Raw genomic sequence first — 55,571 nt, 5'->3', positions numbered from 1 at the left:
GAGCGGTCGCCGGAGGAGATGACCAAGGCGGAGTTCGACCGGCTGCAATCCAGCCTGCACGAATAACGTTCGACGCCTGAACGATTCCGGCGGTGCATCCTTCACCGGAAGGAGCACCGCCGGAAATCGTTATGCCAGAGGAAAATCTACCGGTTGACCGGTTCCCGGTCGCGGTTCTTCGCGAACATCGCGATCACCGCGGTGAGTACCGCGCCGACCACGCCGCCGCCCGCCACCTGACCGATGACCTGCCCGAGATCGAGGCCGGAGCCGGTCGCCGCCTGGATGATCGCGCCGGTGACGCCGCCGCCGACCGCGCCCGCGGCGCTATTTCCGACCAGGCCGAAGCCCTTGCCCGCACCGGCGATGTTCCCGCCGACCAGTCCACCTAGTACGCCCAATAGCCATTCCATTGTCGTTCCTTTCGAGTGGTCGTCCGTTGTCTAGCCGCGAGTGCGCGGTGCGTCGCGGTGCATCTCGTGTGCGCCCGCGACGGTCGCGGAACCACGCTGTGCCGCGGCCGAGGCGGCGGTGGCGTCACCACGCGGCGCCGTGCGGGTGGCCGGCGTGACCGGGCCCCGGGCCGAGTGGGCCGGATCCGACCGGCGACGGCCGATCATGGCGAGCAGCCCGCCGACGACGGCCGTGATGGCCAAGCCGATCGGAATGCCCCACCACCGGTTGATCCCGGAGCCGCTGGAGTCGTCGGTGGCCTCGGTGCCGGGGTTCGGCACCGGGTTCGGCACCGCGACGTCGGGCGCGTTCGCCCGGAATCCCGGTAGGGTCGCGGCTAGTTCCGGCGGCATGGTCGCCAGTCCCTCGCGCTCGGACCACTTGATCTCGGTGCCCGCCGGTCCCTCGAAGTTCGCGGTCGCGACGCCGTTGTCGACGGTCATGTCCGAGCGCGGGTAGCCGAACGGGCCGGTGATGCCGCCGCTTTCACGCCATGCGTCGAGCACCTTGCCCTTGATCGCCCAGGCGCCCAGCTCCGGCTTCCAGTAGATCGCGGCGCCGCCGGACTCGGCGAAGTCGTTGAAGCGGCCGACGCCGTCGCCCGCGGCAGTCTCGTCGTTGGTGGGGAAGCGCAGCGGTCCGCTCGGCCCGCCGAGGGACTTGTACTTCACCAGGATCTCGCCGTACACCGCCTTCGCCCCGGTATCCGGGGAGAAGTAGATGACGCCGCCCTGGTAGGCGCGTTCGGCGCCGCCGGCCACCTCGGTGGCGGGGCCGAGCGGGGCGCCGAGGAACGATCCGGCCCCGCCGAACTCGTTGTAGTGCGCGTCGATCGCGTTGGTGGCCTCCGCGGACGGGTCCGCCACCGCCGCCGGTGCCGTGGCCAGCAGGCCGGACGCGAGCAGGGCCACCGCGTTGACCGCGAGGGTGGTGCGGCGCCGGGTCTTTCCTCGATGGATATCCAACAGTTCAGGCATGATCTCCTCGATTCGTCAGGCGATGCGCGAGCCGCACAGGTGAGGGTCGCGCTCGATACAGGCGCGGTCGATCAGCTACAGGCGGGCAATTCCCCGGTTTCCGCGAGATCAAACACTGATTCTGCTGGAAATACCTGGTCGGCGGGCGTGGCGGCGGGAGATCCGCGAGGCGGGTGCCGGTAGATCAGCTATTCGTGCGCCGAGGCGGGCTCTGTCGGACGTTCGGGGGATACCCCGCCTGCTCGGCGGGGGTCAGCATTGCAGGATGACAGGGATGCGGACGAAATGTTCCCCTTATCCGGCGGCCGGAATTCAACTCGCGGAAATCTCGAATCCCGCACGGGGAGTGTGACTTCAGATGGATATCGTGGTCGTGATGGTCACGCTGGCGGTCGGCGCGATCGTGGTCTGGGGCGCGATCAATGTCTGGACCGAGGACACCTACAAGCGGAACAATTCGGACACCACGCCGTGCGGACTTCGCGGTGACGACGACGAGAGCGGCCGATAACGCGCGCTGAGTGGGTCGCCTCGAGGAATGCGGCCGGCCGCGACTAAAGGTCTGCTAAATTGGCGTTACCGGCGGTACCGGGTTAATTGAACCTCGAACGGCCGGGCGGTACCAAACATCGTCGTTGGGAGTTGCCGTGACCGGAGCGGGCACCGTCGCCGCGTTCGACCGCACGACCCGCCGGGTCAGCACCATCGAGCGCCTGCTCGCGGATGCGATCGCGTTGGTCGGCGGCTTCTCCACCCAATCACCGGTCTATGCCGTGCTGCCGAGTTCGCTGGTCGATGCGGACTTCGTGCCTGCGGCCGAGCTGAACGTGCGGCTGTTCTTCCGGTTCTGGCTCGACGGCAACCAGCCGACCGAGGAAGACACCCGGCCGCTGGTCGATCGCGCCGTGTCGCTGCTGCACGACGGGATGCCGCTGGAGGAGGTGCTGGGCAACTATCGGGCAGGCGTCGATTTCCTCTGGTCCCAGCTGCCGAAGACGGCGTCCCCGGCCGGTCGGGCGGCGCTCGCGGAGATCGGCAGGCCGCTGTCGGAGTACCTCTCGCTGATGACCGCCCGTATCGCGGTGGCCTGTGTCGAAGACGCCCGGCGCCGCCCGTCCGACGAGCTCGAACGCCGGCGCGGGATCGTCGACGCCCTGCTGGCCGGGCGCGATCCGGGCGACTGGCTCGATGATCCGGCGGTGCCGGTCGCGGACGCGTTCGTGGTCGCGGTGATCCGTCCCGGCGACCCGGGGCCCGGCACGCTGACCGATCTGCGGCACCGGATCCACGACCTTCCCGGCGCCTTCCTGCGCCGCGATATCCGCGGCTGGACGGCCCTGATTCCGATCGATTCGCGGGACGACAGCGCGGCGGTCATCGAGAACCTGTCGGCCCGCCTGGCGCCCGGAATCGGCACGGGCGCATCGCCTTTGCTGTGGATCGGGGTATCGCCCGCGGCGACCCGCGCGGCCATCCCGGAGTCCTTCGCGGAGGCCCGGGTCGTCGCCGAGCTCGGACGCTGTCTGTCCCGCAGCGAGATGATCTGCCGCAGACAGGACCTGCGGCTGGAGTACGCGGTGGCGGTCGACGGATCGGTGCGCAAGGAACTGGCCTCGGTGCTGGAGCCGCTCGCGGATCAGCCGGTCCTGGCGGAGACGCTCGGTGTGTTCTTCACGCACGAGTGCAACCAGAATGCCGCGGCCCGGCTGCTGTTCGTGCATCGCAACACCATCACCTATCGACTGGCGCGGATCGCCGAACTCACCGGATACGACCCGCAGCGCCCCACCGAAGCGATGACCCTGTCGGCCGCGCGGACCGCGCAACTACTGGAGGCGAAGGCGTTTTCGGCCTGATTCGCGCTCGCGGGGCCGAATTCTATGGATGTGCACAACTGTCCGGGACGGGAGTCTGTCTGTTTGCCGATAGCGGGGGTCTCGCGCGCCGGGTGTACTGACACGAGTTCGGTCGTCGCATGGCGCCGATCACAGTTGACGAGATGAGGGTGCATGTTCGGGGAGAGATTCACCTGGGCGGCGGTGCCATTGACGGCACTCTGCCTGGCCGTGTCCAGCGCCGGTATCGCGGCGGGCGATCCGTATCCGACGTTCCCTCCGGATCAGAATCAATTGCCGCAGCTGCCTGCCGAGCCGCAGATCTACGACATGTTGCCGATTCCGGTGCCCGCGGAGGATCCGTGGTACGCCGATCCGGACGATCTGGCGTCCTACGCGCCGGGGCAGATCATTCGATCGCGCACCGTGCAGACCCGGATACTCGGCATCCCGTTCCCGGTGGACACCAAGCAACTGTTGTTCCGCAGCAACGACATTCACGACAACCCGATCGCCACCGCGACCTCGGTGATCACCCCGGGCATTCCGTGGGCCGGCGGGCCGCGGCCGGTGGTCTCCTTCCAGGAGGCGATCGACTCGACCAACTCGGCGTGCAACCCGTCCTACACATTGCAGGTCGGCACCATGAAGGAAGCCGCGCTGGCGGTGGGGTGGCTGGCGCAGGGCTTCGCGATCAACGTGCCCGACTTCGACGGTAAGTTCAATACCTTCAACACCTTCGACGAGGGCAAGATGGTGCTTGACAGCCTGCGCGCCATGAAAAACGATGCGTCGCTGGGGCTTACGGATTCCGGGATCGCCATGTACGGCTACTCGGGCGGTGGTTCGGGGTCGATCCGCGCCGCGGAAATGCGCGAAAGTTACGCTCCCGACGTCAGATTGCTCGGTACGGCGATCGGTGGGACGCCCGGCGACCTGCGTTTGCAGGCGGAGTACGCGACCAAGCAGCAGCCGGGGCTCACCGGGATCAGCAACTTCACCATGTGGCTCGGTTTCGCCGGGTTGTCGCGGGAGTTCCCCGAGCAGTTCGATGCGGCGAAGCTGCTGAACAAGGAGGGACAGGCGATTCTGGCGGACATGCAGAGTCGCTGCGTCTACACCGTGGCGCTGTCCGGTATGTACCGGCCGATCAGCGACTATTTCAATCCCGGCATGACGTTGGAGAACGCGCCGGGCGTCATGCAGGTGCTGCGGGAACAGAGCCTGGGACAGCACATTCCGGACAGTCCGATCTTCTGGTTCCACGGGATCTGGGACGAGCTGATTCCCGCCTCGGTGGTCCTGCCCGCCGTGAACGACTACTGGAACCGCGGTGCGGACCTGCGGTTCTACACCATGCCCCTGCCCGAACACATCGTCAACGCGGGAGCAGGCTGGCCGCCCGCGGTCGCCTGGATCAGCGCGGTACTGCGTGGTCTCCCGCCGGGGCCGCGATTCAAGGCCGACTTCCAACTGCCCGGCTAGGTTCTGGCCAGACTTTCGGGGGCTCGTGGCCGATTCGTCGACCACTTAGCATCACCTTGTCGATCCGCCGTGATAACGGCACAAACTTGGTGAGGATTACCCGTGGTTTCGCTGCAACGCACTATCCGATTGGGCGCGACGGCCGGCGTCATGATGGCGCTGGCCGTCGCGGCCGGGTGCTCCGCCGAGCCCGCCTCGGTCGCGGTGCCGCCGACCGCCGCGGCCGGTACGGCCGCCATGCGGCTGGTCGCGGAGCAGAACGCGATTCTGGGCCCGGTCGGCTACGACGGGATCGACCTCGGGATGACCGTGGCGCAGGCCAGGAACAGCGGCAAGATCGCCGAGATCGAAGGCGCCGACGACGTTCTGGGCTGCCGCTCGTTCACCACACGCGCCGGGTGGGGCGGCTACATCAACGAGGGCAAAGTCGTTTCGATCATTCCGCAGACCGTCCCGCGCACTCCGGAGGGGATCACCGAGGGTTCGACGGCCGCCGACGTGCGCGCGACCTACCCGGACCTCCGACTCGGGGTGAACTGGAGTTCGGCGCCGGTGCCGGGCTATCCGGCGAATCGCTACGGATTCATGGGAATTCGCCAGAGCGACTCTGCGGCACCGCAGGTGGTCACGGCACTGTTGCTGTTCGCCGCCGACACGAATGTCTGCCACAACTAGGGGCGCTGATCCGCGCTTATCTTTGTGCCGACCCGACGCCGGTTCCGCAGGGAACCGGCGTCTTGTGCTCTGGGTCTAAAGCGTTGAGCACCAATTGGATTGCGATCGGGTCGGAGGTGATTGCCATGTGTTCGGAGAAGTCCCCGGAGCAGATGTCCTGCAAGGTGATGTTGTCGACGTCTGGGCCGGTGAGGAAACCGGTGGTGTACGGCGTCGCGAATTCGTCGTACTTGGAGGCGATCACGGTGTAGCTGATGCCGGGCTGGGTCTCGCCGCCGCTGTTGAGTTGCGTGATGAACTCCGACGTCGGCAGCTGTTCGGTGCACGACGGGCACACGAGGTCGGTCGCCGGTGGGGCGAGGGTGATCGGTAGACCGAGCAAACCCCAAGTGGTGCCGTGATTGTCGGGCGCCAGGCCGATCAGGGCGTGCACCTTCGAGGCGCCGCCGAGGTTCTTCAGGTAGTACCGCGGCAGCATGCCGCCCTGGGAATGGCCGACGATATCGACCTGCCGCGCACCGGTTGCCGCGAGCACGCGGTCGACGAAGTCCGAGATCTCTTGCGCGGAGGCGCGCATGGGGCCGACGCCGGATACCGCGCCACCCAGGCCGCGGCCGAAGTCGAGCGCGTAGACGCAGTAACCGGCCGCGACGAGCCGCGGTGCCATGGCGAACCAGTTGTCCAGGCGATTCTCGAAGGTGCCGTGGGCCAGGACAATTGGCCGTGGGTGCGCGGCATTCGGTTGGCAGGACCAGTTGTTCGCGCCGGGCGGGGAGGGGATGACGTCCACGTCGGACGAGCCCTGGATCGGTGCGCCGGCGGTGGCGGTCGTGGTCGACAGCAAGGTGAGCGCTAACACGCTCAGTCCGGCCGCGTAAAGTTTTAAACCGCGCACAAAAAGCTCCTCATATCCGGTTCGCCGCGGGCCGAGTCGGTTTCTTGCTGGTAGCGCGGAGCCGAGCCTAGCTCGAGCCGCGTTGACCAGCATCTTGTGCGCGGGGAGCTGCGTCACACCGCGCTGTGGATTGGCCTGGGGCACAAGTTTGCGGGGATGAGCTGGGCATCCGCACATCGTCCGAGGTCGGCGGTGGCAAGCATTCCGCGAATTACTGGCAGCCGTCGAAATGGCAATCGGGGGGGAATTCCGGACACTTTCTTCCGCTTTCCCCAGTTGAAATTCATGGCTTTCCTCGCGTCGTCCGATGTAGGATGCCGGATTTGCTCGAACTTTCCTTGTCGACCGTTCGCGATACCGGCCAGTCGGAATTGATTTACACACCAGAAATAACGTCGCGACACGCATTCGATCGATCGCTAGCATCGTGATTCGTTAGGTCCAGTCACGGCGAATCGACTGTGCTGTCGCCGTGCGGTAGTTCAACGGGGGTGTACACGGCAATGCCACAAAAGGACCGGGTTCAACAGCGGTGCCGAGCTTCGCGGCCGCCGGTCGGCGGTTTCAAACGGGAGCTCTCGCCGGAGGTCAAGGAAGCCGTCAAGGATATTCACAACAGCAGGGACAACTGGCATGGGCCGCTCGATCTGCTCGTCGACTGGCTGGTCGTCGCCGGGGTGGCATTTGCCGTCGTGAGCTGCGACTATCAACCGGTCGCGTATGTGCTCGGCGTGCTCGTCATCGGGGGTAGGCAGCGCGCGCTGCGCAGTCTTATGCACGAGGCAAGCCATCTGAAACTCACTCGGCATGGACCGCTGAACAAGTGGCTCGGCCGGGTCTTCATCGCGTGGCCGATTTTCTCCGGCCTGTCGTCATACACGTGCGCGCATTGCGAGCACCATCGCCACCTGTGGGACGACCGCCGTGACCCGAAATTGCTCGGCTATATGCGCCTCGGATTGGTGAATCCGCGGGACATGAAGCAATTCGTTCGCCGGCACCTGGTGAAGCCGCTACTGCTGGCGCACTTGCCATTTCAGGTAACCGCGGATCTCATCGGCCGGGACGAGGACCGCAGGGAGACGCGTCTTAGAATCCTCTTCCTGCTGGTGGTGTCGGCGGGATTCGTGCTGACCGGTTTCGGCCTCGACTTCCTGCTCCTCTGGGTGGTGCCGTACGCCACCTTCTACCAGGTTTTGCGGTACTGGAGCGATATCGCCGATCACGCCGGTCTGCGCTCGGATAATCCATGGCAGGCGACACGCAGCTGGGACGCGTCCTGGTTGGTTCGGCAATTCCTCGCACCGCACAATTCCAACTGGCACCTGGCCCATCACCTGTACCCGGCGGTGCCGCACTACCGAATCCACCGCCTGCACACAACATTGCAGGCGGCACCGTCCTACCAGCAGGCGCACCACTGTGACGGCTTCCTGTTCACCCGGGGGCAATGTCGTCCCTCGGTGGTGCAGGACGTGCTGCGGCCGGAGCGCTTGGCGCAGATCCGGTCCCGGCACCCCGACGCCTGCGAACACCGTGGCACGGTGATGTCCGACTGTGCCCAGAGCTGCCCGGTGACCTCGCTGCGCCCGGTCGACGCGAGCGAAATCGAATGAGCCTGAGTGTCATCCGGGGCATCGAGCGGCGATCGGGAGTCTGGTCCGGCGGCCTGCTCGCGCTGGGCTCCAGCGTCGCGGTCGGCTCAGCGATCGCCGCGACGACCGCGCTGACCACCTTTCCCATCATGACCGGGCAAGCGGTCAGATACGCCATCGCCGCCGCGCTCATGTTCCTCTGCTTCCGGCGGCAACTCCCTCGGGTCGCCAGGCCGCAGCTCGTCCGCATCGGCGTCCTGGGCGCGACCGGCCTGGCCGGCTTCAACATCTGCCTGGTGCTGGCCCTGCAACGGGTCGACGCCGGGGTGGTCGGCGCGGTCGTCGGCGCGGTGCCCGTGGTGCTGGCACTGTTCGGTCCGGTCATCGCCCGGCGCTCGCCGTCGGCGCGGGCGGTGGTCGCGGCCGCGATCGTCACCACGGGTGCGGTCGTCGTGCAGTGGTCGGGCGCCGCGGACGACCCGGTCGGACTGCTGCTCGCCGCGGGCGCACTCGCGGGTGAATGCGCGTTCTCCCTCGTCGCCATCCCGCTGGTGCGTGAGATCGGCGCGAAGGCCACCGCCACCTACGCCGCGACCGCGGGCGCGGTCCTCTGCGGAATCGTCGCGCTGATCGTCGACCTGCCGACCTTGCGCCTGCCCACGCTGCCGGAATCCGCAGCAATCGCTTACCTGGCCGTGGTCGCCTCCGCCGGAGCATTCCTCCTCTGGTACGCGGCCTTGGACCGCATCCCCGTCGAAACGGCCGGTGCGTTCGCCGGTGTCGTACCCGTCTGCGCGTTGATCACCGGAATGCTGCTCGGCGTCTCCCAAGGTTCCCTCGTCCGTTTCGCAGGCGCCGCAATCGTCGGCGCCGGAGTGGTACTCGCCGCCCGCGGCCCCCGGCAGGCCAAGCCGGTCTCGAACACGGTCACTCCGGCGACGTGATCCCACCGCAGCGCCGGTAGACGTCCGCCACTACACGGACACCTTCCACCTGATCGGCGAAACCGCTGGAATGCGTGGGAGGGGTTGGACAGTGGAGCGGTGCGGCTAGGGTCTCGGCTCGCGCCGACCTGCGGTCATCCGCCGTTCAGCCAGCGTTGCTTCAGCGCGAGGTGGTTGTCCCACCAGGCGCGGACGACTGCGGGGTCGGATCCGGCGGGTGGTGGTGGGGGCTCGCCGGGAAACAACCAGTCCGCGTTCGGGGCGCCGACGGTGGTGGAGGCCGGTGGGACGGGAGGTTCGGGGAAGGTCGAGGAGCTGCTCGGTGGCGGCGGCTCGACTCGATCGGTGGTGCGGGCGGGCGGCACGACGGCGGGTGGCATCCACGTGGGCTCGGCCGGTTCAGTGGCGCTCGGTAGTGGGTCGGGTGGGGGTGTGTCTGAGGTAATCGGTTCTGGGGGAGTCGGTTTCGCCGAGGCGTCGAGAACGTGGACAGCCGGTGTGCGCTCGGTGTGCAGTGCGGCGACGGTGAACGCCGATCCGCCGAGCAAGGCGATGAGTGCGGCGGCGGACAGCATCACTCGGTGCGATCGGTGGTGCTCGGGCGGGATGGGAACCGGCAGGTTTCGGATCTGTTCGGCGGCGACCAGCGCGGCGCCCCGGGCCGGGGCATTGACGAAGTCCGGTAGTCGGCGAACCTGGACGCCGAACGCGTTGTGCAGGACGGTGGAGATCTCGGGTTCGCCCGCTGCCGCGCCGCAGAGCACGACCGCATCGGGGCGCACCCCGAGCGTGTCCAGCATCGGCCACATCCGGCTGACCGCCCGGCCCGCCGATTCGGCGTCGTGCAGGCCGGCCGGCCAGGACTCCGAGGCGAGGATTCGCGCACGATCCGGCCCGACCACCGCGCAACACGTGTGGTCGCCGAGGGTCTCGATGACCAGCACGGTGCCGAACTCCGCGAGCCCCGGTGCGTCCTGAACCACCGCGAGCAGCGCGGAGCGGATCGACACCAGCGAGGCCGACTGCCAGGTGCGCGACGCAAGGAACGTGACCAGCGCCCGTCGCTCATCCGCCGTGCGGTACAGCACCGCGACATCATCGATGGGCAGCTCGGCGTCGCCGGTCAGGCGGTCGAGAACCGTTGCGACCGCCGCGGTCCCGGAGCCGTCGGCTACCTCCTCGGTGACCGCGCGCAGCAGGTGCGGCCGCGCGTCGGCGACGAATTCGCCGATGAGCAGCACACCCCGCACAACCGTCCGCTCAGCGGATATCCCGACCGTCGCCATAACCATCACACCTCGAACTCGACAGACATCTCGGCAGGAGTTCGTCTCGGGCGGGCCTGGCGATTGGTCGGGTCGGTGATCAATCCGGAGAATCCGGAATAAACCTTAGCGCTCAGCTACTTAACGTTGATGTTCTTAGTGAGGAGAGATTGACATGGTGACTGTTTCCGAACCCTCGGACGTCGAATCCAACCCCGAGAAGGTGCCGCTACGAAGGTGGTTCGCGGTCGCCGCGGTGGCCTTGGGCACCTTCGCGGTGGTGACCTCCGAGCAACTGCCCGTCGGGCTGCTCACCTCGGTCAGCGGCGCGCTCGGCGTCTCGCCGGGGACGGCGGGCTTGATGGTGACCGTGCCGGGCCTGGTCGCGTCGGCGACGGCGCCGATTCTGCCGGTGGCCATCGGGCGGCTGGATCGCCGCCTCGTGCTGCTGGGCCTGATCTCGCTGATGGTGGCGGCGAATGTGCTGGCCGCGTTCGCGCCGAACTTCGGCCTGCTGCTGGCCGCGCGGTTCCTGGTCGGCATCGCGATCGGCGGGTTCTGGGCGCTGGCCGCCGGGATCGCGGTGCGCATGGTGCCCGCGCGGTACGTGCCGCAGGCCACGGCGATCGCGTTCGGCGGCGCCACCGCGGCCAACGTGCTCGGCATTCCGGCAGGCACGCTGATCGGCGAATTGACCGACTGGCGCATCGCTTTCGGTCTGCTCGGTGGGCTGGGCCTGCTGGTGGTCGTCGCGCTGCTGTGGCTGTTGCCCGCGCTGCCCGCGACCGAGCCGGTGCGGCTGCGCACGCTGGGCGAACAGTTCCGTAACCCGGTGGTGCGGGCCGGAGTTCTGGTCACATTCCTGCTGGTGAGCGGTCACTTCGCCGCGTTCACCTTCGTCAGCCCGATCCTGCAGGACTTTTCGGGCCTCGACAAGGCGATGGTCGGTCCGGCCCTGCTGGCCTTCGGTGTCGCGGGCATCATCGGCAACTTCCTCACCGGGGCGGCGGCGGGCCGCAATATCCGGGTGACGCTCATCGTCATCAGCACGCTGCTGGCCGCGGTGCTGGCGCTCGTCGCGCTCGTCGGCGGCACGCCGGTCACCGGTGTGATCCTGCTGGTCGTGTGGGGGCTGGCGTTCGGTGGCATCCCGGTGGGCGTGCAGACCTGGATCCTGCAGGCCGCGCCCGGCTCCACCGAGGCGGCCACCGCGTTGAACACCGCGATGTTCAACCTGGCGATCGCGCTGGGCGCGCTGTTCGGCGGCATCATCGCCGACAACGTGGTGCTCTCGGCGGTGCTCTGGTTCGGTGCGGGGCTGAGTGTCCTTGCGTCCCTGGTGGTGTCGGCCACCCGCACCACACGCTGAGCGGCCGCGGTGCCCTGCCTGTCCGAGGGGTCAGGCGGGGCACTGTCACGTGGTCCGAACCGGTTGCCCGGCAGGGGTGTTCACGACATCGCCGTCGAGATGTGCGAGCACCGACCAGTCTCCGGCGTAGAGGGCACCGCGCGCGGTGACCGGCACCGGCAAGCGGTTGCTCAGGGCCTGCTGGGCCGCCGCCAGGTCGCCGGGATGGTGACCGAGGACGGTCGCGCCGACGACTCGCCCGTGCGACAGGATCAGGCGTCGATAGGACTCGCAGCGGTCGAGCACGATCACCTCGTCGCCGAATTCCGGTTCCACCTTGCCGGTCGAGAACAGTTCCAGACCAACGCCTTTCAGTATCATCGCGGGCGCGGCGCCGGTCCGGACCCGGTCGCCGCCGAGCGCGTTCACCGCGGCCACCTGCGCCTGCTCGGCCGCGATCGGCCACAGGCCGAACACCTGTCCGTCCAGTTCGGCGACGTCGCCGGCGGCATAGACGTCCGGGATCCGGGTGCGCATCCGATCATCGACCAGCACACCACGTGCCACGGGCACGCCCGCGCTGCGCGCCAGGTCGATGTTCGGCCGGATGCCGGTGGCGGTCAGGAAGAGGTCGCACTCGATCTCGCGCCCGTCGCGGAGCACCACCCGCCGAACCGCCGGATCGCCGGTGACGCTGATCGTTTCGGCATGACTCAGCACCTGGATGCCGGTCCTGGTGAAGTGGTCGAGCACCAACTGCGAGCAGCGCGCGTCGATCTGTTTGGCCAGCAGCCGATCACCGCGGTCGAGCACGGTCACGTGCAGGCCCAGCAGGTGTAACGCGTACGCGGCCTCCAGTCCGAGCAGTCCGCCGCCCGCGACCACCGCACTGGCGCAACGGAATTGCTGCGCGTACGAGCGGATCCAGAGCGCGTCAGCGGCCTCGCGAAGCACGAAACAGCCGGGCCGCGAGAGCCCGTCGATCGGCGGCAGCGCGCTGCTCGCGCCCATGGCGAGGATCAGGCGGTCGTAGGGGAGGGCCTCGCCGGTGCCGAGGAAAACCCGGCGGCCCGCGAGATCGATGCTGGTGGCGAGGGTGTTCAGCCAGGTGGTGATCTGGTGGTCGTCGTACCACTGCTCGGGTAGGAGATGCAGGCCTTGCATCGCGGAACGCCCGTACACGAGTCGCGAGATGCCCATCCGGTTGTAGAGCGGATGCGATTCCCGCCCGACGAGATGTATTTCGCAATCCGGGTGATTGCGCCGCAGGAAGTCGGCGGCCGTCACGCCCGCGATGCCGTTGCCGATCACCGCGACGCTGACGATGGACCGATCGAACCGCGTCGGCCGCGGTGTGTTCGTGTTCCCCGGTTGCGGCGTCAGCGAGACCGCGACCGCGCCGGCGCCGATCCGCGCGCAGCAGGCCATCCTGGTGTTGTCGGCGAAACCGAGCCGCCGCAACGTATTCCGCTCGTCCTGGCTCGGCGGCGACAAGCACGACATCCCGTCGAGCACCGCGACCGGATCGGCGCCGCACACGCCCATCCGGCAGCCCGCCTCGATCTGCTGTTTGCCTCGTTCGGCGACCTCGAGCAGGCTCATCCCGCTGTCCGCGTCCACCTCGACGCCGTCGAAGCTGACCGAAACCGCAGGCGCGCTCGGTGTCTCCGCCGCCTTCGGGCGAACCTTCGGCAACGCCAATAAGACCGGTTCGGTGCGGGCCCCGGTGCTCAGCGCGAATTGCAGCTCGACGACCCGGGTCCGGGCGACCCACACGATGGTCGCGAGCAGGATCGCCGCACTGATCGGCCAATGCAGCCACGGCGCGCTGAGCCCGGTGACCGTTCCGAACGACCGTGCCAGCGTCGCCGCGGCGAACCAGTAGAAGATGTTGAGCGCCAGCGCCGAATAGCCGGCGCTGATCGTCGCGATGCTGAGCGGCGTCATCGCGTCCAGCGCGAAGAACAGGCCGACGGCGACCACCATGAACAGCGCGAGCACCGAATAACGCTGCCCCAGGCCGGTTTCGGTCCGCCCGGCCAGGGTGAAGAAGCCGAGGACGAAGCCGGGCAGCGCCGCCGCGAACAGTTTGCGCGGTGCGCTCCAGGCCAATTCGGGAGCGGCGAGATCCGCTTGATAGGCGGACCGCGGCTTGAGGTCGAAGCAATTCTTGGCGCAGCCGACGCACGGCTCGCAATGACTGTTGGGCACGGTGACGAACGGGGTCTGCCCGTACGCGCGCTGCAGCGGGAACAGCGGACAGATGCTGCTGCACCAGCCGCTCTTGCCTTTGAACAGGAAACCGCCGGTGAAGGCGGCGATCAGGACCAGTAACAACACGGTGCCTGCCGCGACGCCGTTGCGATCCAGGCCCGCCAGCCTGGCGCCCGCGATCCCGAAGAACAGCGTGACCGCTCCCAGATAGCCTCGGGCATACAGCCAATCGGGTGGATTCTTCCCGCGGGTGAAGCGCAGCACCCGCGGGAGCTGATTCGTCGCGGCCAGCGGGCAGCTGTTGCGCCACAGTCCCGGCGCGATCAGGAACAGGCCCGGCAAGAGGGGGACCACCACGCCGAAGAAGACGAACAACCCACCGGCGGGCCGGACGAACATCGCGACGATCATCTCCAGATAGACCGCGACGCTGGCGATGCGCACCAGGTGCCACATCTTCCGCGGCATTCGACGGGGCAGCTCGGTGGAGGCGGGAAACGGATCGCGCTGTCCGTCCGGATCGATGGCGAGAATCCGGTTCGCCAGGGCGAACAGCCGGGTCGGCGCAGGAGCGACCGGCGGTGGGGCAGCAGGTGGTTCGCTCTGCACATCCTCGTCCAGCCGGGCCAGCGGCTCGGTGACCGGGTCGTAGAGCACGATGATCTCGGTGTCGCCGAGTTGCACGGTGTCGCCGGAGGTAAGCGCCGTGCGGCCGGTGAGCGGGACGCCGTTGACCGTGGTGCCGGTGCGGCTGCCGAGATCGACCACCGATAACGCGGTAGGGCTCGGGACCAGTCGTAGGTGACGCGGCGAGATGGCGGTATCGGCCAGCTGTTCGTCGTCGCCGTTGCGGCCGAAGGTGACCGGGCCGCTCAACATCAGCCTGCGGGCGGCCCGGCCCGGTTCCCTGATCTCGATCAGCGGCGGCCCGCTGAGCATGCCCGTGCGTCCGCCGAATCTTCGGAATCCATTGTGCCAGTGCGCTGTTCGATCGGGCGGTGCACTCATCCTCGACCTCCGCCCGGCAGCGTCCGGTATCCGCTGCTCAGATCCCCAACCAACCGGCGCCACGCGTCAGCGCGCGCTTGTACCCGTATGCACATCCGGTGACCTCGATCGTCGAGTAAGTCAGGCGCCAGCATGCACGCAGCGCTGACTACCTGTTATCCAATGGTGATGAACTAGCGACCGATCCGCGATGGGACTTGGGTAAAAGGTTACGTGAATTCATATGTCAATGCTGTGAATTCGCCACCGCTTCAACCGGTCTCGTCCTTCACCCGATTAAGCCCCGCTGTAGACCACCTCGACCGGTCGGTACGGGTCGTCCGTTCTCGCCGCTGATCTTCGCCACTGCCGCGACGCCGACCAGCGCGAACGCCTCGGTGGGTTCGGCTGCGCGACAGCTCTTCTCGGCCCCACACCGAGCCCGCCCTAACCCGGGAAGCCGTCAAGGGGGATGGTCATTTGCCAGCTCGTTGTCGCGGTGCGTGTCGAGGCCGCCTCGGGAAGTGCCGATCACCACTTCACCGCTTATGACGGGTCGCGGGCGTGGAGTGCCGCACGGCGGGAGATCGACGCGCCGCGTGGTTACAGTGACGAGGCGGCAAACCACGGCACGATGGGTGCGGGCCGGGTAATGAGGAGGCGGCATGGATGCGGCGGTCGAGGTGACCCCGGTGGTTCACGCGGGTGGTGGGAACCAGAAGGTGCGGGCCGCGGTGGTGGTCGGGGCGCTGGGTGTGGTGTTCGGTGATATCGGGACCAGCCCGATCTACACGATTCAGACGGTGTTCAATCCCGGCGATCCGCACCCGGTGCCGATCAGCACGGACAACGTCTACGGGGTGGTGTCGCTGATCTTCTGGTCGGTGATGATCGTGGTCACGCTGACCTATATCTCGCTGGTGATGCGGGTGAACAACGACGGCGAGGGCGGGATCATGGCGCTCATCACGCTGCTGCGGCGGCTGGGTGGTGGGCGCGGCGGCCGGGCCGCGACGCTGTTGGCCGGGGTGGGAATCTTCGGTGCGGCACTGTTTTTCGGCGACAGCATGATCACCCCGGCGATCTCGGTGCTGTCCGCGGTCGAAGGCCTGAAGATCGTGCAGCCCGGGTTGGAAGAGCTGATCGTGCCGATCACGGCGGTGATCATCATCGTGCTGTTCACCGTGCAGCGCCGCGGTACCGCGGCGGTCGGCCGGCTGTTCGGTCCGGTGATGATTCTGTGGTTCGGCTCCATCGGTGTGCTCGGCATATCCGGTATCGCCCGGCATCCGGAGATCCTGAAGGCGCTGTCGCCGACCTACGCGCTCGGTTTCATGTTCGGGCACTTCGGCATCGCGTTCTTCGCGCTGGCCGCGATCGTGCTCGCGATCACCGGCGCGGAGGCGCTGTACGCGGACATGGGCCATTTCGGCCGGAAGGCGATCACGCGCGGTTGGCTCGGGTTGGTGCTGCCCGCCTGCGTGCTGAGTTATCTCGGGCAGGGCGCGCTGATCCTGGGTGACGAAAGCAACGTCGGCAGCCCGTTCTTCCTGCTCGCGCCCGGCTGGGCGCGGTTGCCGCTGGTGTTGCTGGCGACCGCCGCCACGGTGATCGCCTCGCAAGCGGTGATCACCGGCGCGTATTCGGTGGCCTCGCAGGCCGCCCAGCTCGGATATCTGCCCCGGCTGCGGATCGCGCACACCTCGGAGTCGACCATCGGGCAGATCTACGTGCCGTGGATCAACTGGGTGCTGATGTTCTCGGTGCTGACGCTGGTGTTCGCGTTCCGCAGCTCGGCCGCGCTGGCCTACGCGTTCGGCATGGCGGTGACCGCGACGATCTCCATCACCACGCTGGTGTTCTTCTATCTGGCCCGGATCAAATGGAATACGCCGCTGTGGCTGGTCCTGCTGGGGGCGGTCCCGCTGCTGGCGGTCGACGCGCTGTTCCTGGCGGCCAACATGACCAAGCTGGTGCACGGCGCCTGGCTGCCGCTGCTGATCGGGCTGACCGCGTTCACCGTGATGAGCACCTGGGCCCGCGGGCGCGACGTGGTCACCCGCGCGCGGGAGGCGAAGGAGGGCCCGCTGCGCGAGTTCATCGACGAATTGCAGTATCAGGAGCCGCCGTTGGTGCAGGTGCCCGGTACGGCGGTGTTCCTCAACCGCGGCATGGAGACCGCCCCGCTGGCGATGCGGGCCAACGTCGAACACAATCACGTGCGCCACGATCACGTGGTGATCCTGTCGATCGATACGGTTCCGGTGCCGCGGGTGCCGGACGAGGAGCGCACCGAGATCGACGCGCTCGGCTACGCCGACGACGGAATCATCCATGTGACAGCGCATTACGGCTACATGGAGACGCCGAACATCCCGAACATCCTGCGGCTGCTCGACCCCGCGCAGACCGAAGGCCGGATCTCGGTCGACGACGCCTCCTACTTCCTGTCGAAGATCGAGCTGAAGCGCGGGACCGAACCGACGATGGCGGACTGGCGCAAACGGCTGTTCATCGCCACGTCCTACATCACCGCCGACGCCGCGGAATACTTCGGGTTGCCGGGGGAGCGGACCGTGATCATGGGCGAGCGAGTCGAGGTGTAGGTCGTTCGGCGGACACCGGATTCGGGCCTGCGTCAATACGCTGAGGGACTGTGCGGCGGTACCGGTCTGTCATCGTCACACCGCGGAGCTGACGCGGGCGCGGACGACCGTACGTCCGCCTCGCCGAGGCGCCCGATGTACGTCGTTTGGCGGACATCGCGCGTGCACCCGCATCGATAAACTCTTGGTACACAATGAGTTTCGTGGTTCACGGCGCCTTCCGGGAAGTCGGGCGCCGGAACACTCGGCGCAGTCCCGACGGTTGAGGTGAGTTCCATGAGTGAGTCCGTCGACGCCCCGCTACCACCCTTGCAGTGGGAGTCGCGGCTCGATGCGGAGACGCGCGAAGACATCCTCGGAGTCCTCCGGGACGTCGCGCGGTGGCATCTGCCGCCGTCCCGCTGGGAGCACGTGCTGGATTCGGTCGGGGCGCTCGCCGTGGCGCTGGCGAACGGCGACACGCTCGCCGTCCGGGAATCCATTGCCGAAGTCGAACTGCTTGGCCCGGTCCGGGCCACCCGCATCGGCACCGGTGACCGCGCGCCCGCACCGCATCGGATGCTGGATCGCGCGTACACGCTGGCGCATTCGCTGGGCGGGGATCCGGTCACCGCGGACGAGCAGGAGTAGGTGACCCGATGGACGAGAACGGCTTAGCCGACCAGGAATTGGTGGTGCACGTGTTCGCGCCGCTGGATGGGCCGCTGGCGGCTACCGCGCTTCAGCAAGTGCGCGCCATCTGGGCGCGCGGAGCGGAGCGGCTCGGCATCGATCGGCCGGTCGAATCCTGCGAGCTGCCGGCCGCGCTGCCCGAGGGCACAATTCGCGGCGGCGCCGCCAAGGCGCTGGCGCTCGCGGAAAACCGCACCGGCGACCTCCAGATGATCGCCCGGCGCGAGCACGACATCCTGAGCTGCTCGCTGGTGCTCGCGGCTCCGATGGATACCGAGCAGCGCAGGCTGCGCATCGGCTCCGCGATCGCCCCCGGCTGGCGCGAATTCGATCGCTGGTGGGGGCAGCTGTCGATGGACGGCGTGGACGCCCTCCTCGGCACCGCCGTGCTTTTCCAGGCGCAGCTGCCGGACGACGCGGCCGTCGCGCTCACCCCGATCATGCAGTCGGCGTTGCCGTTTCGGCTGACCGCGGAGCCCTGGCTGCGCCAGCCGAGCCCGCAGGCGCCGGCACTGGCGATGTGGGAGTTCGGCACGGTCGATACCGATCCGCACCGTCTCTTCGTGGTCGGCGCACCGGGTGGGCACGCCGCCGAGCTGAGCGCGTGGACCTGGAGCGACGGCGGCGTGACGCTGCCGCCGCTGCCCCGGTACCTCATGCATGCCGCCGCACTGCGCCACGCGGCGCGCGTCATCGGTGACGGCGCACGGCTGCGGGAGTTACAGCAGCAGGCCAAGGACCGGGTCGACGGATTCGCCATGTTGGTGGCCGCACCGATCACGGTGACGGCGGCGGCGCATCAGATCCGGGGCCTGGCGACCGATGAGCTGAACTTGGTTGCCACACTCGACGATTTGCAGGACATGCGGTACCGCGTCGAGATCGCCGAGCACAACATGAAACTCGCGATGCCGAGACCGTGTCCCGCCGATCACGCCCTCGCCGAGCTGCTGCCGCGGCGGGTCGGCCAGGCGACCCGCCTGCTCCAGACGGCGCTGGATCGAACCCAGCATGTGCGAAAACTGCTGGCAGACTGGAGCATCGGTCCCCAGGGTGCCGTCGGGAGGCCGGAATCGGTTCTGGCGGAACAGGTTCAGAACGTGAGCTCGCCACGATGCGCCCGGCCGACCGAGCTTCGACTCGGCTTCGCCGTGGACATAGCCGAATACCGCCGGCGTAGTGCCCCGGCGCGGCACGATGCCCAGCGCCGAGTGGCCGCTCTGGTCCGCGAGCTGGTGTGCGCCCTCGGTGTCGATCTCGACGAAACCGATCGCGGCGGCACCGGCGCCCGAGTGCAGGTGCTGCTTCCGGCGACCGTCGAAATGCATGCCGCGCTGCCGACTTTGCTACGCACCCTGCATGATCGGCTCGCCCACGACAACCGGCACCCGCGCGAGCGCCTGCGGCTACGCGCCGCGGTCGCCGTCGGCGCGTTCGGCCCTGGCGACGTCGGGTTCACCGGTGAGACGGCGATCGAGATCGGCCGACTGCTCGACAGCGCGCCGCTGTACCAGGCCTCGGCCGACCATCCGGACGCCGACCTCGAGGTCATGATCGCGGGCCGGTTGCACGAGGTCGTCACCGTCCCCGGCCGCCCGCCGCTGGACGCGTTCCGCTTCGAGCGTCGCCGCGTACGGACGAAGAACTACGACACGGACGGATGGTTGTGGATCAGGTGACCGGGGTGGTTCGGGACGTGTTCGAGCCCAAGCGGAACCGGGTCGACCCGGCGCTGGTGCGCCGGACCGAGTACCTGAAACAACGGGTCGCCCGCGCCGAGGAGGCCCGCACGCCCGACGAGGTGCGCGCCGCGCTCGCCGAAGTGAATCTGTTCCTCCTGGAGTTCGTGCCCACGCTGGGCGCCGACCTCGGCACGGCCCTGCTCGCCATCGATGTGCTGCGCTGGGCGATCATTCTGGAATCGCAACTGCCGGAGTGCAATTGGTACCGAGTGGCACTGAACTCGACGATGCACGCGGGCGCCTGCGCACAGGTGGTCAGCCAGTTCTGGCAGAACGACGAGGCGCAGCTGCCCCTGCGCGCGGCCAACCAGGTCGCCTTCGAGCTCGGCGCGTACGCGCGCCACCGCTGCTCGATGCCCGCGTTCGCGCCACCGCTGCTGGAGAACGTCTCGGGCAGCCTGTACCGCGCGACCCAGACCATGACCGCGATCCGCGCGGTCGAACCCGATCCGCGCAAACTCATCGCGATCGCCCAGGAGAACCAGCGGTGGGGCGCCCGGATCCAGTCGGCGGAATTCGGGGATCCGGGCGACCGGGACACCCGCATGATCAACCGGCGGCTGGAGGAGTTCCGCGTCCAGCAGGTCAAGGCCGTGGAAGCCGCACCCGCGCAACGGATCATGCTCGAGGCCGCGGCCCGGCACTGCGTTACCGAACTGGCCGCGGTCCGCGCGGCGCGCGATGTCGTCTACCTCGTCGCCACCGCGCTCGGCGGCGTCGCCTTCCGCACCTATAGCGACGCCGGACGGGTCGGCCGGACGGTCGGCATCGATCTGCCGCGGTTCACCAGCCAGCGGGTCTACGCGTGGCAGGCGCGGATCAGCGAGCTGTACCGGCGTCGGGACGACGATGGCCCGAGTGCGGCGGCGTCGGCTGATGAACTTACCGAGGTCCTGACCGAACTCGGCGAGGCGAGCCTGGCCGTCTTCCGTGTGCAATGGCCCGACCTGGCCGCCTTCGCCCTCGCCCCGGTCGGCGCCGCCGGCACGCTGCCGCTCGCCGGCGCGCTGGTGGACGGCAGGCCCGCGCAGCTGCACTTCGACCTGACCGTGGTGCCCGACGCCGGCATGTTGCTCGCTGCCACTTTGCATTCCAGGCCGGCGTCCCGCAATGCGGTTGTCGCGGTAGACCCTTCGACCGGCGTGGACTTTCTGCCGCAGGTCGAGTCGGAGGGTGCGGCGATCGCGGCCATCCACGGGACGCGTCCGGTGAACCTGAGGCCGAGCGGCGATCGATCGAAGGCGGTTGAGCCAGAACGTGTTCGGACCATGCCGCCGGGCAGGCAACGCGAGATCATCGACGATCCGGCCCGGTACTCGGTGGTCGCGCGCCCCGGCGGCGGCATCCTCGACGCCATCGAGAGCGCGGCGATCGTGCACCTCGCCTGCCATAGCGTGCTGGTGGAGGAGTCAGTGTTCAACTCGGTACTGCTCCTCGGCGAAAACCCAGTCTCGCTCAGCGAATTCCTCATCCGGCCGGTCGCGCCCGGCGGGGTGGTCGTGCTGTCGGCCTGCTCCGTCGGCGGAGTCGTGACCAGCCTGCCGAACGAACTGCTCGGCTTTCCAGCGGTGTTCCTGTCGGCCGGCGCGCGCACCGTAATCGCCTCTGCCGTACCGGTCGTCGACTCCGGGGCGACAATCGCCCTGCTGGAAGACCTGCATCGCGGCCTGCGCGCGGGCGCGGAAGGCGGGGTCGCCCTCCGGCAGGCCGTCGCGGCATCGGTCGAACGCGGCGACCCGAGCGTCATCTGGGCCGGATTCACCGCTTACGGAGCGGGTGGCACCGCGGTGACCGGCCCGTGAGCCGGTCACCGCGGGTCGTTCAGGCCAGGTCGAACCGATCGAGGTTCATCACCTTGTCCCACGCGGCGACGAAGTCCCGCACGAACTTCTCCTTGGCGTCGTCGGTCGCGTAAACCTCGGCCAGCGCGCGCAATTGGGAGTTGGATCCGAAGACCAGGTCGACCCGGCTGCCGGTCCAGGTGGACGCGCCGGTGCCGCGATCGACCCCCGTGTAGGTGCCCTCGTCGGCCGACGGCTCCCACTTCGTGCCCATGTCGAGCAGGTTCACGAAGAAGTCGTTGGTCAACGAGCCGGTGGCGGAGGTGAATACGCCCAGCGGCGACTGCCGGTAGTTCGCGCCGAGCACGCGCAGGCCGCCGACCAGCACGGTCAGCTCGGGCGCGCTCAGCGTGAGCAGGTTCGCCTTGTCGATCAGCAGGTACTCCGCAGGCAACTGGCTGCTCTTGCCGAGGTAGTTGCGGAAGCCGTCGGCGCTCGGCTCCATCGCGGCGAACGACTCGACGTCGGTCTGCTCCTGCGTGGCATCGGTGCGGCCGGGGGTGAACGGCACCTCGATGTCGTAGCCGGCCGCCTTCGCGGCCTGCTCGACCGCCGCACAGCCGCCAAGCACCACGAGATCGGCGAAGGACACCTTGGTGGTGCCGGTCTGGGCGGCGTTGAACGACTCCTGGATTCCCTCCAGCACGGGCAGCACCAGGGTGAGCTGGTCGGGTTCGTTGACCTCCCAGCCGCGCTGCGGCTGCAGCCGGATGCGACCGCCGTTGGCGCCGCCGCGCTTGTCGCTGCCGCGGAACGACGAGGCCGCCGCCCATGCGGTCGAAACAAGTTGCGCGACAGTGAGTCCCGACGCCAGGATCTGGCTCTTCAGTGCGGCGATATCGGCCGCGCCGATCAGGTCGCCGGTCACCGCGGGGACCGGGTCCTGCCACAGCAGCGTCTCCTGCGGGACCAGCGGGCCGAGGTAGCGGACGATCGGGCCCATGTCCCGGTGGGTCAGCTTGTACCAGGCCTTGGCGAACTCCTGCGCGAGTTCCTCCGGGTGGTCGAGCCAGCGCCGGGTGATCTGCTCGTAGACGGGATCGAAGCGCAGTGACAGGTCGGTGGTCAGCATGACCGGGGTGTGCGTCTTGCCGTCCACGTGCGCGTCGGGCACGGTGCCCGCGCCGCCGCCGTCCTTCGGGATCCACTGCCAGGCGCCGGCCGGGCTCTTGGTCTTCTCCCACTCGTAGCCGTAGAGGGTCTCGACGAAGCTGTTGTCCCAGGTCTTCGGGGTCGGCGTCCAGGCGCCCTCCAGGCCGCTGGTGATCGCGTCCTTGCCGACGCCGGTGCCGAACGAGCTGCGCCAGCCCAGGCCCTGCTCTTCCAGCGGGGCGGCCTCGGGCTCGGGGCCGACGTGATCGGCCGGGCCCGCGCCGTGCGTCTTGCCGAAGGTGTGGCCGCCGGCGATCAGCGCCGCGGTCTCGATGTCGTTCATCGCCATCCGGCGGAACGTCTCCCGGATGTCGGCCGCCGCGAGCAGTGGATCCGGATTGCCGTTGGGGCCTTCCGGATTCACGTAGATCAGGCCCATCTGCACTGCGGCGAGCGGGTTTTCGAGGTCGCGCTGACCGGAGTAGCGCTCGTCGCCGCCGAGCCAGGTGCGCTCGGGACCCCAGTAGACGTCCTCCTCGGGCTCCCACTGATCGACGCGACCGCCGCCGAAGCCGAAGGTCTCGAAGCCCATCGATTCCAGCGCGACATTGCCGGCGTAGACGATGAGGTCCGCCCAGGACAGCTGCTTGCCGTACTTCTTCTTCACCGGCCACAGCAGGCGGCGCGCCTTGTCCAGGCTCGCGTTGTCCGGCCAGCTGTTCAGCGGCGCGAATCGCTGCATGCCCGCGCCGGCTCCGCCGCGACCGTCGTTGATCCGATAGGTGCCCGCGGCGTGCCAGGCCATCCGGATGAAGAACGGTCCGTAGTGGCCGTAGTCGGCGGGCCACCAGTCCTGCGAGGTCGTCATGACGGCCTCGATGTCCTGCTTCACCGCGGCCAGGTCGAGCGTCCGGAACTCGGCGGCGTAGTCGTAGTCCGCGTCCATCGGGTTGGCGACGGCGGGGTTCTTCTGCAGGATCTTCAGGTTGAGCTGGTTCGGCCACCAGTCACGGTTGCTGCCGCCCTCGGTCGGGTACTTGAGGCGAGCGGTCGCTACGGGGCATCCGCCGACAGCGGGTTCCGTGTTGGCCTCTCCGATGGGCGGGTGGTCCTCGGGCACGGCAATTCCTTTCCTGGTACAGCGGCGCAGATCCAGTTTTATTGGATAAGTTCCAAAGTATTACTCATTCCAGTCTGGGCCGTGGCGGTTTGCGAAAACTGGCACCGACCACTTCGATGAGACATATGTCTATGACAAATGTCTAAGACGCTGATAGTCTCGCGGCATGGGAAATCGCGAAGACCTGTTGGCCGGAGCGCGCAAGGCCGTGCTCGAGCGCGGCCTGGCCAAGACCACCGCGCGCGATATCGCCGGCGCCGCCGGCGTGAGCCTGGCGGCCATCGGCTATCACTTCGGGTCGAAGGACCGGCTGATCACCGAGGCGATCACCGAGTCGATGGGCAGCGGGATCGGCGACGGGATGGAGGCGGCGATCCGGGCGGGCGGGGACGGACGCTCGCTGCGCGACGCGGTGGCGCCCACCTGGTCCGCGCTGCGCGAGGTGATCGAGAACAACCACGAGGCATTGCTGCTGAGCGCGGAGAACGCGCTGCTGGTCGCGCGGTCACCGGAGTCGCAGGAGTTCATGGTGCAGGCCACCGAGGACGCGATCGTCGACCTCACGGCGACGTTGCAGGAGGTGCATCCCGGGTTGTCCGACGAGCAGGCGCGGGCGGTGGCCACGCTCTACTTCATGCTCTTTCAAGGGCTGGCGATGACGCAGCTGATCGCGCCTGCCGCCGCCACGGTGGATGGCGATCAGCTCGCGCTGGCCGTGCGGACGTTGCGCGACCTGTGATTACCCGGCCAGCAGCGCGAGTACTTCGTCGAGGTGATCGGTGAGGAAGAAATGTCCGCCGGTGAAGACCGTCAGCTCGAAGCGGCCGGTGGTGTGCTCGGCCCAGGCGCGGGCCTCGTCGCGGCTCACCTCGGAATCGTCGGCGCCGGTCAGCACGGTGATCGGGCAGCTTAGCGGTAGAGCGGGGCGCATGCGGTAGGTCTCGACGGCTTTGTAGTCGCCGCGGAAGGCCGGCAGGAGCATCCGCAGCATTTCCTCGTCGCCGAGGACGCGGGAGTCGGTGCCGCTCATTCGGCGGATCTGTTCGAGGAGCGCGTCGTCGGGGTACCGGTGGACGTGCGCGTCGCGGTGCCGGGACGGAGCCATGCGGCCGGAGGCGAACAGGGCTTGCGGCGGCGCCCCCGCGGCGGATAGTCGTTGCGCCACTTCGAAACCCAGCGTGGCGCCGAGGCTGTGACCGAACAGGGTGACCGGCCGGTCCAGCCACGGGCCCAGGTGCTCGACCACCAGGTCGGCGAGTTCGTGGATGTCGTCGACGCAGGGTTCGGTGCGGCGGTCCATCCGGCCCGGGTATTGGATCGCGAGCACGTCGATCGCGGGGGACAACGCCTTCGCGACCGGAAAGTAGAAGGGGGCTGCGCCGCCGGCGTGCGGAAAGCAGACCAGCCGGGTCGCCGCGTCCGGCGCGGGGTGGAATCGCCGGATCCACGCACTGGTGTGCCCGATGCCCATTCGGCCCTCCCTTCGCGCGCTTCGATTCAAGCCGGTCGCACCGCGCCGGGTCGACCCCTATGCCCGGCGTCGGTAGGGGGTTTCGCGCCGTGTGCCTACCCGCGGTCGAGCGGGTTCGCGGCGACCCGCGTGGCTATTCCGCTGCGCAGGGCGGCGGCGGGTGCGGTGTGCGGTTTGCGCGCGGCCTGGGCCTGGAAGCAGGCGAGGAATTCCGCGGGCAGGCCGAGCCTGGGGTGGCGCTCCAGCACGGCGGCGCGGAACTCCGGTGCCACGGCGTCGGCGCCGCGCCCCGAGATGTCCACCGCCGTCGCGTATTCCAGCAGATAGCCCTCGGGGTCGAGCGTGACGTCGACGCTGTCCGCCATGTGCGCGACGATCACCGCGGACACGTGCGCCCGCCGCTGCACCGGCCAACCGGCGGCGGCGCCGAAGACCCAGGCCAGATGCCCACCGGAAACCTCGAACGAGAGATCGGCGTTGTCGAACTCCTCGACCAGGCCCAGGTCGTGCAGCAGCGCCGCGACATAGAGCAGTTCGGCGTCGAAGTCGATGCCGTCGACCTTCGCGTGCCCCGCCGCCCACAGGTACGAGCGGACCGAATGGTTGAACAGGGCGGGCGTGCAGTAGGCCGCCGCTACCTCGGTGGCGGCCCGGCAGGCCGCGGAATCAGGGATGGTGACATCGTCGAGGTTCACCGGATCATTGTGTCAGCGGCGCGCCCGGATTCTCTGCACAGGATCTCCACCTTCGATGCCAGGAACCGGCACAACCTTTGTCTAGGTTTGCCTCCACGGGGGTAACCCTGAAGCCCGCCGTCGCGGCGGGCCGACGAGTACGGAGGTCGGTATGCAGGATGTGGACGAATTCTCGCGGTGGGTGGCCGAATTCGAGGCGAAGCAGGTCGCGCGGGTCGCGATGGGGGATCCGGAATGGGCGCGCGGCGCGAATCTCGATGCGGCCGTGGCGCGTAGCGTGCAACGGTTCCAGGTCGGCGAGAGCGGAGACGGGGCGAATCTGATCGCCAAGGCCGAGGCCGCGGGCGATCCGGGCTATACCGCCGCGGTGCGATTGTTCGTCGCCGAGGAAATCAATCACGCGCGCATGCTGGGGTTGCTGCTCGATGCCGGTGGGTGGCAGACCATCCGCGCGCACTGGAGTGACGTGGTGTTCGTCCGGCTCCGGCGCGCGCTGGGTCTGCGGCTGGAATTGATGGTGCTGATGGTCGCGGAGGTGGTCGCGCTGCGCTATTACCGTGCGCTGCGGGACGGCACCGAGGACGCGTTGACCACACGGGTCGCCGGGTTGATCCTGAACGACGAATTGCGGCATGTGCCGTTTCACTGCCATCGGTTGCGGGTCGCGTTCGCCGGGTCGTCCCGCGCGGCCCGCGTTATTCCGGTGCTGCTGTGGTGGGTCGTGCTCATCGGCGCGACGGTGGTGGTGGCCGCGGATCACGGCACCGCGTTGCGGCGACTCGGCGTCCGCCGAACCGGATTCGTGCTCGACGTGATCGCCTTGTTCAAAGGGATTGTGCCGACCGCCGTTTCGGGCAATTCGGTCACGATGATCGGGCGCGGGCCGGTTCCGCTGCGGACGGCGCGGGTCAAGCGCTTGCTTCGCTGAGCGAGAAGCCCCGGCGCGCACCGGTTTTGGTTCCTCGGCCGGTCTCATCTGGCAGGGTGTCAGGTGTGACCGAATTCAGCGACAGGGGCAAGCTGATGTACCTGGTCGAAATCTCCGAAGGCGACCGGGGGAGCGCGGTGTGGTGGCAGGTGACCAATACCGGTGGCGCCGCGCAGGTGGCGGCGGCATTGGTCGAGATGGCGGTGCGGCTGGAACTCGAGCTGCCATACCACCCGAGTGAGGTCCGGTGCTGGTATCGCTACGAGGTCAGCTGGCCCGACGGGGCGATATTGGAAGGGTTCGAGGGTGCGGTCGAACCGTTGCTCATCCCGGACGACCTCCGGGCGCTCGCCCGGTCGGTCATCGCGGTAACCGTTCGGGACCGGCGGCGCCGAACCGAATGACCCGGGTCAGAAGCTCATGAATTGGGCCGGCGACTGCGCTCAGTTCGGCGGCGGAGCGGTGCTGAAGATCGGCCAGCAGATCTCCGTGGCGGTGAACGCGGTCGGATCCGCGGGCGTGCCGCCGATGTAGTGTTCGCGGATCGGCCCCTGGTCGCTGATCAGACGCTCGTTCGCGTATTTTCCCAGAGCCCCGTAGCTGCGGTCGATGTTCTCGTCGTGACCGCCGGGGTGGGTGAGCACGGCGAACTCGGCCTGCGGTAAGACCTCGGCGCGGATGCCCTCCGGCGGGGTCGCGGAGTGCGGCGCGGGTACGAACAGGCTGGCTTTGCCGCGTGATTCGAGGAACAGTGCCCGGTCGTAGAGGCCACCCGGTACGACCGCCGACGGCGCGCCTGCGGTCGTGGCAATCGCGTCGCGCAGTGTCCTCAGGGTCGTCGTGAACCAGCTGTCGATCTGGGACACCTCGATGGTGGCGCCGATCGACCACACGGCGAGCGCGGCTTCGCGGCGCACCTGCACGTGGGCGGGGGTGGGCGCCGGCGAAAGCAACTCCCGTAGCGCGCCAACGGTGTCCCGGGTCTGCTGCAACTGCACCTCCATCTGTTCGAGGTGAGTTGTGATGATCTCCGTGCGGGCCGCGGCGTCGTCTGTGCTCAGCAGCGCCTTGATGTCGGGAATGGACATGCCCAGGGCGCGGAACCGGCGGATGATGTGTGCGTGATCGACCTGGCCGGTGTCGTAGAACCGGTAGCCGGTGTAGGGATCGATGTGGGCCGGTTCGAGAATGCCGATGTCGTGGTAGTGCCGTAGCGCCTTCCTGCTCAAGCTGGTCATCACGGCGAAGTCGCCGATCGAGACCCGTGCGCCCATGCCATCCTCCTCTGTGTTCGGCCGCCTGCGGAAGGCGTGCGGCCATCCTGAAGTCTTCCCCTAGGGCAAGGTCAACGGCGTGACTCCGACGGTCCCGTCTCGTTCCAGCGTCCTCCCCGGAGAACCAAGGCCCGGCCGGCGGGGCACGAATACAAGATTCGCAGTCCGAGGGGTTGACCTTCCTCTTGGGGGAAGATTCACGGTGGGGTCATGACCACAGAATGGGATGCACTCCCGGACAACATAAAGACGTTCATGACCGCGCTCAGCACGCCGGCGGACGGCCGAGCGGTCGCCACGTTCACCGCCGACGCCGTCGTGACCGACGACGGCCGCACCTACACCGGCCGAGACGAGATCGGGGCCTGGCTGACCGCCTCGGCCGGCGAGTACACCTATACCTCCGAGTTCACCGGCGCGACCCAGACCGACACCACCATCGACGTCGGACAGCACCTGGCGGGCAACTTCCCCGGCGGGGTCGTCGACCTGCACTACCGCTTCACCCTCGACGGCACGTCGATCAGCCGGCTGGTGATCGAGCCATGAGCCGGACATGGTTCATCACCGGGGGCACGCCCGGCGGCTTCGGAGTGGCGTTCGCCGAGGCGGCGCTGGAGATCGGGGACCGCGTGACGCTCACCTCCCGGCGCCCGCAAGAGCTGGCCACGTGGGCCGACCAGTACGGCGACCGCGTTCTCGTGGTGCCGCTGGAACTCACCGATGCGGGGCAGGTGCGGCGCGCAGTGCGTGCCGCCGAGGAGCACTTCGGCGGCATCGACGTGCTGGTCAACAATGCCGGACGCGGTTGGTACGGATCGATCGAGGGAATGGATGAGTCCGCCTTGCGGGCGATGTTCGAACTGAACTTCTTCGCCGTGCTGTCCGTGACGCGTGCGGTGCTGCCGGGAATGCGCGCCCGCGGAAGCGGCTGGATCGTCAACGTGTCCTCGGTGGCAGGGCTGGTATCAGCGTCCGGATTCGGCTACTACAGTGCGACGAAGTTCGCCATCGAAGCCATCACCGACGCGCTGCGCGACGAGGTCGCCGAGCAGGGCATCTCCGTCTTGACGGTGGAACCGGGAGCGTTCCGCACGAACGCCTACGCCGGCTTTGCCGACGAGCCGGTCGAGGAGTCGATTCCGGAGTATCACGACCTGCTGGAACAGGTCCGTGCTGTCTTCGTCGGGATGGACGGTGTGCAGCCCGGCGATCCGCGCCGCGGCGCCCGTGCGGTGATCGCGGCGATGGCCCAGGACCCGCCTCCCCGCCGGCTGGTCCTGGGCAACAGCGGCTACGACGCGGTGGTCGATACGCTGGAGCAGCACCTGGCCGACCTCCGGATGAACGAAACGCTCTCCCGCAGCGCGGATTTCCCCGCCTAGTCGGCCGAGAAGGCGCCGAACCGGATAACCCGGGTCAGCGCCGGGCCTCGACGCGGCGCTCGATGAGGTCGGCGGCGCGCAGGGTGCCGCCTTCGGCTTGGGTGTCCTGCCGTAGCTGGGCGCAGCGGCGGGCCACGGCCGGATCGGTGGTGAGCGCGGTCAGGGCGGCACGAAGGTTCTCGGCGGTGGCGTCGGCGGTGTCGATGCGCCGGGCCACGCCGAGTTCGACGAGGGTGTCGGCGTTCATGAATTGCTCGGCGCCCTGGGGCACCGCGATCATCGGGACGCCGGCCAGCAGTCCTTCGCCGCAGCCGCCCATTCCGGCGTGGGTGAGGAACGCGTCCGCCCGTGCCAGGATGGCTCGCTGCGGAACCCAGGAGTGCACTTCGATATTGGCCGGGATGGCGCCGAGTTCGGTTGGGTCGGTGTACTTTCCGATCTGCAGGACGACGTGCCAACCGGTCAGGTCGCCGTACGCCTGGATGCACCGGCGATAGAACTCCGGCTGGCGGGTGTACGCCGAGCCGAGGGAGATCAGCAGGACCCGCTCCGCGTCCGCCGGGCGGGTCCAGGGTTGCTCAGCGTTGTGCGGGTTGAAGCAGGGGCCGACGAATGACACTGTGCCGGCGTCGGTGTCGTCGGCGTGCGGTTGCATCGCGCGGGGGATCAGCGCCAGCGCGGTGTCCGGCATGCCGGAGAAGGCGTCCACCTCGGTCGTGGTCGCCTCGGCGTCGGCGAGCCACCGGGTGAATTTCGCCCGGTACGCGTCGGCCCCCGGCAACCGCCGAATCTGCGCTGCCACTTCCTGTTCGTAACCCGTCCAGGCCACGAACGACGGCGAGAGCTGCACGAGCGGACGACCCTGCGCCTCGGCGAGCGCCCGACCGGCGTAGGCGCCGATGTCGTACAGGTAGAGGTCCGCGGCGTCGTGGTCGTAGGCGGCGCGCAGTTGCGGGAGGGACTGGATCGCGTTGTCGAGGAACAGGTCCATGGTCGCGACCGGATCCTCGGGCCAGCTGTTGTCGGCGACCGGCAGCGTGGACGTGCACGGGATCAGTTCGGCGCCGGCGCCGGTGATCAGGTCACCGACGACCGGGTCGTTGGCGTAGCTGACGCGATGACCGCGCGCCACCAGCTCACGGATGATCTCCAGGCTCGGCAGGACGTGACTGACGATGGGGATGCCGACCATCGCGATGTGGGCCGGGGGAGTGCGCATATAGGGGCCTCTCAGCTCAGCTCAGCTCAGTTCAGTTCCGCGGCAGCGGATTCGAGGTCGGCGATGTGGCCGGCCATGATGGTCCGCACGTGGGCGGTGATGTGCTCGACCGGCCAGTCCCACCAGGCCACCGCCAGCAGCCGGGCAATGTCGTTGTCGTCGAAGCGAGTTCGGATGAGCCGGGCCGGATTTCCGCCGACGATGCCGTAATCGGGCACGTCGGCGACGACCACGGAGCCGGTGCTGACGATCGCGCCGTGGCCGATCCGCACGCCGGGCATCACCGTCACCCCGTTGCCGAACCAGACGTCGTTGCCGACCACGGTGTCGCCGCGGTTCGGCAGGTCGGTGAGCAGGTCGAAGTGGTCGGTCCAGGAGCCGCCCATGGTGGGGAACGGGAACGTGGACGGGCCGTCCATCCGGTGATTGGCCCCGTTCATGATGAACCGGGTTCCGGTGCCGAGGGCACAGAACTTCCCGATGACCAGCCGCTCCGGCCCGTAGTGGTACAGCACGTTCCGGGTTTCGAACGCGGTCGCGTCGTCCGGGTCGTCGTAGTAGGAGAACTCGCCGGCCTCGATCAGGGGCGAGGTGAGCAGCGGTTTCAGCAGCACCACGCGCGGCTGGCCTGCCATCGGGTGCAGCACGGTCGGGTCTGCGGGAACGTGGTCGGGCACGGCGAATCTCCTTCGGTGCGTGGATGATCGGGGTCGGGCGTCAGACGCAGGCGCGGGCCCGCAGGTCGAGATGGGCGCCGCGCCAACGGGAACGCAACCGCCGGTCGTGGCTGACGATCACCAGGGCGCCCGGATAGTCGGCCAGGGCGTCCTCGAGATCCTCGACCAGGGCGGGCGAGAGGTGGTTGGTCGGCTCGTCGAGCAGCAGCACATCGACGGGTTCGATGACCAACCGCGCCAGGGCAAGTCGTTGCCGTTGCCCGCTGGACAGATCGGCCACGCGCGTGGTCAGCTGGGTGCGATCGAACAGGCCGAGCGACATCAGGCGTTCGGCGTGCCCGTCGGTGTCTCCCGTGCGACCGCGGGCGAAGGCGGCCAGCAGTGTGTCGCCGGGTTCCTCGGCCAGCGGCTCCTGCGCGAGGTAGCCGACCTTTCCACCACGGGTGACGGTTCCGCTGTCCGGCGCGAGCCTGCCCGCCAGCACGCGTAGCAGGGTCGTCTTGCCCGCGCCGTTCGGCCCGGTGATCAGCAGCCGATCGCCCGCGGCGACGGTGAGACTGGTCCGCTCGAGCCTGCCCGCGACCGCGATATCGTTGGCGTCCAGCAGGTTTCCGTGCGCTCGCCCGGCCCGCAGGCTCGGCGCGAAACGCAGCGGCTCCGGCGGCGCGGGCACCGGATCCGCGAGCAGCCGCCGCAACCGCTCCTCGGCATTGCGGACCCGGCCGGCCAGCGATTGCTGCACCCGCCCGCCGGCCCGGTCGTAGGCCATCTTGTTGTTGTCCTTCATCGCCCGGCCGGGCGCGACCTGGCGGGCGGTGGTGGCGGCGGTCTCGCGGAGTCGGCCGATATCGTTGCGCCACTGCGCATATGCCTGTACCCACCGCTGCCGCGCGGCCGCCTTCTCGGCCAGAAATCCCGCATAACCGTTGCCGTAGCGGATGATTCGCCGCCGATCCGAGTCGACCTCGAGCAGGCTCGTTGCGACCCGCTCTAGGAAGGTCCGGTCGTGGGAGACCGTCACCGTCGTGCCGCGGCGGGTCCGCAGATGATCTTCCAGCCAGGTCAGGGCGTCGTCGTCGAGATGATTGGTCGGTTCGTCGAGCAGCAACACCTCGGACCCGGCCGCCAGCACGGCGGCCAGCCGCAGCCGGACCTGTTCGCCGCCGGACAATCCGCCGACCGTGCGCTCGCGATCGACCAGACCCAAACCGAGCCCGTGCAGCGCACGTTCCACCCTGGCGTCGGCATCGTAACCGCCGCGGAGTTCGAAAACTGTTGTCAATTCGCCGTATTCGGCCAGCCCGGATTCGTCACCGGCCGCCATCGCGACCTCGATGCGGCGCATCCGCTGTTCGATCGAGCGCAGTTCGCTCAGCGCCCGATCGATGACCTGCCGCACCGTCATCCGGGGCGGCAGCTGCTCGTCTTGCGCGAGATAACCGACACCACCGTCGGCCTGGACGACGATCTGGCCGGCGTCGGGCACCTCGCGCCCGGCGAACATCCGCAGCAAGGTGGTCTTGCCGGATCCGTTCTCCCCGATGATTCCGGTGCGCTCGCCCGCGGCGAGCGCGCAGCTCACCTCATCGAGAACGAGTCGGCCGTTGAAGGACTTGCTGACCGCGAGCGCGGTGATCTGGGTTGGCATATGCACACTCCGAAGCATTCGAGGACGCGGTGACCTGGGACCGCAGGGCCGGGTGAACACTTCGAAGGAGCATCGGCATAACCTCACTTAGTGCGACAACTGTTGCATTAAGATAGCGCTACCGTCCCACCCCGTCAAGCAATCGGATGCCCGACCATGAATTCCGCACCGTCCCCCGACCAGCTCCGGCCCCGGCCGGGCGGCCGAACCGCCCGAATCCGCGACCAGGTCCTCGACGCCGTCCGGGCGGAATTGACCGAACACGGTTACGACGCGCTCACCGTCGACACCGTCGCCGCGCGCGCCGGGGTGCACCGCACCACGGTGTATCGCCGCTGGCGCGATGTCGGCGGCCTGATCGCCGACGTTTTCGCCGCGGCGAGCGATATGGAGTGGCACCCCCGCGATACCGGCACGTTGCGCGGCGACCTGGCCGCACTCAATCAGGAGATCCAGGACTCGCTGACCGAGGAATCATCGATCGCCGTTGCGCTGATCGCGGTTTCGTTCCGCTCGGAGCCGGCGGCCGACGCGCTGCGGGGTCTGTGGGAGGACCGGTACGCGCAATCGGAGATCATCATCGAGCGCGCGATCGACCGCGGCGAACTCCCGCCGCGCGTCGACGCGCGCGCCCTGCTGGTCGCCGCGACCGCCCCGCTCTATCACCAGCTGGTGCTGCTGCGCACCCCAGCCGACCCGCGGCTGGCCGAACACGCGGCGGACGCCGCCACGCTCGCGGCGCGGGCGGGAGCATTCGGCGAACCGTCCTGACCGGCAGCGTTCAGCCCTGAACGGCCGGCTTCAGCACCTCCTCGCACCACTCGCGGAAGGTCGTCGGGCTCGCGGTCTCCGGGCTGCGCCGCACGCCGTGGTCGAGTCCGGCGTCCTTGGCGCGCATCATGTCGATGAACCCGGTCACGAATGCCTCGCCGGTGCCGTACTCGGTCATCGCGGCGCGGAAGTCGTCGACCGATTGCCGTTCGTAGCGCACCGGGCGCCCGAGCACGTCGGACATGACGCGGGCCTGGTCGTTCGGCGACAGATCCGCCGGGCCGAGCACCGGGACCTCGCCGAAGCCGGTCCACGAACGGTCCAGCAGGAGACCGGCGGCGGCCGCGGCGATGTCCCGGGTGGCGGCCGCCGGGGCCTTGCGGTCGGCGTCGACGATTTCGGTGAACACTCCGTTGTCGCGGATCGAAACCACTTGCCGCAGTAGGTTGTCCATGAACGACGGGTTCGCCAGTGCCCGGTAGGCCACGCCCGTGCTCGCGATGAGGTCGTCCGTGGCCAGTGACGCGGTCACGTGTCCGGCGTGCGCGGCGACGGGGGTGCCGCGCCCGAGCGCCGAGACCCCGACGACGTGTCCGATTCCGTGGGCGGTGAACGCCTTCGCGGCCGGCCGGGTGAAACCGGTGAACGCGGCGTCGAGGCTCGGTGTCCGTGGATTCGGCGGGACCAGCCAGAAGACGGCGTCCGCGCCGGCGAACGCCTGGTCGAGGACCGCGGCGTCGCCGTGCGAGCCGGTCACGACGTCGACGCGAGCGCGGACCGCGGCGGAGAGCTTCGCGGGGTCGCGCACGATGACGCGCAGTTCCTCTGTGCGAGTGGAGTTTTCGTCGAGCAGCAGGTTCAGCAGTTGGCTGCCGATATTGCTGGTCGGTGCGGTGATGACGATCATGGTTCGAGTCTGCGGCGGGGCGTCCGGTGCCGTCCAATACCCTTTCCGAAAATTGATACCCTAAAGGTATGGATTTGGATCTGCGCAAACTCCGCTACTTCATGGTGGTGGCCGAGCGGCGGCACTTCGGCCGGGCGGCCGAAGAGCTCTACATCGCCCAGCCGGTGCTCAGCCGGCAGATCCGGGCGTTCGAACAGGAGCTGGCCTGCACGCTGTTCGTGCGGAGTACCCGCAGCGTGGAATTGACCGCCGCCGGGCAGCAGCTCTACACGGAGGCGCCGGGGATCCTGGCCACGGTGGACGCGGCGGTGCGGCGGGTGCACGACGTGGAGCGGGATGTCCGGCGAATCGGGGTCGCGTTCTCCGCGGGATTGCCTGTGTCCGAAGCGATTCGGGCGTTCGCGGAGCGTTATCCCGAGGTCGAGACCGACCTGGTGCCGGTGCACTGGAGGGATCCGGCCGCGCCGCTGCGCGACGGCCGGGCCCAGATCGGTTACCTGCGAAGGCCGTTCGACGACGCGGGGTTGCGCACCGTCGCGATCGGGCACGAGTGCCGGGTGGCGTGCCTGCCCGCGCGGCACCCACTGGCGTCCCGTGCCGAGCTCACCCTGGCCGATCTCGACCGGGAACGAATGCTCGACGTACCGACCAGGCGGACGGGCTCACTGGAGGAGAAGTTCGAACTCATCGCCGCGGGGCGGGGGATCGCGCTGCTCCCGCTGAGCGTCGCGGTGTCCTACGCCCGCCCCGACCTCGTCCATGTACCGGTCGCCGACGCCGACCGAATCGAGACGTGCCTGGCCGTGGCCGCGGACCGGCACGAGCAGGTGCTGCGCGACTTCTTGGAGATCGCCACGGCGACGCTGCGAGCGCGAACGGCCGCGTGACCGTTCAGCGCCGTTCGAGCCTGGTCCAGCCGGACCAGCCGCGTTCGCCGAGCAACTCGATCAGCCGGCGGGCAGGCGGCGCGGCGTCGACTGCCAGACTGTCGAGCAGCGCGGCCAAGGATGGCTCGATGGCGCCGCCGACGTAGTCCTCGCCGTGTTCCTCGGCCAGTCGCGTGAGGTAGCCGGCGATCTGGTCGACCAGTTCGATCAGCATCGGGTCGTTGTCGGTGCGGTCGAGGGCTCGGCTCAGGGTGCGATAGAAGTCGATGAGCGGCGGGTGGGTGATCTGCTCGCGTTTGCGCGCGATCAACTCCGGGACGAGCTCGGGTGCGCGGGCGGCGAGCGGGATCCAGCCGTCGCGTTCGACCTGGACGATTCGCTCGTCGACGCCGATTTCGCGCAGGTGGTCGAGAAACTCGACCACCTGCGCGGGCAACGCGAGACTGTCACCGGCGGCGAGGCGGGCGATCCGCTCCCGGTGTCGTTGGCGCAGGCGGATTTCCGCGCGCAATCGCTCGTCGATCTGCACGACCGCCGCGGCGAGCTCGTCCGGGTCGGCGGCCAGCAGCTCGTGCACGCGCGCCAGCGGGACCCCGGCGTCGGCGAGCGTCCGGATCTTGATCAGCTCGACCACGGCGGCGGCGGGGTATCGGCGATAGCCAGCGTGATCCCGATCGGGTTCGGGCAGTAGCCCTTTGGCGTGATAGTGCCGTATCGCGCGCACCGTTACTCCGGCATAGGACGCCAGTTCGCCGATGGTCAGCATGGGACCAGTCTTCCGGAGGACGGGAGCCGTTCACTCGGTGCGGGCATGTGCGCTCCGGATGATCCGGGCGATGTCCCCGGCGTGGGTGACGACCAAGGCATGTGTGGCATCGAGCGTGGTGCTGGAGATATCCGGCCGTTCGCGCAGCAGCCGGTCGAAGCCGGCCTGCCAGAGCCGGTTGTGCCGCGGTTGCCTGCCTTCGGTGCCGTCGCCCGCCATTGACGCCGCCTGAATCAGCTGGATCGGGCAGTCGATCGCGCGGTAGCGGTCCAGGATTCCGGGCCCGACCACGTCCAGCTCGAGGTCGAGGCCGGATCGAAGCGTGTCCAGTTCGAGGTTGAGGTCGAGGATTTCCGGCGCGGTGAGCAGCATCCGGCTCGGGGTGCTCCGTTCGGCCATCTGCGCTGTGTACTCCCACAGCGCGCGGAATTCGGGCAGGTCGGCCGCGGTGATGAAGGGAGCGGGTATCGGGTTCGCGCCGTCGATGATCACGAGTGCGCCCACGGTGCCGGGATGCGCGGCGGTGTAGTGCACGATCAGGTCCGCGCCGTAGGAATGGCCGGCCAGCACCGGCGCGGACAGCTCGAGTTCGGCCAGCACGGCGGCGAAGTCGGCGAGGAACTCCGCGAAGGCGTATCGGTCGCCCGCCGACGAACGGCCGTGCCCGCGCAGGTCGAAGGTCACCACCTCGAAGTCGCGCCGCAATAGCTCGATGAGTTCGCGCAACTCGGCCTGGGTCGAGGTCAGGCCGGGGCACAGCACCAGCGGTGGTCCGTCGCCGCCGCGCGACACCGGGATCCGCACGCCCGCCCGGCGGACCGTGAACTGGTCGGTATATGTGTTCATGCCGCCCACACTGGACGATTGACCCAGCGTCAGGGTCAACCCGCGTTTCGGATTGCCACGGCCCAGTTCGATTGGAATGATCCAATTTAGCGATACCATCGAGAATGGATGGGTGTGGTTCGCGGCGGTAACGTCCGCGGCTCCCGCGGGTCGACTTCCACGTTCGGAGAAGAAGCTCATGGTGGCAGAAGCGCGTCGGATCAGCGTCGACTCGAGTGTCGCGGAACGCGGCCCGACGGCGCTCCGCATCGCGGTCGGCGGCCAACTGCGCAAGCTGCGCGAGGCGTGCGGCATCACGCCGCAAGCCGCGGGCGAACACATTCGCGGCTCGCACGCCAAGATCAGCCGACTGGAGCTCGGGCGGACCGGGTACAAGGAACGCGACATCGTCGATCTGCTGGACCTGTACGGGGTCGCCGATCAGGAACAGCGGACGATGTTCATCGACCTGGCGCGCAAGGCCAACGAGCCCGGCTGGTGGCATCGGTACAACGACCTGCTGCCGTCCTGGTTCGAGACCTACCTCGGTCTGGAGGGCGCCGCGCGCACCATCAGAACCTTTGAGGGCCAACTGGTTCCGGGTCTGCTGCAAACCGAGGACTACGCCGCCGCGGTCGTCGCCGTCGGCTATGAGAACTCGGAGGTGGCGCGCCGCTACGAGCAACGCAATCAGCACCAGAGCCTGGACCTGCAGGCCGCCCGCCGGGTGCAGTTGCGCACCGAGCGGCAGAAGATCCTGAACGTGCGCGGCGGCCCGACCCTGTGGGCCGTCGTCGACGAGGCCGTCCTGCACCGCCCCGTCGGCGGCCCGAAGGTGCTGCGCGCGCAGCTCGAACACCTCGTGGAAATGTCGGACAAGCCCCACGTCACCATCCAGGTCCTGTCCTACCGCTCCGGCGGCAACGCCGCCGCGGGCAGCTCGTTCACCATGCTCCGCTTCGCCGAAGCGGAACTTCCCGACGTCGTCTACCTCGAACAACTCACCACCGCCCTCTACCTCGACCGCCGCGAAGACATCCACCTCTACCGCGAGGTCATGGACCGCCTGGCCGTCCAGGCCGAAACCCCCGCCGCCTCCCGCGCCCTGATCCTGGAAGCCGCCGAGCGCCTGTAAGCCGCACGTCACCGCCGGTGACGCCGCTCAATCCCACGCGTAGAGATAGATTCGGCGGGTGCTGGTGGCGATGAGGGTGCCGGTGGGGTCGCGGAGTTCGGCGATGCCGGTGTTCTGGGGGTCGCGGGTGGCGAAGAAGGGGGTTCGGTCGGGGCGGATGGTGATGGGGTGTTGGTGCCATTGGGTTTCGCCGTCGCAGGTCACCGGGGAATTGGCGGTGGTGCCGGTGGCGGTGGGGTGGCCGGGTTTGACGGCGGTGAGGTGGACGGTCAGCGTCCAGTGCGGTTGGCCCTTCGGGCAGTGGACGTCGACGTAGACGGTGGCTTTGCCGCCGGAGACGTAGCTGTCGTCGTGCAGCCAGACCGGGTCGGCGGGCGCGGTCGGTAGCGCCGAGAGCAGGCCGGTGACGAGCAGAGCGGTCAGGGAAGTCATCGCAGCAGCCCTTCGGACGCGTCGTCGAGCGACGCACGGTGTCTGTCAATTATCGGTCACAGCAACTTGTTTCACGCCTCCACACCAACTGGGGAGCGGCGTTCGAGGGTGCGCCGGCTCGCCGCGGTCGGCGCATCACGCCACGGCCGATGCCGGCGCTCGGCATCGAGGTTGCAGACTGTTCGGTAATGAAACTGCCGGAACTTCCCGATCTGCCGGTCCGCGGCGCGCTCGATCGAATCGTCGCGACCCTGGCCGAGCACGAGACCGCCGTGCTGGTCGCGCCGCCCGGGACGGGCAAGACGACCTTGGTCCCGCTGGCGTTGGCGGCGGGGACCACGGGGCGGGTGCTGGTCGCCGAGCCGCGGCGGTTGGCGGCCCGTGCGGCGGCCGGGCGGATGGCCGCGCTGCTGGGCGAGCCGGTGGGGGAGACGGTCGGGTATTCGGTTCGCGGGGATCGGCGAGTGGGGGAGGCGACGCGGGTCGAGGTCGTGACGTCGGGCTTGCTGGTGCGGCGGTTGCAGGGCGACCCGGAGTTGGCCGGGGTGGACGTGGTGGTGCTCGACGAATGCCACGAGCGGCATCTCGACGCGGATCTGCTGCTGGCGTTGCTGCTCGATGCCAGGGCCGGACTCCGGCCCGACCTTCGCGTGCTCGCTACATCCGCAACCGTTGCGGCGGAGCGACTTTCGGTGCTGCTGGGCGGGGAGGAAGCGGCGCCGGTGGTGGCGGTCCAGGGGCGGGCGTTTCCGGTGGAGACGACCTACGTCCCGTCGTTGCCCCGGGAACGGATCGAAGCGCAGGTAGCCCGCGCCACCCGGACCGCGCTCGCCGAAACCGAAGGAGACGTCCTCGTCTTCCTGCCCGGCGCTGCCGAAATCCGCCGGACCACAACGCTTCTGGATGATGTGCGCGACGTCGATGTGGTTCCGTTGCACGGGCGACTCACTGCCGCAGGACAAGACACCGCATTGCGCCCGGGTTCGCGACGGCGAGTGGTGCTGTCCACGGCGGTGGCGGAGTCCAGTTTGACGGTGCCCGGCGTCCGGGCGGTGGTCGACTCGGGGCTGGCCCGGGTGCCCCGCATCGACCGGGGCCGCGGGCTGTCCGGCCTTGCGACAGTTCGTGTCTCGGCGGCCGTCGCCGCGCAGCGCGCCGGACGCGCCGGACGTGAGGCCGCCGGTCGGGTCTGGCGCTGCTGGCCGGAATACGAGCACAGCACACTGCCCGCCTATCCGGAGCCGGAGATCCGCACGGCGGATCTGACCCGGCTGGCCCTGGAACTCGCCTGCTGGGGTACCGCGGACGGTCACGGCCTCGCCTGGTGGGATCCGCCGCCACCCGGCGGTCTGGCCGCGGGCCGGGAAGTGTTGCGCGCGTTGGGCGCCGTGGACGGCGACGGCGCGGTCACCGCCCGCGGCCGAGCCATCGCCCGGATCGGCCTGCACCCGCGGTTGGCGCGAGCATTGCTCGACGGAGCACCCGAGGTCGGCGCGCGGGCAGCGGCCGAGGTGGTCACCGTCCTCGACGACGACACCCTCATCGCCGGAGTCGATCTCACGGCCGGGCTGCGCGCGCTGCGCCGCGAGCGGCCGGCACGCTGGCGCAGGGAGGTCGAGCGACTGGCCCGGCTGGTCGATCCGGCGGACGGCGCCGACGATCCGGCTCTCGTTGTCGCACTGGCACATCCGGAGCGGCTGGCCCGGCGGCGTGGACCGGGCTCCACGAGCTATCTGATGGCCGGCGGAACCGCCGTAACGCTGCCGCACGGCTCGGGCCTCGGCGACGCGGAGTGGCTGGCGGTCGGCGTGGCCACCCGGGATCCGGGCCGTTCCGACGGGTGGATCCGATCGGCCGCGGTCGCCGACGAGCAACTGGCCCGCCGGGCCGCGTCGAACCTGCTGACGACCGCCGACGAGGTCGCCTGGACCGACGGCGACGTGGTCGCCCGCCGGGTCGAACGCCTGGGCGCGATCGTGCTGTCGGAGAAGCCCATTCGCGATCCCGACCGCGAATTGCTCGGCGCGGCGATACGTGACGGATTGCGCTCGACCGGACTCACCCTGCTCCGCTGGAATCCCGACGCGATCGCCTTGCGTCAGCGCCTCGAATTCCTGCACCGCACCCTCGGTGAACCGTGGCCCGCGGTCGATGACGACTCGCTGCTCGCCGCGGCCGACACCTGGCTCGGCCCCGAACTCGCCACCACCCGCAAACGCGTCGACCTCGAACGCATCGACGCCGGACCGGCGCTGCGCCGGCTACTGCCCTGGCCGGATGCCACCCGCCTGGACGAACTCGCCCCGGAACGCCTCGCGGTCCCCTCCGGCAGCCACCCCCGCCTCGACTACTCGTCCGACCCTCCGGTGCTCGCGGTCAAGGTGCAGGAGGTCTTCGGCTGGACCGATGCCCCACGCCTCGCCGATGGCCGCGTCCCCGTCGTGCTGCATCTGCTCTCACCCGCGCAACGTCCCGTCGCGGTGACCGCGGACTTGGCCTCTTTCTGGCGCACCGGCTGGCTTCAGGTTCGCGCGGACCTGCGGGGCCGCTACCCCAAACACGCCTGGCCGGAAGACCCGGCCACGGTGCCCGCTCATCGCGGCACCGCCCGGAACGCCGGGCGCGGTTAGCGGTGCGGCGCGGGCGGCCGGTTGTCCTGGCACGGCGAATCCGCGGGCGGCGGTTTGATGATCGGCTCCGTGCACACCCGCCAGTGCGGGTCGGGCGCCGGGTCGTGGAAGTCGAAGAGCAGCACCCCGCCGATGATCACCCCCAGTGCCGCCGTACCGAGCAACGCCGACACAAATCGCAGGCCCAATATCCGGCAGAACAGCACTAATCGCCATAGTCGCCCCACCCAACACAGCTGCCATAGTCGCCACGGTTGCCGTCGTCGCAGTTCGTACATGGTACTGTCCCGTCCCTCGCATGGGTTGAATCGCGCTGGCGGCCAGCGTGTTACACAACCGAGCGCGAACCGGGACGGCTATCCGGTGTTATTTGCCCAGCTTGTCGGACATGTCGTACTGCTGATAGAGCTGCGCCGCATTGGCCGGCGTCACCCGCATCGTGTCCAAGACCTGCTTCTTCTCCACCGGTTGCTGGTGCAGCAGCTTCTCCAAGGTGGCGACCGCCTGCTCGGCGCCGGTCGGATAGACGAACGTCGTGAGCAACTGCCCGTTCTGCACGGCGCGAATACCGCCGGTCGGAATGGCGAGCCCGTCGATGCCGATGATCTGGATCGCACCGGCCTTGCCCGCCCCTTGAATGGCGAGCTGGGCGCCGAGCGCCATGTCGTCGTTGTGCGCGTAGACGAGGTCGATCTTGTCCCCCTTGGACAGCCATTGCTGAGTCACCGTGGTGGCGTTGGCTTTCAGCCATTTCGCCTCCTGGTCCTCGATGATGGTGATGTTGTGACCGGCGATCGCGTCCCGGAAACCCTTGTCGCGGTCGATCTGTGGGTGATCGGACAGAATGCCGCGCAGCTCGACGACATTGCCGCCGTTGGGCAGCGCCTGTACCGCGGCCTCCCCGGCGAGCTTGCCGATGAGGTAGTTGTCGCCGCCGATGAACGCGTCGTAGCAGTCGGTATTGACGTTGCGGTCCAGGATGATCACTGGGATCTTGGCGTCGCACGCCTGCTGCACCGCGGCGGTGAGCGGGGCCGGTTCGTTGGGCGAGACGATGAGCGCGTTGACCTTCTGCTGGATGAAGGTCTGCACCTGGCTCACCTGCGTCGCGCTGTCCTGGTGCGCATCGGTGATCGGGAGCAGCTTCAGGTCGGGGTGCTGCTTGGCGAAGTACTGCAATTGCAGGTTGAGCTGGGCTCGGTAGGGCTCGGCGTTGTTGGATTGCGAATAGCCGATGACGAATTGGCCGCCGTCCGACGGGCTCGGCGGGTTGGACGCGCAGGCCGCGGCGGCCACGGCCGTCGTACACAGCGCGACCGCGGTGAGAACTGTGCGGCGGATGGATCGCATTTTCACTCCTGGAAACAGGTGGTGGGCAACGACTTCGGCCTCGCGGCCGGGGTCGCGAAACGGCATCAGGTGCCGCTGCTTTCGTGCGGGCGTCGATCGCCCGGCCCGCGGGGTAGCCGGCGGGCCAGCGGTCCGGTGAGACCGCGGAAGAAGCCCGGCCGTTGCAGCACCACGGCCACCACGACGATCAGGCCCTTGATGATCAGCTGGGCATTGTCGCTGACCGCGTTCAGGCCGAGCACGTTGTCGAGCAGGGTGAGGATCAGCGCGCCGACGAAAGTGCCGGTGATGGCGCCCTTTCCGCCGGCCAGGCTGGCGCCGCCGATCACCGCGGCGGCGATGGCGTCCAGCTCGTAACCGGTGCCCGCCAACGGATCTCCGGACGCCCGGTACGCGGCGTCGATCGGTCCGGCGAAGCCGGCCAGCAGGCCGGACAAGGTGAATACCGCGATGATCACCAGCGTTACGTTGACGCCGGAAAGCCTTGCGGCAGTGGGGTTACCGCCGACCGCGTAGATGTGCCTGCCGAACGTGGTCTTGGACAGGACCAGCTGGGTCACGACGCAGACGGCGACGAAGGCGAGCACCGGATAGGAGATTCCGGCGGTGCCGAACAGCGGCAGCCAGGTGCCCTTGAACAGGGTGTGGCCGGGCGTGCCGAGCAGCGCGAACTCGGACGCGGTGGGTGTGAGGTGCCCGTTCTCGTCGTAGACCGCCGTGCCAACGGCGACATTGCCCGACACCTGTCTGTCGATGCCGCGGACCACCGACAACATGGCCAGCGTCATCACGAACGACTGGATCCGCAGCACGGTGGTGCCGAGCCCGTTGCACAGCCCGAAGAACGCGCCCACCAGCGCGCACGCCGGGACGATCAGCCAGGGGCTCAGGCTGTGGTGCACCAGCAGCATCGCGGCGGTCATCGAGCCGATGCCGAGGATCGATCCCACGGACAGATCGATGCCGGCGGTGATGATCACCAGGGTCACGCCGACCGCGAGAATGCCGCGGGAGGAGAACGCCGTGATCGCGTTGGTGATGTTGGTCTGGTTCCAGAAGTACTGCCCCTTGGTGCTGATGCCGATCAGAATCACCAGCAGCAGACCGATATATCCCTGGGCGGCACCCAGATAGGGCGTCAGCCGGGTGATGCGCGACCAGATCGCCGATGCCGCGGAACGCTGATCATCGGCCGGAGGCTTGCTGTCCGTCATTCTGGGTCCTGAGGGTCGCACTGCGTCGGCTGGGGTTGTTTCCGGTTCGGCCTCAACCTGTTCCGGTTCGCACGCCGATGGCGGGCGCCCTGGCCATCGCCGCCGCGAGGATCGCCTCCTGGTCGAAGGGCGCGCCGCGGGCAGGATCTCGATGGAACTCTCCGGTCAGCCTGCCCTCGCAGAGCACGAGGATGCGGTCGCACATGCCGATCAGTTCGAGCAGTTCCGAGGACACCGCGAGGATCGCCGCGCCCTGCCGGGCCAGCTCGTCCATCAGCGCGTGCACCTCCGCCTTCGCGCCGACGTCGATGCCGCGGGTCGGCTCGTCCATCAGCAGCACCGACGGATGGGTGAGCAGGCACTTGGCGAGCACGACCTTCTGCTGATTGCCACCGGACAGCGTGTCGACGACGGTGGCCAGCGAGGCGGTCTTCACCTTCAGCTCAGCGACTTTCGCCGTGACCGCGGCGCGCTCGCGCTTCGCGTCGACCGTCCGCCATGGGCGCAGATAGCGATTCAGGGCGGCGAGCGAGGCATTGAAGCGCACGGTGTTGGCCAGCATCAGGCTCTGCGCCTTGCGGTCCTCGGCGACGAGTGCGATGCCGCGCTCGATGGCATGCCGCGGACTGCGTGGCCGGTAGCGCCGGCCTGCGAGGGTGATCGTCGCGCTGACCCCGGTGGCGGCGCCGTAGAGGGCCTCGAGCACCTCGCTTCGCCCGGCCCCCATCAATCCGGCCAGCCCGACGATCTCACCCTCGGCGACTTCGAAGGACAGGTCGTGCAGGGCAACCGCGTCGCTGTCCACGGCAGGCGCGGTCGTCAGATGTTCGACGGTCAGCCGCACCTGCCCGCCCGCGTGCTGCTGCGCGCCGCGTGGGAACAGTTCACCGAGCGGACGCCCGACCATCAGCTGGATGAGTTCGGTCCGCCGGGTGCCCCGCATCGGCCGCTGGGCCACGTAGGCGCCGTCGCGCAGCACGGTGACGGTGTCGGCGATCTCCTCCAGCTCCTCGATCCGGTGCGAGATGTAGATGACGCCGACCCCGTGGCCGGTCAGATTGCGAATGACGGCGAACAGCCGTTCCACCTCCGCCTCGGTGAGGGCAGAGGTCGGCTCGTCCATCACCAGGATCTTCAGGTCGTGGTTGAGCGCCTTGGCGACCTCGATGAGCTGCTGCTCGGCGAGGCGGCATTGCCGAACCAGCCTGCGCGGCTTCAGATCCAGGCCGACCCGGGCCAGCAGTTCGCCGGTGCGGGCGTCCATGTCCGCGCGGGCCAGCGTGCCCCAGGCGGTGCGTCGTTCCTGGCCGAGGAAGAGGTTGTCGGCGATGGACAGCTCCGGCACCAGGTTCAGTTCCTGGTGGATCATCGCGACGCCGTGCCGGGCCGCGTCCTTCGGGGAGCGCAGATGCACGGGGCGGCCGGCGATTTCGATGCTGCCCGCGTCGGGGGCGAACACGCCGGCCAGCACGTTCATCAAAGTCGACTTCCCCGCGCCGTTTTCGCCGAGCAGCGCCAGCACCTCGCCCTGGCGCAGGGTGAGCTCCACTCCGCGTAGCGCTTTCACCCCGGGGAATTCCTTGACGATGCCGCGCATGGCGAGCAACGGCGCGTGGCCATCGGTACCGGTCACGGGGCTGGCTCCCCCCTCGTCAACGGGTGGCTGCCGCGAGCGACTGATCCACGGGATGTGACGTCGGTCTCAGAAATCGATTTCTGTCACCCTAAATTTCGAGTCGGCGAACCGTCAAGACCGTTGAGCGCGCAATCTTCTCGGCTACAGTTGCCACCAGCAATTCTCGACCGCGCTATGGGAAATCGTTTTCCCGGATCGCGAGCCGGGCCAGGGATCGAAGGGTGGTAGCCCGCAGATGGCGACGGTGACGATTCGCGACGTCGCGGCACTGGCCGGGGTGTCCCCGGCGACCGTCTCGCGGGTGCTCAACGCCGATGCGCGGGTCGCGCCGGAGCTGCGCGAGCGGGTGCGGGCCGCGGTCGACAAGCTCAGCTATCGGCCTAACAGCCAGGCCAGATCGTTGCGCACCCGGGCGACCAGGGTGCTCGGTTTGATCATCACCGACATCCAGAACCCGTTCTTCACCGCGCTCGCCCGCGGCGTGGAAGACGCTGCGAGCGAGCGGGATTACTCGGTGGTGCTGGCCAATTCGGACGAGAGCCTGGACAAGGAGCAGCGGTATCTGGAGGTCGCCGCCGCCGAACGAATGGCAGGGGTGGTGCTGGCTCCGGCCTCCGCCGCGAACAGCCGGATCGGCACGCTCACCGACCGGGGTATCCCGGTGGTCGCGATCGATCGGCGGCTGCGCTCGGCCGACGTGGACAGCGTGACCGTCAACAATCAGCGGGCGGCCAAGGAGGCCGTCGACCACCTCATCGCGGCAGGCTGCAAGCGGATCGCGATGATCACCGGACCGCCGCACGCGTCGACGGCAACCGGGCGGCTCAGCGGGTATCGAGCCGCGTTGCGCCAGGCCGGAATCGAGCTCGACCCGGACCTCGAACTGCGCGGTGACTATCGCATCGACGGCGGGCGGGCCGCGGCGCGCGCGATTCTCGCCTTGCCCGACCGGCCCGACGGATTGTTCGTCGGCAACAACCTGATGATGGCGGGCGCCCTGCATGCGCTCGCCGATGCCGGGGTCACCTTCCCCGGAGACATCCTGCTGGCCGGGTTCGACGAGATGAGCTGGGCGGGATTCGCGCCGCCGATCACCCTCGTCGAGCAGCCGAGTTACGAAATCGGCAGGCAGGCAACCGAATTGCTGCTGCGGCGGATCGCCGGTGCGGAGTTCCCGGTGCAGCGGGTCGTGCTGCCCGCCCGCCTGCGGGTCCGGGAGAGCACCGGCCGGGCCGTGATCGCCTGAGCGGCAAGCCGGTTCAGCCGAACGGTTCCTCGCGGACGAAGCGGGTCAGTGCGGCGGCGAACGCTCGCGCCTCGTCCGCGGGCCAGCCGGCCAACTGCTGATCGAAGCGTCGCGCGAGCCGCTCGCGCATCACCCGGACCGCCCGCTGTCCGTCCTCGGTCAGGGTCAGCAGGGTGGCTCGCGCGTCGTCCGGGTCGGGGGAGCGCCGCACCAGATCCGCCCGCTCCAGCCGGGACGCGTGCCGGCTGGTCACCGATCGATCCAGGCCGATCTCGGCGGCCAGCGCGGCCGCGCTGCGTGGGCCGAACCGGCCGAGCGCGCTGAGTACCGGGTAGGTCGCCGCGTCCACCTCCGGACCGAGTCCCTCCGTGAGCTCGGCATAGATGCCCTCCCTGGTTCGCCTGCGCAGCAACTCGGCGATCGCCTCGGCGACGTGGGCACCGACTCCCTGTCCTGTCATAGGTCCCAGAATAGCGTGCATCGAGCACGCATATGCGGTACTGTCATATGCGTGCACAATGCACGCACATGATCGAAGGAGCCAGAAATGACCACCAATATCGCCGCAGCCCTGAACGACCTGCTGTTCGACCGGGAGCTCGACGTCGCCGCCGCCGTCGCCCGGCACTTCGCCGACGACTACCGGCAGCGCACCGACGGCGTCTGGAGCGACCGCGCGGAATTCGCCGACCACATCACGCACCTGCGCGGCGTGCTCGCCGGCGGCCACGTCGAGGTGCACGACGAATTCGTCGACGGCGATCGCTATGCCGACCGGCACACCGTGCATGCCACCAAGATCGACGGCAGCGCAGCGGCTTTCGAGGTCCTGGTGTTCGCCGAATTCGCCGCCGACGGCCGCTTCCGGCAGATCATCGAAACCACCACCATGCTCGCCGGGCAGGCCGAGGATCAGCACCTCGGCAGCGCCCGCTGACCTGGTGATCGGCCGCACCTCCCGACCCGGCGTCGGTGCGCGGCCGAGCGTCCGCGGGTCAGTACGGGAACGCGGCGGTGAGCGCGCAGAACAGGCCGAACGCACCGATCGTCACCATCAGCAGGATTGCCAGGAGCGCGCCGTGGATGTTGTCGATGAGAGCCGGTTGGGTGGCGGTGCGCGACTGTGCCATGTCGAAGCCTCCGGTAGCTGGGCGCTGGGGTCAACTCGGCGATTCCCGGTGCTGCGGACCTCAAACGCGGTGGGCGGAACTTGGTTCCGCGCGGGGCTGTGACCAGCGGCTATCGGTCGGACGGCGGTTGCAGGCCGAGGCGGTCCGCCAGGGCGTCGACGGCATCCGCGTCGGCGTAGGCCTCGGTGGTCAGTTCGAGGAAGGCGGCCCAGCGGTCGATCCGCGGCGTCCAGCGGGCGATGATCGCGGTGGCATGTTCGACCTCGCTCGGCGCGCCTGCTCGTCGCGCGCGGGCCGCCGCCTCGGTGGCGGTTCGCACGGTGTGCTGCGCGAGCGCGAGTTGCTCCCGGCAGTGATCGGGGTCGGGGACTTCCTGACGCACGGTTTCGGCCTCGACGCGCAGATTCAGGATGAGGCCGGCGAGGCGGGGATCGACCGGTGTCGCCGGCGGAGCCGAGGTGCCCGCGGCGATCGCCCGGTCGCGCCGTTCCCGCCGCCGCTGCTCGTGCTTCTCGGCCTGCGCGAGCTGCGCGCGGTAGGTGTCGAAGTCCTCGACGGTGACCGTTGGATAGGCCAAAGCCGCCGTTGCCGAGAGCTTTTCGACGCCTGCGTGATCGCGCACGGCCAGCGTCAGCCGGGTCGGGGCAGGGGCGGGATCCGGCTCGCCGTCGAGGCGTGCGTCCAGCACCGCGTTCCGATGGTCGACCAGGAGGTCCGCCGCCACCCGGTCCAGCACCGCCGTCCCCACCTCGATGTGATTCCCGCAGGTACGACCGGTGGACGGGTCGGGAAACCCGAGCTCGCCCATCCCGGCATCGACCACCGACTCCCCCTCCGCCCCGAGACCCACGACCTCCCAGGTATACGTCCTCGAGTCCTCTGCCTGCGCGCCGTGCTGCTCGGACATGGCCCGAACGGTACCGGACCGGCACCGCTCGGGGTTCGGATCGCGCCCGGCCGCAGGGCAACCGGCAGTCGCGCCCCTGTCCCGTCGACGGGGCGGCAACCGGGTTCAGTTCGCCGCGCAGAGGGCGGTTTCGACGAGTTGGTTGATGTCGCGGGTGGGCTGCGGGGTGGTGGGGACCTGGTTGGCGATGACGGTGACGGAGCGGCCGTCGGCGGTGACGCCGCCGCGGGTCTCGAAACCGTCGATGTCGCCGCCGTGGCCCCAGCTGTCCTTGCCGCAGGGGAGCTGACTCTGCATGATGCCGAGGCCGTAGCCGGCCGGCGGGCCGGTAACCGGCAGGGGGACGGTGGTTTTCATCTCGGCCAGTTGGGCAGGCGGGAGCAGCCTTCCGTCGAGGAGCGCGGTGAAGAAGCGATTGAGATCGGCGCCGGTGGAGACCATCGCGCCGGCCGCGCCGGCCGAGGTGACGTTCTGGTCGGTGTAATCGACCAGGGCGCCGTCGATCTCGGCGTAGCCGCGGGGGTGCGGGCCGCGGATCGTGGTTTCGTCCGGGTCCGGATAGTAGGTGCCGTGCAGGCCGAGCGGCTCGATGATGCGGTGGGTGATCTCCGCGCCGAGCGAATTCCCGGTGACCTTCTCGATCACCATCCCGGCGAGGGCGTAGTTGGTGTTGGAGTATGCCCACTGCGCGCCGGGTTCGAAATCGGCGGGCGCGGTGAGGGCGTTGCGCACCACTTCGGCGATATCCGTTCGGCCCCAACGGACTTGCTCGTTGTGCGTGGAAATCTGCCCCGGTTCGGGCGTCGTGCCGAACTCTGCCGCGTATTCGGGAATTCCGCTGTTGTGCTGCAACATGTTCCGGATGGTGATCCGATTCCCGTCGATGCCGGGGCCGTGCACGACACCCGGTAGATAGCGTTCCACCGGACCGTCCAGATCGACCTTGCCCTCGGCCACCAATTGCAGCATGACGGTGGACACGAATACCTTTGTGTTACTGGCGATCCGGACGCGGGCGTCGTCCGGGAAGGGGGTGCCCTGCTCGCGGTCGCCCGTCCCCGCGTTCGCGGTCCAGACCCGATCGTGATCGGTGACCACGATCTGGGCGCCGGGCAGGTGGTCTACCGCGACCAGATCGTTCAGGGCCGCAGTGATTTTCGCTCGATCGGCCGCGCCGATAACGGGCTCGACTCGATCCGTTCCCGTGGAACTGCATGACGTCGCCATGGCGGCGACCACTGCTCCGGTGACCAGTACCGTGGCCAGCGATCGATCCCATACCCGGATGCGCAAAACGATTCCCTTCTGTTGCGGACGCAGTCACGGTATGAGAAATCCGGGTGGCTCAGCTATCCGGCAGGCCCCTCTCTTTCCGGTGGTGCTGGCACCACCGGACGGGACCGCGACCAGGTCGTTCGCGTCGCGACCGGGCGCTAGCGGTGCCCGTGGGCGGGTAGCCACGCCGCGACCCGGAAGCCGCCGTCCGGCGACGGTCCCGCCTCCAGCCGGCCACCCAATTGGGTTGCGCGCTGGCGCATTCCGTCGAGTCCGCGACCGCCGCCGTGGGGGTGGCGGTCGCCGCCGCCACCGGTGTCGGTGACCGTCACGACGAGTTGTCCGCTGACGACCCGGATGTCGAGTTCGGCCTGCTTCGCCCCGGCATGGCGCAGGACATTGGTCAACGATTCCTGCACGATCCGGTACGCCGATTCCGCGACCACCGGCGCGACATCGATGCTTCCGTGCCGGTGCACGGTCACCTCGACGCCCGCCTTCGAGATGGTCTCGGCCAGTCGGTCCAGGTCGTCGAGGCCGGGCGCGGCCGCGGTGTGGTCGCGATCGTCGCCGATCACCCCGAGCAGCCTGCGCACCTCGTCGAGGGCTTGCCTGCCGACGTCCTCGACCGCCTCGATGGCCAGCTTCGCCTTGTCCGGATGGGTGTCGAAGACATCGTTGGCCGCAGCGGCCTGCAACACCATGAGCGAGACGGTGTGGGCGAGCACGTCGTGGAGTTCACGGGTGATCCGCGCTCGCTCCTGCAACACCATGCGGCGCGCCTCGGACTCGCGCCGGGCCGATCTCGCTCGGCCGAGCGCGCCCCAACTCCACGCCAGCGCCGCGGCGCCGGACCAGAGCAGCGCGGGCAACCAGCTGCCGCTGGCGCCGAGTGCGGCGGCGAAGAGTCCGACCGCCGCGCCGAGTCCCCACAGCGAAATTCGGGCCGGGCGCAACCAGGCGAGGGTCGTCAGCACGATCAGGGCGACGCCCGGCCCCAGTGGCAGATGCATCAATTCCAGGGTGGCGCCGATGAACAGCGAGACCAGGGTGACGAGCAATGGCCTGCGATCCATCCACCAGACGACCGCGACCTGGCAGGCCGCCAGCGCGAGCGCGGCGACCCGACCGGCCGGGGTGAGCGCGGGCTGCGGGATGAGCAGCGCCATCGGCGCGACCGTGGCGAGTGTGCACGCGACCAGCAGCACCCGCCACCGTCGGGACAGTCGCGTCTCGAACAGATCCGGCACGCTGCCGACGCTACCCGGCCCGCGGACCCGCGGAGGGCTCACCGATCAGCGCGTCCTGGCTCACCCGCCTCACTCGCTGGGCGGGCGCGGCCGGACCAGGCCGAGGTCGTAGGCGAGCACCACCGCCTGCACCCGATCGCGGAGTCCGAGTTTGCGCAGGATGGCCGAGACATGGGTCTTCACGGTGCCTTCGGTGACGTCGAGTTTCGCCGCGATCTCGGCGTTGGAGGCCGCCTGGGCGATCAGGGTGAGCACCTCGATCTCGCGATGGGTGAGCTCGGCCAGGTGCGGCGTCGCCGCGGGTTCGGGGTGCACCTCGGCCACGAAGCGGTCCAGCAGCCGCCGGGTGACCCGGGGCGCGAGCAGCGCCTCCCCGCCCGCCACCACGCGGATGGCCTCGACCAGTTCGGCCGCCCGGGCATCCTTCAACAGGAAACCGCCCGCGCCGGCCCGCAATGCCGCGTACAGCAATTCGTCCTCGTCGAAGGTGGTCAACACGATCACCGACGGGCGGTGCCGCGCCTTCATCAATTGCTGAGTGGCCTGGACGCCGTCGACCTCCGGCATCCGGAGGTCCATCAGGACGACATCCGGCCGGGTCTCGGCGGCCAAAACCACTGCCTCCGCACCGTTTTCGGCCTCGCCGACGACCTCGATGTCGTCCCTGGTCTCCAGGATGAGCCGAAGTCCGGTGCGCACCAACGCCTGATCGTCGGCGATCAGCACCGTGACCGGCATCAGTCTTTGACAGGTTCGGCGCCACTGTGTTTGGTCAGCGAGTCGCCCGCGTCGATCGAATCCCAGAGCGTCCGGCCGACCCGGACCTTCACCGTGCTCCCATCGTCGAGCCGCACCACCAGCCGACGATAGAGGTTGGCTCCGTCGAGCAGGCCGCGCGACTTCTTGACCACCGTTCCGTGCCATTCCTGCTGCGCCATCTGATCCACTCCTCGCTGGTCGAATATTCGGCGCCGGCCCGTTGGCTCGGCGTGCGGTCCAGTGTTGCCGGGAGAGCCCGTCCGGCACATCACCTTGCAGCGGTAGTTGTCTCTCTGTCGAAAGTTAGAGACCGCGGTCGCGGCCCGAGCGCAGACACACCGGCGCAGGCCGTAATGCGCCGCCCCGAGACGATCCGCGGGAAGACTTGGCTCGCGCGGCCGATGATCGCCCGGTGATAGCCAGGCATCGAATTCGTGGTCCAGTCGAGAGGCAGGGATATGAAACGCACGTTGGCAGTCCTGATCGGGGTGGTCGCCATTTTCGGCGCCGCCGCGTGTTCGGACGACTCCGAGCCCGCACCGAGCACCACGAGCGTGAAGGCGACGACGACCACATCAGCCGCGCCGACCACGACGTCGGCACCGGCGGCGAGCCCCGCTCCGACACCTACTCAGCAGCGCGGCGCCGACGGCTCCACCAACAACAATCTGAGCCCGGAATACTGTGCCAAGAACCAGGATCCGGGTTGTCCACTGGGTAGCTACATCGGCCCCAACGCCATCCCCAGCCCGAACGGCGACGGCACCTGGGTGCCGTGCGAGGGCACGATCTGCACCAACCCGAACCACGGCGCCGGCCCCGAAACGACCCCGCCGGTCGAAACCCCGACGACCACACCGCAGGACGGCGCCCGAGTCGAGGGCGCACCCTGCGAGGGCGACGGCCACTGGGTCCATCTCACCGGCGACAACGCCGCGCACTACGGCACCGAGTGGCTCTGCCGGCACTGACGCCGGACCGACGACGCGTTTCAGGACGGGACGAGCCGGTAGCCGGCTTCGTCGCCGGTGACCAGCCCCGCGGTGGGGGCGGGGAAGTGCGTGCCGAGCACGAGAGTGCCGGTGCCGGTGAGGGATCGGAGCAGATCGCGGCGGGAGACCTCGGCTCGGTGCGGGTCGATGTCGACGCAGCTGCCGATGGCGGGGTCGGCGAATTGGACGGGATGGTGGACGCAGTCGCCGGTGATCACGGCGTCGCGGTCGCCGAGCTCGACGGCGAGGTGCCCCGGTGTGTGGCCGGGGGTGGGGAGCAGGCGCAGGCCGGGGACGACGTCTAGTCCGTGGTCGGGGACGTCGAGGATGTCCAGGAGTCCGGCGTCGTCGACGGGGCGGATGGAGTCGTCGAACATCTGCCTGCGGGCCGCGTCCATGTCGTAATCGGCCCAGAACCGCCATTCGGTGCGGGAGGCGAGGTAGCGGGCGTTGGGGAAGGTCGGCGTCCAGGTGTCGTTGCGCCAGTGGGTGTTCCAGCCGACATGGTCGGTGTGCAGATGGGTCAGCACGACGAGATCGATGGACTCCGGGGCGTAGCCGGCCGCGTCGAGGCGCCGGAGGTAGTCGGTGTCGAGGTTGTCCCAGGCCGGGTTCGCCCGGGTCTTGCCGTTGCCGATGCCGGTGTCGACGAGGACCCGCAGTCCGTCGATCGTCAGGGCGAAGGTCTGGCTGTGCAGCTTCAAGGTGCCGCCGGTGTCGGCGAAATGTGTTTGGAGCCAAGGCTGTTCGGCGACCACGTCGGGCGTGGCGGAGGGCAGCAGCCAGGCGCCGGTGTGCGCGGGCAGCGCGATCTCATCGATGCGGTGGACGGTGAGATCGCCGACGGTCCAGGACGGAGCGGTCGCTGTGGGCATGAGATTTCCTCCGGCTGCGAGGTAAAAGCTATTTGTTTGCGTTAAGCGACGGTAGTCCCTAGTCTGGCGTTAACGCAAACGATTCGCTTTTGTGTGCCCGACAATCGAGAGGCCCCATGTCCACCCCTCCGTTGACCTCGTCCGAAGCGGCCCGCTGGTCCGCCCGCGCGGGGCTGGTATTGCCGGCCGAGCGGCACGCAGGCCTGGCCGCCACCGCCGAGCACGTCCACTCCGTCGTCTCGGTGCTGCGCGAACTCGACCTCGACGACATCGCACCCGCCGCCGTCTATCACGCGCAGGAGGGTCGCGATGAAACCGCATGAGCTGACCGTGACCGCGGCCGCGACGGCGATCCGCGCGGGAGAGATCTCGCCGGTCGAACTGGTCGATGCGGTGCTGCGCCGGGCCGAGCAGGTGGAACCACGGTTGGGCGCCTACGTCACGGTGACCGCGGATCGAGCCCGCGGCGCGGCCCGCGCGGCCGAGCGCGACATCGCGAACGGGCGCGACCGAGGCCCACTGCACGGAATCCCCATGGGCCTCAAGGATGTGATCGATGTCGCCGGTCTGGCGACCACGGCCAGTTCGCGCGTGCGCGGCACCCATCGCGCCGCGTCCGACAGCGCCGTCGCCGCGCGGCTGGACGCCGCAGGCGCGGTCCTGCTCGGCAAGACGCACACCCACGAATTCGCCTACGGGCTGATCACCCCGCAGACGCGCAACGCGCGCAATCCCACTCGGGTCGCCGGTGGATCCAGCGGCGGATCGGCCGTCGCGGTGGCGTCCGGGGCGGCGGCGTTCGCGGTGGGCACCGACACCGGCGGGTCGATCCGGGTCCCCGCGGCGCTCAACGGTGTGGTCGGACTCAAGCCGACCTACGGGCGCGTCTCCCGGCACGGCGTGGTCGCGCTGTCGTGGTCACTGGACCACGTCGGCCCGATCACGCGCACCGTCGCCGACGCCGGACTGGTGCTGAACGCGTTGTCCGGGTACGACGTCCGCGATCCGGCCTCGGTGCCCGCACCCGCCGTCGACCTCGACGGGCCGGCCGACCTGACCGGGCTGCGCGTCGGGGTACCGGCCAACTACTACTTCGACCGCGTCGACCCCGAGATCACGGCCGCGGTCCGGCGCGCCATCGAGCACCTGCGCGGGCTCGGCGCTCGACTCGTCGACGTCGAGATCCCCATGACCCGATACATCCAGCCAATCCAGTGGGGGTTGATGGTTCCGGAGGCCAGCGCTGCCCACGAACGGACGCTGCGCACGGACGGCGAGCGGTACGGCGACGACGTCCGGGTCCTGCTGGAGGCGGGTGAGCTGCTGTCGGCGGCGGACTATCTGCGCGCGCAACGCGCCAGGACGCTGCTGCGCCGTGCCTGGGCGGGCCTGCTGGAGCACGTGGATGTCGTTGCGGCGCCGTCGGTTCCGATCACCGCCGTCCCGGTCGGCCGAGAAACGGTGACCTGGCCAGACGGCACCACCGAAGCGGTTGCCGATGCCTACGTCCGGCTCTCCGCGCCCGCGAATATCACCGGAGT

The 55,571-nt window shown here is 68.9% G+C and carries 54 protein-coding genes (2 of these 54 only partly in view); 26 read left to right on the top strand and 28 right to left on the bottom strand.

Annotated elements, in window-relative coordinates; all coding sequences use genetic code 11:
* Positions 1-66, top strand: partial view of a hypothetical protein gene (locus ACFQ9K_RS09655; RefSeq protein ID WP_378723375.1) — the 3' portion only. It extends 1,083 nt beyond the left edge of the window; the window shows 66 of its 1,149 coding nt (coding positions 1,084-1,149); the start codon falls outside the window, past its left edge; it ends in the stop codon at positions 64-66.
* Positions 67-146: 80 nt separating this feature from the next.
* Here ACFQ9K_RS09655 and ACFQ9K_RS09650 read toward each other — a convergent pair whose 3' ends face one another.
* Together ACFQ9K_RS09650 and ACFQ9K_RS09645 are read right to left on the bottom strand one after the other, a co-directional pair.
* Entirely contained in the window at positions 147-413 is a 267-nt protein-coding gene (locus tag ACFQ9K_RS09650) for a hypothetical protein (protein ID WP_378723373.1), read from the bottom strand.
* 30 nt (positions 414-443) lie between these two features.
* Positions 444-1,430 (bottom strand): LGFP repeat-containing protein, encoded by a 987-nt coding sequence (locus ACFQ9K_RS09645; protein ID WP_378983041.1) that lies wholly within the window; start codon positions 1,428-1,430, stop codon positions 444-446.
* Positions 1,431-1,788: 358 nt separating this feature from the next.
* On the opposite strand from ACFQ9K_RS09645, the gene ACFQ9K_RS09640 reads away from it, so the two are divergent.
* The 4 genes from ACFQ9K_RS09640 to ACFQ9K_RS09625 all read left to right on the top strand — a co-directional run bounded on the left by ACFQ9K_RS09640 (position 1,789) and on the right by ACFQ9K_RS09625 (position 5,425).
* A complete protein-coding gene (locus ACFQ9K_RS09640; protein WP_378725528.1) occupies positions 1,789-1,941 on the top strand; it encodes a hypothetical protein in 153 nt (50 codons plus the stop codon).
* 136 nt (positions 1,942-2,077) lie between these two features.
* Positions 2,078-3,286, top strand: coding sequence for a PucR family transcriptional regulator (locus ACFQ9K_RS09635; RefSeq protein WP_378725530.1), 1,209 nt, complete (start codon positions 2,078-2,080; stop codon positions 3,284-3,286).
* A 153-nt stretch (positions 3,287-3,439) separates the two neighbouring features.
* Positions 3,440-4,750 carry a lipase family protein gene (locus ACFQ9K_RS09630; protein ID WP_378725532.1) on the top strand — a complete coding sequence of 437 codons (1,311 nt, stop codon included), beginning with the start codon at positions 3,440-3,442 and terminating at the stop codon, positions 4,748-4,750.
* A 102-nt stretch (positions 4,751-4,852) separates the two neighbouring features.
* Positions 4,853-5,425 (top strand): hypothetical protein, encoded by a 573-nt coding sequence (locus ACFQ9K_RS09625; RefSeq protein WP_378725534.1) that lies wholly within the window; start codon positions 4,853-4,855, stop codon positions 5,423-5,425.
* Between the two features lie 16 nt (positions 5,426-5,441).
* Here ACFQ9K_RS09625 and ACFQ9K_RS09620 read toward each other — a convergent pair whose 3' ends face one another.
* Positions 5,442-6,320 (bottom strand): esterase/lipase family protein, encoded by an 879-nt coding sequence (locus ACFQ9K_RS09620; RefSeq protein ID WP_378725536.1) that lies wholly within the window; start codon positions 6,318-6,320, stop codon positions 5,442-5,444.
* A gap of 503 nt (positions 6,321-6,823) precedes the next feature.
* Here ACFQ9K_RS09620 and ACFQ9K_RS09615 point away from each other — a divergent pair.
* Both ACFQ9K_RS09615 and ACFQ9K_RS09610 read left to right on the top strand, forming a co-directional pair.
* Entirely contained in the window at positions 6,824-7,936 is a 1,113-nt protein-coding gene (locus ACFQ9K_RS09615) for a fatty acid desaturase (protein ID WP_378725538.1), read from the top strand.
* Positions 7,933-8,859 carry a DMT family transporter gene (locus ACFQ9K_RS09610; protein ID WP_378725540.1) on the top strand — a complete coding sequence of 309 codons (927 nt, stop codon included), beginning with the start codon at positions 7,933-7,935 and terminating at the stop codon, positions 8,857-8,859. Before ACFQ9K_RS09615 ends, ACFQ9K_RS09610 begins: the two co-directional genes overlap by 4 nt.
* A gap of 134 nt (positions 8,860-8,993) precedes the next feature.
* On the opposite strand, the gene ACFQ9K_RS09605 is transcribed toward ACFQ9K_RS09610, so the two are convergent.
* A complete protein-coding gene (locus ACFQ9K_RS09605) occupies positions 8,994-10,145 on the bottom strand; it encodes a hypothetical protein (RefSeq protein ID WP_378725542.1) in 1,152 nt (383 codons plus the stop codon).
* Positions 10,146-10,299: 154 nt separating this feature from the next.
* Between ACFQ9K_RS09605 and ACFQ9K_RS09600 the strand changes: the two genes are divergently transcribed.
* Positions 10,300-11,493, top strand: a complete 1,194-nt coding sequence (locus tag ACFQ9K_RS09600; RefSeq protein ID WP_378725544.1) for an MFS transporter — start codon at positions 10,300-10,302, stop codon at positions 11,491-11,493.
* Positions 11,494-11,538: 45 nt separating this feature from the next.
* Here the strand turns inward: ACFQ9K_RS09600 and ACFQ9K_RS09595 are convergent, their stop codons facing one another.
* A complete protein-coding gene (locus ACFQ9K_RS09595) occupies positions 11,539-14,694 on the bottom strand; it encodes an FAD-dependent oxidoreductase (RefSeq protein ID WP_378983038.1) in 3,156 nt (1,051 codons plus the stop codon).
* 644 nt (positions 14,695-15,338) lie between these two features.
* Here ACFQ9K_RS09595 and ACFQ9K_RS09590 point away from each other — a divergent pair.
* The 4 genes from ACFQ9K_RS09590 (at position 15,339) to ACFQ9K_RS09575 (ending at position 21,495) form a co-directional block, all read left to right on the top strand.
* A complete protein-coding gene (locus ACFQ9K_RS09590; RefSeq protein WP_378725763.1) occupies positions 15,339-17,279 on the top strand; it encodes a potassium transporter Kup in 1,941 nt (646 codons plus the stop codon).
* Between the two features lie 276 nt (positions 17,280-17,555).
* Positions 17,556-17,909 carry a CATRA system-associated protein gene (locus tag ACFQ9K_RS09585; RefSeq protein ID WP_378725761.1) on the top strand — a complete coding sequence of 118 codons (354 nt, stop codon included), beginning with the start codon at positions 17,556-17,558 and terminating at the stop codon, positions 17,907-17,909.
* A gap of 8 nt (positions 17,910-17,917) precedes the next feature.
* Positions 17,918-19,630 carry a CATRA conflict system CASPASE/TPR repeat-associated protein gene (locus ACFQ9K_RS09580; RefSeq protein ID WP_378725759.1) on the top strand — a complete coding sequence of 571 codons (1,713 nt, stop codon included), beginning with the start codon at positions 17,918-17,920 and terminating at the stop codon, positions 19,628-19,630.
* Positions 19,612-21,495: a CHAT domain-containing protein gene (locus ACFQ9K_RS09575; RefSeq protein WP_378983036.1), complete on the top strand. Its 1,884-nt coding sequence runs from the start codon at positions 19,612-19,614 to the stop codon at positions 21,493-21,495. Before ACFQ9K_RS09580 ends, ACFQ9K_RS09575 begins: the two co-directional genes overlap by 19 nt.
* Before the next feature lie 19 nt (positions 21,496-21,514).
* Here the strand turns inward: ACFQ9K_RS09575 and katG are convergent, their stop codons facing one another.
* Entirely contained in the window at positions 21,515-23,746 is a 2,232-nt protein-coding gene (gene katG / locus ACFQ9K_RS09570; protein ID WP_378724648.1) for a catalase/peroxidase HPI, read from the bottom strand.
* Between the two features lie 166 nt (positions 23,747-23,912).
* On the opposite strand from katG, the gene ACFQ9K_RS09565 reads away from it, so the two are divergent.
* Positions 23,913-24,485 carry a TetR/AcrR family transcriptional regulator gene (locus ACFQ9K_RS09565; protein ID WP_378724650.1) on the top strand — a complete coding sequence of 191 codons (573 nt, stop codon included), beginning with the start codon at positions 23,913-23,915 and terminating at the stop codon, positions 24,483-24,485.
* On the opposite strand, the gene ACFQ9K_RS09560 is transcribed toward ACFQ9K_RS09565, so the two are convergent.
* Positions 24,486-25,217, bottom strand: coding sequence for a thioesterase II family protein (locus ACFQ9K_RS09560; protein WP_378724652.1), 732 nt, complete (start codon positions 25,215-25,217; stop codon positions 24,486-24,488).
* Positions 25,218-25,312: 95 nt separating this feature from the next.
* On the bottom strand, positions 25,313-25,912 hold the full coding sequence (locus ACFQ9K_RS09555) for an HD domain-containing protein (protein WP_378724654.1): 600 nt from the start codon (positions 25,910-25,912) through the stop codon (positions 25,313-25,315).
* A 151-nt stretch (positions 25,913-26,063) separates the two neighbouring features.
* Between ACFQ9K_RS09555 and ACFQ9K_RS09550 the strand changes: the two genes are divergently transcribed.
* Positions 26,064-26,840 (top strand): ferritin-like domain-containing protein, encoded by a 777-nt coding sequence (locus ACFQ9K_RS09550; protein WP_378724656.1) that lies wholly within the window; start codon positions 26,064-26,066, stop codon positions 26,838-26,840.
* 65 nt (positions 26,841-26,905) lie between these two features.
* Positions 26,906-27,244, top strand: coding sequence for a hypothetical protein (locus tag ACFQ9K_RS09545; RefSeq protein WP_378724658.1), 339 nt, complete (start codon positions 26,906-26,908; stop codon positions 27,242-27,244).
* Positions 27,245-27,283: 39 nt separating this feature from the next.
* On the opposite strand, the gene ACFQ9K_RS09540 is transcribed toward ACFQ9K_RS09545, so the two are convergent.
* Complete coding sequence (locus tag ACFQ9K_RS09540; RefSeq protein WP_378724660.1) at positions 27,284-28,114, bottom strand: MerR family transcriptional regulator; 831 nt, start codon at positions 28,112-28,114, stop codon at positions 27,284-27,286.
* Positions 28,115-28,324: 210 nt separating this feature from the next.
* Between ACFQ9K_RS09540 and ACFQ9K_RS09535 the strand changes: the two genes are divergently transcribed.
* Both ACFQ9K_RS09535 and ACFQ9K_RS09530 read left to right on the top strand, forming a co-directional pair.
* Positions 28,325-28,663 (top strand): nuclear transport factor 2 family protein, encoded by a 339-nt coding sequence (locus ACFQ9K_RS09535; protein WP_378724662.1) that lies wholly within the window; start codon positions 28,325-28,327, stop codon positions 28,661-28,663.
* Entirely contained in the window at positions 28,660-29,499 is an 840-nt protein-coding gene (locus tag ACFQ9K_RS09530) for an SDR family NAD(P)-dependent oxidoreductase (RefSeq protein WP_378724664.1), read from the top strand. The genes ACFQ9K_RS09535 and ACFQ9K_RS09530 overlap by 4 nt, the downstream gene beginning before the upstream one ends.
* A gap of 34 nt (positions 29,500-29,533) precedes the next feature.
* Here ACFQ9K_RS09530 and ACFQ9K_RS09525 read toward each other — a convergent pair whose 3' ends face one another.
* The 3 genes from ACFQ9K_RS09525 to abc-f form a co-directional block, all read right to left on the bottom strand.
* A complete protein-coding gene (locus ACFQ9K_RS09525) occupies positions 29,534-30,718 on the bottom strand; it encodes a macrolide family glycosyltransferase (RefSeq protein WP_378724667.1) in 1,185 nt (394 codons plus the stop codon).
* Between the two features lie 26 nt (positions 30,719-30,744).
* Entirely contained in the window at positions 30,745-31,353 is a 609-nt protein-coding gene (locus ACFQ9K_RS09520) for a CatB-related O-acetyltransferase (protein ID WP_378724678.1), read from the bottom strand.
* Between the two features lie 82 nt (positions 31,354-31,435).
* Positions 31,436-33,043: a ribosomal protection-like ABC-F family protein gene (gene abc-f, locus ACFQ9K_RS09515; RefSeq protein WP_378724669.1), complete on the bottom strand. Its 1,608-nt coding sequence runs from the start codon at positions 33,041-33,043 to the stop codon at positions 31,436-31,438.
* Positions 33,044-33,199: 156 nt separating this feature from the next.
* Here abc-f and ACFQ9K_RS09510 point away from each other — a divergent pair, with 156 nt between their 5' ends.
* Positions 33,200-33,814 carry a TetR/AcrR family transcriptional regulator gene (locus ACFQ9K_RS09510; protein WP_378724672.1) on the top strand — a complete coding sequence of 205 codons (615 nt, stop codon included), beginning with the start codon at positions 33,200-33,202 and terminating at the stop codon, positions 33,812-33,814.
* 10 nt (positions 33,815-33,824) lie between these two features.
* On the opposite strand, the gene ACFQ9K_RS09505 is transcribed toward ACFQ9K_RS09510, so the two are convergent.
* Positions 33,825-34,721, bottom strand: a complete 897-nt coding sequence (locus tag ACFQ9K_RS09505; RefSeq protein WP_378724674.1) for an NAD(P)H-binding protein — start codon at positions 34,719-34,721, stop codon at positions 33,825-33,827.
* 68 nt (positions 34,722-34,789) lie between these two features.
* Here ACFQ9K_RS09505 and ACFQ9K_RS09500 point away from each other — a divergent pair, with 68 nt between their 5' ends.
* Entirely contained in the window at positions 34,790-35,608 is an 819-nt protein-coding gene (locus ACFQ9K_RS09500) for a LysR family transcriptional regulator (RefSeq protein ID WP_378724676.1), read from the top strand.
* Between the two features lie 4 nt (positions 35,609-35,612).
* On the opposite strand, the gene ACFQ9K_RS09495 is transcribed toward ACFQ9K_RS09500, so the two are convergent.
* Positions 35,613-36,374, bottom strand: coding sequence for a MerR family transcriptional regulator (locus ACFQ9K_RS09495; RefSeq protein WP_378983033.1), 762 nt, complete (start codon positions 36,372-36,374; stop codon positions 35,613-35,615).
* A 30-nt stretch (positions 36,375-36,404) separates the two neighbouring features.
* Positions 36,405-37,220 carry an alpha/beta hydrolase gene (locus tag ACFQ9K_RS09490; protein WP_378721145.1) on the bottom strand — a complete coding sequence of 272 codons (816 nt, stop codon included), beginning with the start codon at positions 37,218-37,220 and terminating at the stop codon, positions 36,405-36,407.
* A gap of 178 nt (positions 37,221-37,398) precedes the next feature.
* On the opposite strand from ACFQ9K_RS09490, the gene ACFQ9K_RS09485 reads away from it, so the two are divergent.
* Positions 37,399-38,334 (top strand): helix-turn-helix domain-containing protein, encoded by a 936-nt coding sequence (locus ACFQ9K_RS09485; protein WP_378721146.1) that lies wholly within the window; start codon positions 37,399-37,401, stop codon positions 38,332-38,334.
* A gap of 27 nt (positions 38,335-38,361) precedes the next feature.
* Here the strand turns inward: ACFQ9K_RS09485 and ACFQ9K_RS09480 are convergent, their stop codons facing one another.
* Positions 38,362-38,766 carry a hypothetical protein gene (locus tag ACFQ9K_RS09480; RefSeq protein WP_378721147.1) on the bottom strand — a complete coding sequence of 135 codons (405 nt, stop codon included), beginning with the start codon at positions 38,764-38,766 and terminating at the stop codon, positions 38,362-38,364.
* A 188-nt stretch (positions 38,767-38,954) separates the two neighbouring features.
* Here ACFQ9K_RS09480 and hrpB point away from each other — a divergent pair, with 188 nt between their 5' ends.
* A complete protein-coding gene (hrpB, locus tag ACFQ9K_RS09475) occupies positions 38,955-41,396 on the top strand; it encodes an ATP-dependent helicase HrpB (protein ID WP_378721148.1) in 2,442 nt (813 codons plus the stop codon).
* Here hrpB and ACFQ9K_RS09470 read toward each other — a convergent pair.
* The 4 genes from ACFQ9K_RS09470 to ACFQ9K_RS09455 all read right to left on the bottom strand — a co-directional run bounded on the left by ACFQ9K_RS09470 (position 41,393) and on the right by ACFQ9K_RS09455 (position 45,593).
* Positions 41,393-41,584: a hypothetical protein gene (locus tag ACFQ9K_RS09470; protein ID WP_378721149.1), complete on the bottom strand. Its 192-nt coding sequence runs from the start codon at positions 41,582-41,584 to the stop codon at positions 41,393-41,395. The two genes, hrpB and ACFQ9K_RS09470, sit on opposite strands and share 4 nt — an antisense overlap.
* A gap of 178 nt (positions 41,585-41,762) precedes the next feature.
* Complete coding sequence (locus ACFQ9K_RS09465) at positions 41,763-42,746, bottom strand: substrate-binding domain-containing protein (protein WP_378721150.1); 984 nt, start codon at positions 42,744-42,746, stop codon at positions 41,763-41,765.
* A gap of 65 nt (positions 42,747-42,811) precedes the next feature.
* On the bottom strand, positions 42,812-43,960 hold the full coding sequence (locus ACFQ9K_RS09460) for an ABC transporter permease (RefSeq protein ID WP_378721151.1): 1,149 nt from the start codon (positions 43,958-43,960) through the stop codon (positions 42,812-42,814).
* A 52-nt stretch (positions 43,961-44,012) separates the two neighbouring features.
* A complete protein-coding gene (locus ACFQ9K_RS09455; protein ID WP_378721152.1) occupies positions 44,013-45,593 on the bottom strand; it encodes a sugar ABC transporter ATP-binding protein in 1,581 nt (526 codons plus the stop codon).
* 238 nt (positions 45,594-45,831) lie between these two features.
* Here ACFQ9K_RS09455 and ACFQ9K_RS09450 point away from each other — a divergent pair, with 238 nt between their 5' ends.
* Complete coding sequence (locus tag ACFQ9K_RS09450; protein ID WP_378721153.1) at positions 45,832-46,842, top strand: LacI family DNA-binding transcriptional regulator; 1,011 nt, start codon at positions 45,832-45,834, stop codon at positions 46,840-46,842.
* A gap of 13 nt (positions 46,843-46,855) precedes the next feature.
* Here the strand turns inward: ACFQ9K_RS09450 and ACFQ9K_RS09445 are convergent, their stop codons facing one another.
* A complete protein-coding gene (locus ACFQ9K_RS09445; protein WP_378721154.1) occupies positions 46,856-47,302 on the bottom strand; it encodes a MarR family winged helix-turn-helix transcriptional regulator in 447 nt (148 codons plus the stop codon).
* Between the two features lie 87 nt (positions 47,303-47,389).
* Between ACFQ9K_RS09445 and ACFQ9K_RS09440 the strand changes: the two genes are divergently transcribed.
* Positions 47,390-47,779 carry a nuclear transport factor 2 family protein gene (locus ACFQ9K_RS09440; protein WP_378721155.1) on the top strand — a complete coding sequence of 130 codons (390 nt, stop codon included), beginning with the start codon at positions 47,390-47,392 and terminating at the stop codon, positions 47,777-47,779.
* Positions 47,780-47,837: 58 nt separating this feature from the next.
* Here the strand turns inward: ACFQ9K_RS09440 and ACFQ9K_RS09435 are convergent, their stop codons facing one another.
* The 6 genes from ACFQ9K_RS09435 to ACFQ9K_RS09410 all read right to left on the bottom strand — a co-directional run bounded on the left by ACFQ9K_RS09435 (position 47,838) and on the right by ACFQ9K_RS09410 (position 52,342).
* Positions 47,838-47,972, bottom strand: a complete 135-nt coding sequence (locus tag ACFQ9K_RS09435; protein ID WP_378721157.1) for a hypothetical protein — start codon at positions 47,970-47,972, stop codon at positions 47,838-47,840.
* 109 nt (positions 47,973-48,081) lie between these two features.
* Positions 48,082-48,879: a hypothetical protein gene (locus ACFQ9K_RS09430; protein WP_378721158.1), complete on the bottom strand. Its 798-nt coding sequence runs from the start codon at positions 48,877-48,879 to the stop codon at positions 48,082-48,084.
* 105 nt (positions 48,880-48,984) lie between these two features.
* A complete protein-coding gene (locus tag ACFQ9K_RS09425; protein ID WP_378721161.1) occupies positions 48,985-50,172 on the bottom strand; it encodes a serine hydrolase domain-containing protein in 1,188 nt (395 codons plus the stop codon).
* A 140-nt stretch (positions 50,173-50,312) separates the two neighbouring features.
* Positions 50,313-51,404, bottom strand: coding sequence for a histidine kinase (locus tag ACFQ9K_RS09420; RefSeq protein ID WP_378983029.1), 1,092 nt, complete (start codon positions 51,402-51,404; stop codon positions 50,313-50,315).
* A gap of 69 nt (positions 51,405-51,473) precedes the next feature.
* The gene (locus ACFQ9K_RS09415; protein ID WP_378721164.1) at positions 51,474-52,142 is read right to left on the bottom strand and encodes a response regulator; all 669 of its coding nucleotides are present in this window, start codon (positions 52,140-52,142) and stop codon (positions 51,474-51,476) included.
* Positions 52,142-52,342, bottom strand: coding sequence for a hypothetical protein (locus ACFQ9K_RS09410; protein WP_378721166.1), 201 nt, complete (start codon positions 52,340-52,342; stop codon positions 52,142-52,144). Before ACFQ9K_RS09410 ends, ACFQ9K_RS09415 begins: the two co-directional genes overlap by 1 nt.
* A 279-nt stretch (positions 52,343-52,621) precedes the next feature.
* Here ACFQ9K_RS09410 and ACFQ9K_RS09405 point away from each other — a divergent pair, with 279 nt between their 5' ends.
* A complete protein-coding gene (locus ACFQ9K_RS09405; protein WP_378721168.1) occupies positions 52,622-53,134 on the top strand; it encodes a hypothetical protein in 513 nt (170 codons plus the stop codon).
* A 20-nt stretch (positions 53,135-53,154) separates the two neighbouring features.
* On the opposite strand, the gene ACFQ9K_RS09400 is transcribed toward ACFQ9K_RS09405, so the two are convergent.
* The gene (locus ACFQ9K_RS09400) at positions 53,155-54,030 is read right to left on the bottom strand and encodes an MBL fold metallo-hydrolase (RefSeq protein ID WP_378721169.1); all 876 of its coding nucleotides are present in this window, start codon (positions 54,028-54,030) and stop codon (positions 53,155-53,157) included.
* Between the two features lie 116 nt (positions 54,031-54,146).
* Here ACFQ9K_RS09400 and ACFQ9K_RS09395 point away from each other — a divergent pair, with 116 nt between their 5' ends.
* Together ACFQ9K_RS09395 and ACFQ9K_RS09390 are read left to right on the top strand one after the other, a co-directional pair.
* Positions 54,147-54,353, top strand: a complete 207-nt coding sequence (locus ACFQ9K_RS09395; RefSeq protein WP_378721170.1) for a hypothetical protein — start codon at positions 54,147-54,149, stop codon at positions 54,351-54,353.
* Positions 54,340-55,571, top strand: the 5' portion of a protein-coding gene (locus ACFQ9K_RS09390; RefSeq protein WP_378721171.1) for an amidase. 157 nt of this gene lie beyond the right edge of the window; only the first 1,232 of its 1,389 coding nucleotides appear in the window; it begins with the start codon at positions 54,340-54,342; the stop codon falls past the right edge of the window. The genes ACFQ9K_RS09395 and ACFQ9K_RS09390 overlap by 14 nt, the downstream gene beginning before the upstream one ends.

It is taken from the genome of Nocardia sp. NPDC056564 (assembly GCF_042793755.1).
Taxonomy (GTDB): domain Bacteria; phylum Actinomycetota; class Actinomycetes; order Mycobacteriales; family Mycobacteriaceae; genus Nocardia.
Note: the sequence above shows the minus strand (reverse complement) of the source record. Positions and strands in the feature narration are given on the sequence as shown.

Bases quoted from the DNA above. Each gene is read 5' to 3' on its own strand.
- ACFQ9K_RS09650 (WP_378723373.1), bottom strand. From the start codon at position 413: ATGGAATGGCTATTGGGCGTACTAGGTGGACTGGTCGGCGGGAACATC.
- ACFQ9K_RS09645 (WP_378983041.1), bottom strand. From the start codon at position 1,430: ATGCCTGAACTGTTGGATATCCATCGAGGAAAGACCCGGCGCCGCACC.
- ACFQ9K_RS09640 (WP_378725528.1), top strand. From the start codon at position 1,789: ATGGATATCGTGGTCGTGATGGTCACGCTGGCGGTCGGCGCGATCGTG.
- ACFQ9K_RS09630 (WP_378725532.1), top strand. From the start codon at position 3,440: ATGTTCGGGGAGAGATTCACCTGGGCGGCGGTGCCATTGACGGCACTC.
- ACFQ9K_RS09615 (WP_378725538.1), top strand. From the start codon at position 6,824: ATGCCACAAAAGGACCGGGTTCAACAGCGGTGCCGAGCTTCGCGGCCG.
- ACFQ9K_RS09610 (WP_378725540.1), top strand. From the start codon at position 7,933: ATGAGCCTGAGTGTCATCCGGGGCATCGAGCGGCGATCGGGAGTCTGG.
- ACFQ9K_RS09605 (WP_378725542.1), bottom strand. From the start codon at position 10,145: ATGGCGACGGTCGGGATATCCGCTGAGCGGACGGTTGTGCGGGGTGTG.
- ACFQ9K_RS09600 (WP_378725544.1), top strand. From the start codon at position 10,300: ATGGTGACTGTTTCCGAACCCTCGGACGTCGAATCCAACCCCGAGAAG.
- ACFQ9K_RS09595 (WP_378983038.1), bottom strand. From the start codon at position 14,694: ATGAGTGCACCGCCCGATCGAACAGCGCACTGGCACAATGGATTCCGA.
- ACFQ9K_RS09590 (WP_378725763.1), top strand. From the start codon at position 15,339: ATGGATGCGGCGGTCGAGGTGACCCCGGTGGTTCACGCGGGTGGTGGG.
- ACFQ9K_RS09585 (WP_378725761.1), top strand. From the start codon at position 17,556: ATGAGTGAGTCCGTCGACGCCCCGCTACCACCCTTGCAGTGGGAGTCG.
- ACFQ9K_RS09580 (WP_378725759.1), top strand. From the start codon at position 17,918: ATGGACGAGAACGGCTTAGCCGACCAGGAATTGGTGGTGCACGTGTTC.
- ACFQ9K_RS09575 (WP_378983036.1), top strand. From the start codon at position 19,612: ATGGTTGTGGATCAGGTGACCGGGGTGGTTCGGGACGTGTTCGAGCCC.
- ACFQ9K_RS09565 (WP_378724650.1), top strand. From the start codon at position 23,913: ATGGGAAATCGCGAAGACCTGTTGGCCGGAGCGCGCAAGGCCGTGCTC.
- ACFQ9K_RS09560 (WP_378724652.1), bottom strand. From the start codon at position 25,217: ATGGGCATCGGGCACACCAGTGCGTGGATCCGGCGATTCCACCCCGCG.
- ACFQ9K_RS09550 (WP_378724656.1), top strand. From the start codon at position 26,064: ATGCAGGATGTGGACGAATTCTCGCGGTGGGTGGCCGAATTCGAGGCG.
- ACFQ9K_RS09540 (WP_378724660.1), bottom strand. From the start codon at position 28,114: ATGGGCGCACGGGTCTCGATCGGCGACTTCGCCGTGATGACCAGCTTG.
- ACFQ9K_RS09535 (WP_378724662.1), top strand. From the start codon at position 28,325: ATGACCACAGAATGGGATGCACTCCCGGACAACATAAAGACGTTCATG.
- ACFQ9K_RS09530 (WP_378724664.1), top strand. From the start codon at position 28,660: ATGAGCCGGACATGGTTCATCACCGGGGGCACGCCCGGCGGCTTCGGA.
- ACFQ9K_RS09525 (WP_378724667.1), bottom strand. From the start codon at position 30,718: ATGCGCACTCCCCCGGCCCACATCGCGATGGTCGGCATCCCCATCGTC.
- ACFQ9K_RS09520 (WP_378724678.1), bottom strand. From the start codon at position 31,353: ATGGCAGGCCAGCCGCGCGTGGTGCTGCTGAAACCGCTGCTCACCTCG.
- abc-f (WP_378724669.1), bottom strand. From the start codon at position 33,043: ATGCCAACCCAGATCACCGCGCTCGCGGTCAGCAAGTCCTTCAACGGC.
- ACFQ9K_RS09510 (WP_378724672.1), top strand. From the start codon at position 33,200: ATGAATTCCGCACCGTCCCCCGACCAGCTCCGGCCCCGGCCGGGCGGC.
- ACFQ9K_RS09505 (WP_378724674.1), bottom strand. From the start codon at position 34,721: ATGATCGTCATCACCGCACCGACCAGCAATATCGGCAGCCAACTGCTG.
- ACFQ9K_RS09500 (WP_378724676.1), top strand. From the start codon at position 34,790: ATGGATTTGGATCTGCGCAAACTCCGCTACTTCATGGTGGTGGCCGAG.
- ACFQ9K_RS09495 (WP_378983033.1), bottom strand. From the start codon at position 36,374: ATGCTGACCATCGGCGAACTGGCGTCCTATGCCGGAGTAACGGTGCGC.
- ACFQ9K_RS09490 (WP_378721145.1), bottom strand. From the start codon at position 37,220: ATGAACACATATACCGACCAGTTCACGGTCCGCCGGGCGGGCGTGCGG.
- ACFQ9K_RS09485 (WP_378721146.1), top strand. From the start codon at position 37,399: ATGGTGGCAGAAGCGCGTCGGATCAGCGTCGACTCGAGTGTCGCGGAA.
- ACFQ9K_RS09480 (WP_378721147.1), bottom strand. From the start codon at position 38,766: ATGACTTCCCTGACCGCTCTGCTCGTCACCGGCCTGCTCTCGGCGCTA.
- hrpB (WP_378721148.1), top strand. From the start codon at position 38,955: ATGAAACTGCCGGAACTTCCCGATCTGCCGGTCCGCGGCGCGCTCGAT.
- ACFQ9K_RS09465 (WP_378721150.1), bottom strand. From the start codon at position 42,746: ATGCGATCCATCCGCCGCACAGTTCTCACCGCGGTCGCGCTGTGTACG.
- ACFQ9K_RS09460 (WP_378721151.1), bottom strand. From the start codon at position 43,960: ATGACGGACAGCAAGCCTCCGGCCGATGATCAGCGTTCCGCGGCATCG.
- ACFQ9K_RS09450 (WP_378721153.1), top strand. From the start codon at position 45,832: ATGGCGACGGTGACGATTCGCGACGTCGCGGCACTGGCCGGGGTGTCC.
- ACFQ9K_RS09445 (WP_378721154.1), bottom strand. From the start codon at position 47,302: ATGACAGGACAGGGAGTCGGTGCCCACGTCGCCGAGGCGATCGCCGAG.
- ACFQ9K_RS09440 (WP_378721155.1), top strand. From the start codon at position 47,390: ATGACCACCAATATCGCCGCAGCCCTGAACGACCTGCTGTTCGACCGG.
- ACFQ9K_RS09435 (WP_378721157.1), bottom strand. From the start codon at position 47,972: ATGGCACAGTCGCGCACCGCCACCCAACCGGCTCTCATCGACAACATC.
- ACFQ9K_RS09430 (WP_378721158.1), bottom strand. From the start codon at position 48,879: ATGTCCGAGCAGCACGGCGCGCAGGCAGAGGACTCGAGGACGTATACC.
- ACFQ9K_RS09415 (WP_378721164.1), bottom strand. From the start codon at position 52,142: ATGCCGGTCACGGTGCTGATCGCCGACGATCAGGCGTTGGTGCGCACC.
- ACFQ9K_RS09410 (WP_378721166.1), bottom strand. From the start codon at position 52,342: ATGGCGCAGCAGGAATGGCACGGAACGGTGGTCAAGAAGTCGCGCGGC.
- ACFQ9K_RS09405 (WP_378721168.1), top strand. From the start codon at position 52,622: ATGAAACGCACGTTGGCAGTCCTGATCGGGGTGGTCGCCATTTTCGGC.
- ACFQ9K_RS09400 (WP_378721169.1), bottom strand. From the start codon at position 54,030: ATGCCCACAGCGACCGCTCCGTCCTGGACCGTCGGCGATCTCACCGTC.
- ACFQ9K_RS09395 (WP_378721170.1), top strand. From the start codon at position 54,147: ATGTCCACCCCTCCGTTGACCTCGTCCGAAGCGGCCCGCTGGTCCGCC.